General features: G+C 51.2%; 47 protein-coding genes (1 of these 47 running past the window's edge). 25 read left to right on the forward strand and 22 right to left on the reverse strand.

Features of this window, described 5'->3' with window-relative positions:
* The 3 genes from EKM99_RS01525 to EKM99_RS01535 form a co-directional block, all read right to left on the reverse strand.
* On the reverse strand, positions 1–443 hold a 443-nt coding region (locus EKM99_RS01525; RefSeq protein ID WP_191983285.1), incomplete at its 3' end, for a transposase.
* Between the two features lie 420 nt (positions 444–863).
* Positions 864–2,183 (reverse strand): MFS transporter, encoded by a 1,320-nt coding sequence (locus EKM99_RS01530; protein WP_125580236.1) that lies wholly within the window; start codon positions 2,181–2,183, stop codon positions 864–866.
* Positions 2,184–2,249: 66 nt separating this feature from the next.
* Positions 2,250–2,774 carry a DUF1440 domain-containing protein gene (locus EKM99_RS01535; protein ID WP_125580238.1) on the reverse strand — a complete coding sequence of 175 codons (525 nt, stop codon included), beginning with the start codon at positions 2,772–2,774 and terminating at the stop codon, positions 2,250–2,252.
* A 374-nt stretch (positions 2,775–3,148) separates the two neighbouring features.
* Here EKM99_RS01535 and EKM99_RS01540 point away from each other — a divergent pair, with 374 nt between their 5' ends.
* Together EKM99_RS01540 and EKM99_RS01545 are read left to right on the forward strand one after the other, a co-directional pair.
* The gene (locus EKM99_RS01540; RefSeq protein WP_125580240.1) at positions 3,149–3,841 is read left to right on the forward strand and encodes a hypothetical protein; all 693 of its coding nucleotides are present in this window, start codon (positions 3,149–3,151) and stop codon (positions 3,839–3,841) included.
* Between the two features lie 272 nt (positions 3,842–4,113).
* The gene (locus tag EKM99_RS01545; protein WP_125580242.1) at positions 4,114–6,384 is read left to right on the forward strand and encodes an ATP-binding cassette domain-containing protein; all 2,271 of its coding nucleotides are present in this window, start codon (positions 4,114–4,116) and stop codon (positions 6,382–6,384) included.
* A 79-nt stretch (positions 6,385–6,463) separates the two neighbouring features.
* Here the strand turns inward: EKM99_RS01545 and EKM99_RS01550 are convergent, their stop codons facing one another.
* Complete coding sequence (locus EKM99_RS01550; RefSeq protein ID WP_164511477.1) at positions 6,464–7,342, reverse strand: nucleotidyl transferase AbiEii/AbiGii toxin family protein; 879 nt, start codon at positions 7,340–7,342, stop codon at positions 6,464–6,466.
* A gap of 31 nt (positions 7,343–7,373) precedes the next feature.
* Positions 7,374–7,988 (reverse strand): type IV toxin-antitoxin system AbiEi family antitoxin domain-containing protein, encoded by a 615-nt coding sequence (locus EKM99_RS15700; RefSeq protein ID WP_164511478.1) that lies wholly within the window; start codon positions 7,986–7,988, stop codon positions 7,374–7,376.
* A 337-nt stretch (positions 7,989–8,325) separates the two neighbouring features.
* On the opposite strand from EKM99_RS15700, the gene EKM99_RS01555 reads away from it, so the two are divergent.
* The 6 genes from EKM99_RS01555 to EKM99_RS01580 all read left to right on the forward strand — a co-directional run bounded on the left by EKM99_RS01555 (position 8,326) and on the right by EKM99_RS01580 (position 15,100).
* Complete coding sequence (locus EKM99_RS01555; RefSeq protein WP_125580246.1) at positions 8,326–8,718, forward strand: tautomerase family protein; 393 nt, start codon at positions 8,326–8,328, stop codon at positions 8,716–8,718.
* 178 nt (positions 8,719–8,896) lie between these two features.
* Complete coding sequence (locus tag EKM99_RS01560; protein WP_125580248.1) at positions 8,897–10,426, forward strand: hypothetical protein; 1,530 nt, start codon at positions 8,897–8,899, stop codon at positions 10,424–10,426.
* Between the two features lie 640 nt (positions 10,427–11,066).
* Positions 11,067–11,825, forward strand: a complete 759-nt coding sequence (locus tag EKM99_RS01565) for a WxL domain-containing protein (RefSeq protein WP_164511479.1) — start codon at positions 11,067–11,069, stop codon at positions 11,823–11,825.
* Between the two features lie 116 nt (positions 11,826–11,941).
* Positions 11,942–13,006: a DUF916 and DUF3324 domain-containing protein gene (locus EKM99_RS01570; RefSeq protein ID WP_125580252.1), complete on the forward strand. Its 1,065-nt coding sequence runs from the start codon at positions 11,942–11,944 to the stop codon at positions 13,004–13,006.
* 24 nt (positions 13,007–13,030) lie between these two features.
* The gene (locus EKM99_RS01575) at positions 13,031–13,429 is read left to right on the forward strand and encodes an LPXTG cell wall anchor domain-containing protein (RefSeq protein WP_164511480.1); all 399 of its coding nucleotides are present in this window, start codon (positions 13,031–13,033) and stop codon (positions 13,427–13,429) included.
* Positions 13,430–13,435: 6 nt separating this feature from the next.
* Positions 13,436–15,100 carry a hypothetical protein gene (locus EKM99_RS01580; RefSeq protein ID WP_125580256.1) on the forward strand — a complete coding sequence of 555 codons (1,665 nt, stop codon included), beginning with the start codon at positions 13,436–13,438 and terminating at the stop codon, positions 15,098–15,100.
* A gap of 133 nt (positions 15,101–15,233) precedes the next feature.
* On the opposite strand, the gene EKM99_RS01585 is transcribed toward EKM99_RS01580, so the two are convergent.
* On the reverse strand, positions 15,234–15,788 hold the full coding sequence (locus EKM99_RS01585) for a hypothetical protein (protein ID WP_125580258.1): 555 nt from the start codon (positions 15,786–15,788) through the stop codon (positions 15,234–15,236).
* A gap of 97 nt (positions 15,789–15,885) precedes the next feature.
* Here EKM99_RS01585 and EKM99_RS01590 point away from each other — a divergent pair, with 97 nt between their 5' ends.
* Complete coding sequence (locus EKM99_RS01590) at positions 15,886–16,530, forward strand: Crp/Fnr family transcriptional regulator (protein WP_164511481.1); 645 nt, start codon at positions 15,886–15,888, stop codon at positions 16,528–16,530.
* Positions 16,531–16,655: 125 nt separating this feature from the next.
* Here the strand turns inward: EKM99_RS01590 and EKM99_RS01595 are convergent, their stop codons facing one another.
* The 5 genes from EKM99_RS01595 to EKM99_RS01615 all read right to left on the reverse strand — a co-directional run bounded on the left by EKM99_RS01595 (position 16,656) and on the right by EKM99_RS01615 (position 22,584).
* Entirely contained in the window at positions 16,656–17,984 is a 1,329-nt protein-coding gene (locus EKM99_RS01595; RefSeq protein ID WP_125580262.1) for a hypothetical protein, read from the reverse strand.
* Positions 17,985–19,145: 1,161 nt separating this feature from the next.
* Complete coding sequence (locus tag EKM99_RS01600; RefSeq protein WP_125580264.1) at positions 19,146–19,808, reverse strand: ABC transporter permease; 663 nt, start codon at positions 19,806–19,808, stop codon at positions 19,146–19,148.
* A gap of 2 nt (positions 19,809–19,810) precedes the next feature.
* Positions 19,811–20,743 carry an osmoprotectant ABC transporter substrate-binding protein gene (locus EKM99_RS01605; protein WP_125580266.1) on the reverse strand — a complete coding sequence of 311 codons (933 nt, stop codon included), beginning with the start codon at positions 20,741–20,743 and terminating at the stop codon, positions 19,811–19,813.
* Between the two features lie 9 nt (positions 20,744–20,752).
* Entirely contained in the window at positions 20,753–21,379 is a 627-nt protein-coding gene (locus EKM99_RS01610; protein ID WP_125580268.1) for an ABC transporter permease, read from the reverse strand.
* Positions 21,376–22,584 (reverse strand): betaine/proline/choline family ABC transporter ATP-binding protein, encoded by a 1,209-nt coding sequence (locus EKM99_RS01615; RefSeq protein ID WP_125580270.1) that lies wholly within the window; start codon positions 22,582–22,584, stop codon positions 21,376–21,378. Before EKM99_RS01615 ends, EKM99_RS01610 begins: the two co-directional genes overlap by 4 nt.
* 1,130 nt (positions 22,585–23,714) lie before the next feature.
* Here EKM99_RS01615 and EKM99_RS01620 point away from each other — a divergent pair.
* Positions 23,715–24,194 (forward strand): Rossmann-fold NAD(P)-binding domain-containing protein, encoded by a 480-nt coding sequence (locus EKM99_RS01620; protein ID WP_191983286.1) that lies wholly within the window; start codon positions 23,715–23,717, stop codon positions 24,192–24,194.
* Between the two features lie 666 nt (positions 24,195–24,860).
* Here EKM99_RS01620 and EKM99_RS01625 read toward each other — a convergent pair.
* The 7 genes from EKM99_RS01625 to EKM99_RS01655 form a co-directional block, all read right to left on the reverse strand.
* A complete protein-coding gene (locus tag EKM99_RS01625; protein WP_125580273.1) occupies positions 24,861–26,669 on the reverse strand; it encodes a DUF5776 domain-containing protein in 1,809 nt (602 codons plus the stop codon).
* 384 nt (positions 26,670–27,053) lie between these two features.
* The gene (locus EKM99_RS01630) at positions 27,054–28,283 is read right to left on the reverse strand and encodes an MFS transporter (protein ID WP_125580274.1); all 1,230 of its coding nucleotides are present in this window, start codon (positions 28,281–28,283) and stop codon (positions 27,054–27,056) included.
* A 371-nt stretch (positions 28,284–28,654) separates the two neighbouring features.
* Positions 28,655–29,605 carry a Dyp-type peroxidase gene (locus EKM99_RS01635; protein WP_125580276.1) on the reverse strand — a complete coding sequence of 317 codons (951 nt, stop codon included), beginning with the start codon at positions 29,603–29,605 and terminating at the stop codon, positions 28,655–28,657.
* A 156-nt stretch (positions 29,606–29,761) separates the two neighbouring features.
* Positions 29,762–30,928, reverse strand: coding sequence for a MalY/PatB family protein (locus EKM99_RS01640; protein WP_125580278.1), 1,167 nt, complete (start codon positions 30,926–30,928; stop codon positions 29,762–29,764).
* Entirely contained in the window at positions 30,928–31,785 is an 858-nt protein-coding gene (locus EKM99_RS01645; RefSeq protein WP_125580280.1) for a DUF3737 family protein, read from the reverse strand. Before EKM99_RS01645 ends, EKM99_RS01640 begins: the two co-directional genes overlap by 1 nt.
* Positions 31,786–31,901: 116 nt before the next feature.
* Positions 31,902–33,971, reverse strand: a complete 2,070-nt coding sequence (locus tag EKM99_RS01650) for a hypothetical protein (RefSeq protein WP_125580282.1) — start codon at positions 33,969–33,971, stop codon at positions 31,902–31,904.
* On the reverse strand, positions 33,968–35,020 hold the full coding sequence (locus tag EKM99_RS01655) for a glycosyltransferase family 2 protein (protein WP_125580284.1): 1,053 nt from the start codon (positions 35,018–35,020) through the stop codon (positions 33,968–33,970). Before EKM99_RS01655 ends, EKM99_RS01650 begins: the two co-directional genes overlap by 4 nt.
* Positions 35,021–35,228: 208 nt before the next feature.
* Between EKM99_RS01655 and EKM99_RS01660 the strand changes: the two genes are divergently transcribed.
* The gene (locus EKM99_RS01660) at positions 35,229–35,963 is read left to right on the forward strand and encodes an SDR family NAD(P)-dependent oxidoreductase (RefSeq protein ID WP_125580286.1); all 735 of its coding nucleotides are present in this window, start codon (positions 35,229–35,231) and stop codon (positions 35,961–35,963) included.
* Between the two features lie 115 nt (positions 35,964–36,078).
* On the opposite strand, the gene purH is transcribed toward EKM99_RS01660, so the two are convergent.
* Complete coding sequence (gene purH / locus EKM99_RS01665) at positions 36,079–37,608, reverse strand: bifunctional phosphoribosylaminoimidazolecarboxamide formyltransferase/IMP cyclohydrolase (RefSeq protein ID WP_125580288.1); 1,530 nt, start codon at positions 37,606–37,608, stop codon at positions 36,079–36,081.
* 513 nt (positions 37,609–38,121) lie between these two features.
* Here purH and EKM99_RS01670 point away from each other — a divergent pair.
* The 13 genes from EKM99_RS01670 to EKM99_RS16050 all read left to right on the forward strand — a co-directional run bounded on the left by EKM99_RS01670 (position 38,122) and on the right by EKM99_RS16050 (position 54,063).
* The gene (locus EKM99_RS01670; protein WP_125580290.1) at positions 38,122–39,573 is read left to right on the forward strand and encodes a GH25 family lysozyme; all 1,452 of its coding nucleotides are present in this window, start codon (positions 38,122–38,124) and stop codon (positions 39,571–39,573) included.
* A 20-nt stretch (positions 39,574–39,593) separates the two neighbouring features.
* Positions 39,594–40,238 carry a hypothetical protein gene (locus EKM99_RS01675; protein WP_125580292.1) on the forward strand — a complete coding sequence of 215 codons (645 nt, stop codon included), beginning with the start codon at positions 39,594–39,596 and terminating at the stop codon, positions 40,236–40,238.
* Between the two features lie 1,014 nt (positions 40,239–41,252).
* On the forward strand, positions 41,253–42,422 hold the full coding sequence (locus tag EKM99_RS01680; protein WP_125580294.1) for an AI-2E family transporter: 1,170 nt from the start codon (positions 41,253–41,255) through the stop codon (positions 42,420–42,422).
* Positions 42,423–42,603: 181 nt separating this feature from the next.
* Entirely contained in the window at positions 42,604–44,073 is a 1,470-nt protein-coding gene (locus tag EKM99_RS01685; protein ID WP_125580296.1) for an ABC transporter permease, read from the forward strand.
* Between the two features lie 12 nt (positions 44,074–44,085).
* Positions 44,086–44,745 (forward strand): ABC transporter ATP-binding protein, encoded by a 660-nt coding sequence (locus tag EKM99_RS01690; RefSeq protein ID WP_125580298.1) that lies wholly within the window; start codon positions 44,086–44,088, stop codon positions 44,743–44,745.
* A gap of 689 nt (positions 44,746–45,434) precedes the next feature.
* Positions 45,435–46,829, forward strand: coding sequence for an FAD-binding oxidoreductase (locus EKM99_RS01695; RefSeq protein WP_125580300.1), 1,395 nt, complete (start codon positions 45,435–45,437; stop codon positions 46,827–46,829).
* Between the two features lie 379 nt (positions 46,830–47,208).
* A complete protein-coding gene (locus tag EKM99_RS01700; RefSeq protein ID WP_125580302.1) occupies positions 47,209–48,846 on the forward strand; it encodes an alpha-glucosidase in 1,638 nt (545 codons plus the stop codon).
* A 207-nt stretch (positions 48,847–49,053) separates the two neighbouring features.
* On the forward strand, positions 49,054–49,521 hold the full coding sequence (locus tag EKM99_RS01705; RefSeq protein ID WP_225419749.1) for a MarR family winged helix-turn-helix transcriptional regulator: 468 nt from the start codon (positions 49,054–49,056) through the stop codon (positions 49,519–49,521).
* Positions 49,522–49,723: 202 nt separating this feature from the next.
* Positions 49,724–50,641: a magnesium transporter CorA family protein gene (locus EKM99_RS01710; RefSeq protein WP_125580304.1), complete on the forward strand. Its 918-nt coding sequence runs from the start codon at positions 49,724–49,726 to the stop codon at positions 50,639–50,641.
* A 547-nt stretch (positions 50,642–51,188) separates the two neighbouring features.
* Entirely contained in the window at positions 51,189–51,620 is a 432-nt protein-coding gene (locus EKM99_RS01715) for a MarR family winged helix-turn-helix transcriptional regulator (RefSeq protein WP_125580306.1), read from the forward strand.
* Positions 51,621–51,624: 4 nt separating this feature from the next.
* Positions 51,625–53,013, forward strand: a complete 1,389-nt coding sequence (locus EKM99_RS01720; protein ID WP_125580309.1) for a DHA2 family efflux MFS transporter permease subunit — start codon at positions 51,625–51,627, stop codon at positions 53,011–53,013.
* 217 nt (positions 53,014–53,230) lie between these two features.
* Positions 53,231–53,653 (forward strand): hypothetical protein, encoded by a 423-nt coding sequence (locus tag EKM99_RS01725; RefSeq protein ID WP_125580311.1) that lies wholly within the window; start codon positions 53,231–53,233, stop codon positions 53,651–53,653.
* A 287-nt stretch (positions 53,654–53,940) separates the two neighbouring features.
* A complete protein-coding gene (locus tag EKM99_RS16050) occupies positions 53,941–54,063 on the forward strand; it encodes a hypothetical protein (protein ID WP_263853857.1) in 123 nt (40 codons plus the stop codon).
* A gap of 491 nt (positions 54,064–54,554) precedes the next feature.
* Here the strand turns inward: EKM99_RS16050 and EKM99_RS01735 are convergent, their stop codons facing one another.
* From EKM99_RS01735 to EKM99_RS01745, 3 genes are all read right to left on the reverse strand, one after another.
* Positions 54,555–54,803 (reverse strand): hypothetical protein, encoded by a 249-nt coding sequence (locus tag EKM99_RS01735; RefSeq protein WP_125580315.1) that lies wholly within the window; start codon positions 54,801–54,803, stop codon positions 54,555–54,557.
* 92 nt (positions 54,804–54,895) lie between these two features.
* Positions 54,896–56,269 carry a sensor histidine kinase gene (locus tag EKM99_RS01740; protein ID WP_225419750.1) on the reverse strand — a complete coding sequence of 458 codons (1,374 nt, stop codon included), beginning with the start codon at positions 56,267–56,269 and terminating at the stop codon, positions 54,896–54,898.
* On the reverse strand, positions 56,259–56,960 hold the full coding sequence (locus tag EKM99_RS01745; RefSeq protein WP_125580319.1) for a response regulator transcription factor: 702 nt from the start codon (positions 56,958–56,960) through the stop codon (positions 56,259–56,261). The genes EKM99_RS01740 and EKM99_RS01745 overlap by 11 nt, the downstream gene beginning before the upstream one ends.
* 508 nt (positions 56,961–57,468) lie before the next feature.
* Here EKM99_RS01745 and EKM99_RS01750 point away from each other — a divergent pair.
* A protein-coding gene (locus tag EKM99_RS01750; RefSeq protein WP_125580321.1) for a hypothetical protein crosses the window boundary here: on the forward strand, positions 57,469–57,671 show its 5' portion. The gene runs 97 nt beyond the window's last position; the window shows 203 of its 300 coding nt (coding positions 1–203); the start codon lies at positions 57,469–57,471; the stop codon falls past the right edge of the window.

A 57,671-nucleotide genomic window follows, 5' to 3' on the forward strand; every position in this document is an offset into this window, starting at 1 on the left:
TCAACATCAAGAACCATATCAGACTGGTTGCTTTGGGCTATCAACCGCCGATTGAGGGCAAGATTAAGCCTACTGAAACCATCCGTGGCAGTCTGATCCAAGCGATTAATAAAGCGAGAAATAGTTGGCTGAGAAGCCAACTGATCAGTTCCTAAGCATAGTTTCAACGCAGCGTCTTTGGCGAGCGCAGCAATCATCGAATCATTTTGGTAGCCGGCAATTTTTTGAAGTAGGAGTTGCGTTAGCAACTCAGAAAAACCATGTTTAGGTCGGCAACGACTGTCTATTTGGGGTAAAAAGGATTTGATCATTTTATTAAAATCTATTTTTTGAAGAAATTCAGTTGTCAAAAATAGACCGGCGTCATTGGTAAGTTGGGTACCATCATCACAAAAAGAAATTTTTGAATTGAAGTCTAAGCTGTGGTCTAGTATATTAGTCATTAGGAACTCCCCTTTTGGATATTGTTTTGTCTGATAACTTCACAATACCATTGTAGGGTTCTTTTTTTAACCTTTTTTTGGTCACACCCGATGGGTGAGACCAAAAAAGCTAGAAAACCTCAGAGTCCTAAAGGGCTGGTTGAGATTTTCTAGCTTGCGATGAATAATCCAGGTGGAAGGTTATTTACCATGGAATTTTGTACAGGGCGTGAGCGACGGCATAGTTTCGGAGTCAACCGTAGCGTAGCTTAAGGCATGGAAAGAAGATGGCGTCCTCAAAAATCGAGGCGCCATCTTTTTTATTTTACCTCGGTACGGGCGGTTATTAGGTGCTTACAAAAAAATAGCACCGACCAGTCCTTGTGCTGGCACGGTGCTATTTCTTGTATAGATTTTTAACTGTTTTTCGCTGAAAACCAGTCAATCAGCTTTAATCGCCGCCTGCAGCTTCTCCTCGTTGTAGAACCAGAGAACGCCGAACATCACCACGTACAACACCAGCGGAATCCAGGCGTAGTTCAACGTGATCATGTGTTGGGTCGCGGTGTTTTGGGGATGGTTGGCCACGTAGCCTGACAAATGGAAGAGGCCAGCGGTCACCAGGCCGCCGAGTCCGAGCCCCACGTTGACACCGAAGTCATCGGTTGAGGCCAAAATTCCTTCGGCCTGAATGCCCAGCGCCATGCCGTAGCGAATGGTATCCGCAATCATGATGGAGACCAGCCCGATAATCAGACCGTTGCCGATGGCGTTGACAAAAATCCCGGTAAAAATGAGGGCCAGTTGGTTATTGACCACGCCCATTGTCAAGACGACTTGCCCAGCGCCAGCCGCCACGATTCCGCGCGACATGGTCTGCTTCTTGCCCCACACGCGGGCGGCCGGAACGATGAGCATCACGCCAGTCAGGGCGGCAAAGGTAAAACCGTTGGCCAGCGGGACCAGCGCCTCACTGTGTTGAATGTATTTGAAATAGTAAATGGTGGTTTGATTCTTGATGGCCGTCGTTAACCAGTACAACAGAATCACGACGGAGATGATCAGCCACGGCTGGTTTTGCCGCAACATTTTACCGACCTCACCCCAGGATTGGTGGGACTTTTCGGGGCTGGTGAAGCGTTCCCGTACGTGGAAAAAGGTGTTGAGAATTAGCGCCAATGAAATCAGGCCAAATAGCACGATGGTTAACAGAAACCCTTGCCGTTGGTCACCGTGACCGAACAGGGCGACCAGTGGCAGGGTGAAGACGGCCACGATGATCTGGACGGAGCTGCCGCCAAATTGGCGAATCACCCCGAGTAAGGTCAGCTCGGATTCATTTTGCGTCATGGTCGGCAGAATTGAGGTGATGGGCAGGTTGACCGCGGTGTAGAAGAAACCCAGGCCGAGGTAAGTTGCGTAGGCCCAGACGAGCTTGCCGGCACCGCTGAAAGGCGGCGTGACAAATGTCAGGATGGCAAAGATCACGTACGGCAGCGCGTACCAGAGAAAGAACGGTCGGCTCTTGCCCCATTTGGAATGGGTGCGGTCGATCATTAAACCAATGATGAGACTTTCGGCCACGTCGGCCAGGCGGGCAACGATAAACAGAATCGCGGCGGCACTGGCGGAGAGACCGTAAACGTCGGTATAAAAGAACAGCAGGTAGGTGGTCATCATCTGAAAGACCAGATTATCCGCGGCATCGCTAAGGCCGTAGCTGACGCGCTCGGGCCATTTGGTTTGCCAAGGCTTTTCCATGGATTCGCCCCCGTTAAGATTTGTTGGGTAGCAGTGAAACGAAAAAATGACTCCTAAGATGACGCGTTACTTGCGCCGCTTGCTGGCTTGCGTCAAGCGCCGGTAGACCTCTGCGCCGACTAAGTCGTTGGTCACCATCCAGACGATGTGGCCCAGCGCTTCGGAAACGTGTTCTTCTTTGGGCTGGTCTTCCGCGGCGGGCACGGTGCCCATGGCAGGCATGATGCCGAGGTGAAAGGCGACCCAGATGGCGAGGCCGAACCAGGTGCCGGCGTCCTTCTTCACGGCGGGAATTTTTTCACCAATAATTTGATAGAGTACGGCAAACGTGGTTGAGAAGCCAAAGTGAATCACGTAGCTGACCCACGGCAGTTGTTGGCCAGAGTAGGTGTAGGTGGCATGGGTCAGCTTGGCAGGGATGCCGACTTGTTCCAGCAACCGTTGCGGCGGATTGGTCGTGTTCCGTTCGGGCGTCCGCGGCGGCAGGACGTTTTCCCAGCCCAGCTTAACCAAACCGGATACAACACCAGCGGCGCCACCGGCAAGAATGGCAGCGCTTAAATTTAAGGGATGACGCTTAAAGAGTGACATGAAGAGTTCCTCCTTTAGTTGTTTCTATAGCTTAAATTATAGCCTTTTCGTGGGCGTTTGGGGAGGCTTTGATTGGAGGTATTTTGGGGATCGCTGTGTGTCGAGAAAATAAATTAATACCAAAATATTACAGTATTGATTATCGCTATGGAAGTGAGCCCAGCTCCTAATTGATAGTGACCGGGTCTTTTTTATTTTCAAAGACAGATAGTTGTCATAAAGCCCCCAAAAAGCGGATTGTCGGAGTTGACGGCTTAAGGTTCAATCTATATGCTACCAAATAAGCTCAGAAATATAACAGGTCACATAAGAGAGGCGGCAACAGTTCAATGAATTCTATACGAAGAATAGGGCTACTTTTAGGTATTGTAGGTATGGGTGCTGCGTTTGGCTTGGGATTAGGCCAAACGACGGCGAATGCAGCGACAATTACCACGAAGTACACGAAGTTAACCACGAAGAGTTCGAGTCGTAATTTAACGAGTACCGGAAACTACGCGCTATATACGAAACCCGGAACAACTAAGGGTGCTAAGCTGGTCGTGTCCAAGAAATTGATGAAGACGTTTGGCACTTATTCGGCCAGTGATCGGACATACTTCAAGGAAAATCGGAAGAATAGAACGCACAAGGGTTCTGGCTATTACTTTCATGCATATGGTTATGAGGTAACTAGTACAGGCGCCATTTACTACCGAGTCGTTACCATGAATGGTAAGTATCGTGGTTATGTCTACGGTGGAAAAACGCTAAACAAGTACAGTGGTGGTGTTAAACGGGTGGCTACGACTGAGAGTATTAGCATTAGTAGCACAAGTAGCGTTTTAAACACAACGACAAGTTATTATCCGTTCAAAAGCATCTGGACTTATCCCAAGTATTCACAATATGGGGCAAAATTAGTGATCCATGCGTATGACTATCCAACTGATAAGTTGTTGGTTGTCAAAGCGGTTGAGAGAACCCGGGAACACGATAGCTATCTGTATGTTAAGAATCAGTCTCACCCAAAGTTGAGTGGTTGGACGACAATTGTTGGTGGCTCGCCAAATGAAGATTGGGTTTGAGTGGTCATTTAGTTTTGAATTCAAGCTACGCATACTTAAGCGAGGACGATTAAAACATCTACGGAAACTTCGGATGGTTTAGTCGTCTTTTTCTGTCCGCTAGTAGGTATATGTACAGGTGCCGCGCTTGCTATGACTACCTGTTGATTATCGTTCACCAAATTTTTCAGTCCATGTTTCACCTCTCAATCCCCCAGTCCCCACAAAATTTTAGAATATGGTAAGGTGGATAGGTAGTGTTTCAGAACGGCGGAATGAGAGGGGTAGATGGGATGCAACCAACTTTCAAACAAGGCTTCATCGAGATCAAGGATGCGACGCAAAATAACCTGCAGCACGTGAATTTGCGGGTGCCCAAGTACGAAACGACGGTGTTTGTCGGCCTATCGGGGTCCGGCAAGTCATCGCTGGTGTTCGACACGATTGCGGCGGCATCACGGCGGGAATTAAACGAGACGTTCCCCAGCTTCACGCAACAGTATTTGCCAAAATTTGGCCAGCCCCACGTCGGCGATATTGAGCACTTGCCAGTAGCCATCGTGATTGAGCAGCAGCGGTTAGGGAAAAATGCCCGCTCGACCCTGGCAACGTACACCGGCATTTACTCGCTGATGCGGCTGTTATTTTCGCGGATCGGCAAGCCGTTCATCGGCTATTCCGACAGCTTCTCGTTCAACCTGCCACAGGGGATGTGCCCGGCCTGCCAGGGGTTAGGTTACGTGGATGATATTGCTGAGGATAAGCTGATCGACCCGGAAAAGTCGTTGAATCAGGGCGCCATCACGTTTGTCAGCTTCGGGCCGAATACCTGGCGTTGGCGGCGGTACGCCACGAGTGGCTTGTTTGACGATGACAAGCCGATCAAGGATTACACGGCGGCGGAGTACGAGCTGTTGATGCACGCGCCGCAACAGAAGCTTGACCATCCCGGCGAAGGCTTTCCGCGCACGGCGCTGTACGAGGGCGTGGTGCCGCGGATTCGGCGGTCGGTGATTGGCAAAAAAGAAGCGGAACACCACCGCGAGGCCATCTCGGCGATTGTGACCCGCCAGCCGTGTCCCGTCTGTCACGGCACGCGGTTGAAGCCGGCAGTCTTGACCAATCATATCAACGGGGAAAACATTGCTGACGTCACGGCGATGGACCTGCGCCACGTGCTGACCTTTTTACAGGCGATTACCGAGCCGCTGGCCACCGACGTCGTTCGGGAGCTCAGTACCAAGATTCAGTCGTTGGTCGACATTGGCCTGGGCTATTTGACGCTGGACCGGGGAACCAGTTCCTTGTCCGGCGGGGAAGCCCAGCGGATCAAGATTGCCAAATACCTGACTAGCGCGTTGGTCGACATGGTTTACATTTTAGATGAACCCAGCGTGGGCCTGCATCCGCACGACATTCAGTTGGTCAAGCAGGCGTTGACCCGGTTAAAGGATAAGGGCAACACCGTGTTAGTCGTTGAACATAACCCGGCGATGATTGATTTCGCGGATTACGTGGTCGAAATGGGGCCGCTGGCCGGTCAAGGTGGCGGGACGGTAACGTTTACCGGGACCTACCCCGAGTTGTTGGCATCGGACTCGTTGACGGGCAAATGGTTGCGCCAGGCCCATCACTGGGGCGCGGAACGGCAGCCAACCGGGCAATTAGCTTTGCGACACGTCAAGCAGAATAATTTGAAAGACGTGAACGTGGACGTGCCACTGGGCGTGATGACCGTAATCTCCGGCGTCGCTGGCTCGGGGAAGTCTTCACTGGTGACGGCGCTCAAGTCGCAGCTCACCGAGGACTACATTGATTTGGCCCAGGCGCCCGTCGGCATCAACATTCGCTCGACGCCGGCCACCTACCTGGGCATTTTGGATGAGATTCGCAAGCTGTTTAGCGACGCCAATGACCGCGTGGGGACTAGCCTGTTCAGTTACAACGGCAAGGGTGCCTGCCCGCGGTGTAAGGGGAAGGGCGTCACGATTACCAACATGGCGTTCATGGATCCGGTCGTGCAGACGTGTGAGCTCTGTCACGGCAAACGGTACAGCGAGGAAGCCCTGCAGTATAGTTATCAGGGTAAAAATATTGCGGCCGTTCTCCAGCTGTCAGTCAAGGCAGCGGCGGACTTCTTCCGGGACACACCGAAGTTGGCTAGCAAGTTAGCGAACTTGGATCGCGTTGGGCTGGGCTACCTGACGTTGGCGCAACCCCTGACGACCTTGTCCGGTGGCGAGCTCCAGCGGTTGAAATTAGCGGTTGAGCTGGGCAAGCAGGGGACCATCTACCTGTTGGACGAACCCACGGCCGGGCTGCATTTGCAGGACACGGCGCGCCTGTTGAAGCTGTTCAATGAACTGGTGGCGGCCGGTAATTCGTTGATTATCATCGAACACAACTTAGCCGTCATCGGCCAGGCAGATTGGCTAATTGACGTCGGTCCGGATGCCGGTCGGTACGGTGGTCAGATTCAGTACAGCGGTACGCCGCGCGGCTCAATTGCTGTGACGGCCTCGCGGACGGGTGTGGCTTTGAAGGATTGGATTGGGGAAAGATAGAACAGATTAATTGAACAGACAAAATGGGCTTAGGACATTGAAATCCTAGGCCCATTTTTGCTTCAATAATTTTTGTCATTTAATCAGTTAACCACGGATGGTAGGGTGGCAAAGGTGCTTGTTCAGAAAAGCCTGCCAGTTGCAGTAAGCGGATTGCCGCTGAAATGGTTGCATCGAAAGAGACATCTGAGTTCGTTTGTAGAAACTGCTGCTTATCGTGATTCCAGCGCGTTATTAGCTGGGTACTTTGACCTAGGTCTTGAAAAGCAACAATCGGATTTGTTAAGGCAGCTTGTTGCTGATGCTGGTTAAACTGCCCAACAATTGATTGATATAAATCATGATAGTCGAGATGGTTTCCCTCAAATTGACTTAACGCGTAAATGTCATAGTAATCACGAGTACGCGTATTTTGGTCGCCATGTGCTAAACAAGCAGAGATTTTCTCAGCCAGGATTTGTTCAACAGGATAAGCGTAAGCCTGGATAACACTACCATCGATTTCGGAAATGTGCTGAAATCGCTGTACCTCAGGAATGATTAAATCATTGAGCGTTAAGTCGATTTTTAATTTAAAAGTAATTGGTTTGGTGGGACGAGACGGATCAGGGTTGGCCATCTTCAAATTCAGATGCAACTTATAACCTGGATTATAGTGAGTGGATGACTTTAGGTTTTCAACAACTCGTAAATTCTGAAATGAAACATCGTCCGCGAGTGGGATGGCGCTTATGGTTGTCAGAATCTGGGTTAACTCATCTTGGGACGTCACCAGATTGGCCGAGTAATCCAAATCTCGAGTGGAACGTTGACCAATTCCAATGATGGCGCCAATTAAATAGCCACCCTTGAGAATCAGTTCGTTTCTGTAAGGAGAAACTTCAATTCTGGCCAGTAGGCGTTCAGCAGCATAGCGACTCTGTAAATCCTGAATGGCAATGTGTTCAGTCCGTGCCAATGCGTTCAGTCGTCTAATAACGTCTTGGGGTTTAATGGGCGAATACCGCCGTAATTTTCTGTAAGTCTTGTAGTCCTGGAAATTGCGCCAAATAGCCTTGTAGCTTGGTAACGTTGGCGTTTTCACTTTGGAAATAGTTCCGGGTAGCCTCTTGTCGGTCCCAATCACTAATGGCTTTTTTGAAGCGCCAGGCGTCGATGAGCGCACGTTCCGGATTGTAGACCTTGAGCGGAAATTGATCATCATCCTTAAGCACAGTCGTGAGACCAATTTCGTAGAGCTCATTGGAAACAAAGTGAACGTTGACGTTGGGAAGATGGGCTAATTGTCTGACGCGATAGGCTTGGGGAACGGTCACGTCAACAAAGGTTGCTTGACGATCAATCAGGTCCCACCAAGTGAGCGCGGCGACGCCAGAAATGATGGCCTGGGGGTACTGTAAAGCAATGGCCGCGCGTTCATCAAAGAGATAGTGGTCGTTTGCCCAGATAGTGACGCCAGCGCGACCCTTGGCGATGGGGCGAATCTCACCAGCATCGGTGAGCGCGTTCAACCGGTAACTCGTGAGGCCCAGGGCTTTGGCCTGCCTGGTGGTGAAGACGGATTTTAACTGGTAAAGTGTTTTGTCGACTAATTGTGTATTCATTTTTATCACCTGAGACTGTAGTTTTCTTAATTATACAGTCTTAGTTGTAGATCCTCAAAAATTCCCTTCGTAAATTTCTGTCACAGACAGTCTAAGTAGCATACCTGACGCACATAGCGTAATGAACCAAACAAACGTTCTTTTGACGATTTATTTTGTAATAATGGCAAAACTTGATATTTATCAATTCACTAATCCCCCGTCTGCAGTAAACTAAGTTCTGTAATCAGCGAGCCCCACTAACAACACCAACGCACAAGTCACATGCGTTTGTGAATCACGCGCACCGTGCTAGAATTCACGGTGGACTTAACTAGTAGAAAAGGAGATTTAGCTCATGCCATTAATGCGAATCGATATGTTTAGAGGCCGGAGTAAGGCGGAAATCAAAAATATCTTGGACATCTCTTACCAGGTGGCCACGGAGGAACTGCACCTGTTGCCACGCGACCGGTACCAAATTGTTACCCAGCACGATCCTGAAGAAATGATTATTGAAGACGTTGGCCTGGGCTTTGAACGGACGGACAAGTTCCTGATGTTCAGTCTGACCTCCAGTCCCCGCGCCGAGGACGACAAGGAACGCTTCTACGCGCACCTGGTCAAGGCGCTTGAGGCGGGAACCGGCGTGGCGCCGAGTGATGTGATGATCAATATCGTCGGCAACACCAAGGCGGATTGGAGCTTTGGCGCTGGCGAAGCACAGTTTATGAACGGCAAACTGGCTTAGCGCGAGCCATGACGGTTGCCCAAAATTTTAAATGACAAGTTAGCGGGGATGCCACTAGCGCAGTGATTGCGGCGGGGACATCCCTTTTGTGTGGCAAAATATTAAACGTACGTTCCCCAACTCGCCGCAAATATGATACACTAAAAGAACGCGATTTTGAGACGAAAGGACGTTACGCATGGCAACCACGATTTTAACCCCGGCCGAGAACCGGTTCTTACAACTGAGTCAGCGCGCACTGGCCTTACCGGCATTGACCCGGTTGATGCCGCTCCTGCGCGACCATCCGACCATCAAGGATAGCAGTGACTTCCTGCCGCGTTCGGCTAGGGAAGCCTTGTTGGAGCAGCGCGTCGACTGGCTGGTTCAGAGCAGTGAGGCTTGGAAATTGCTGGCGGACTCCCCGTACGTGATCAATCCCAGCAACAATCGCTTGGATTGGCGGCACTGTGCGTTGTGCCACAAGCCGGTGCGCTACGAATATCACGTGGTGTTGCGTAAGGACGGCCATAAGATTGTGGTCGGGTCCGAGTGCGTGAAGAAGTTCATGAGTGACGAAATGCAGTACCTGATGACCATCACCACGGAGGACAACATCCACGCGGTCGCCCAGTACGACGACCTGACCGAACAGTATCCCCAGGTGCCCGAAATTTTGTGGGACCCGACCGCCTTGCCGCATTTACCAGAAAAGCACCAACGGCGGCAACGCTGGGTCCATAACGGGACCAAGAGCACGGTGACCGGTTATCTGAAACGGCCCCAACCGACCCTGCCGAGAACCCAGTTGAACCCGTACCTCACGGAATATGACGTGCTCACGGGGATTAACCGGGAAGCGGCCACAGTCGCCCAGCAGACGGCTGAGAGACGGGCTGAGCGGGAACGACGGCTGGCGGAGGAAGAAGCTCAGGCGGCCTGGCAACACGCCCAACACCAGGAAAGTACGGCGGTCAATCAGTTACGCGCGTCGGCACCGTATCAAACGTACCTGCAGCGTGTGGCCAATATCATCACGCAACATTTGCCATTGACGGATTTCAAGACCGTATTGGCGAAACTCGAGATGCCGGTGAGCCTACAAAAGTTGGTCAACTCGTATCAACTAGGCGTGATGGCGACGGAGTTTGGCCGAACGGGCCAAATTCAAGCGGCCAGGCTGCAGATTGTACCGCGCTACCTGGTGGCGGACTTAAATCGGGCCAGCCAGCAACGCGCCAAACAGCGTCAACGGGACTGGTACGACGACCTGTTCAACGCGGCGGTTGGGTTTGACCTGACGCCAGAGAAACGCCAAATAAGGCTGAAACAGTTGCAACAAGCCTGGGAGGGCCAACAGGTGCCAACTAGTATCTATGCTGACTGCGCCACGTTGCGGGACCGGCTAACGGCGGGCGAGTCGCTACCAGCCAACTGGCCAGCGCCGTTGCGCCAGGCATTTACGAAGCGGTTAACGGACCAACCAGCAGACCAGTGGGTGCCAGCAAAGAAGAATCACGTGACCACCAGCCAGTTGCGACGATTGGTGCAGGACAACCCAGACTTCACGACGATGAAGCACCACTATCAGCGGCTGTACGCCTTGCCAGCAGCGGAAGAAGCGATGACGTTGTCGGCGTTGGAACAGGTGGCGTTGCAACGAGCGGATGCGCGGGAAAAACGAATGGACCAGACGCAAGCGTTAATTCGAGAACTATTAGATAAGTAAGAAGCCGGGCCCGACATAAATTGTCGTGGCGCTGGCTTCTTTGTTTTGGGGTCGAATGATGGTCAATCGTTCCACCTCGGGTGAAGGTGCTGGAACAACGACGATCAAGTAGATATTGGTACAGAAGAATGGGGAGCAAGCTGCTAGAAAGTTGAAGCAATTTTGACAAACCACGTCGATTTATCCAATCTTTCGCTACTATAGAGTAACGAAAAAATCACTTTGAAAAAGTACGTAATCCCTTACAGCCATAGATGATTGAGGGCGTGTTGCAAGCCGACAAACGTTATCCAAATTCGTATAGATGGCTAGTTTATATGAACGATAAACAGCTACAATAGTCAGCCAACCGCTAGCTATAAACGCCGGAACGCCGGCAGATATGGCTTCTCGACAGACGATTAAATTTATTTTAAATATATGCCAGAAAATTGTTTACAACCCAACCATTTGGCCTTGTAATGGGCTTGTTACATAGTTAGTGAAGCGTAACATCCTTTTAGGGGGAGTTGCTATTCCACAACTGATCTTAATGATTGAGGTGCTCATCTTTATACCAAAATCATGACGATCCTTAGAGATGTTGTCTGTCACAGTGTTTTGGGAATCTAAAGAGATAAATCAAAGGGGTGCTTTATTTATGAAAAAGACATTAAGTACAATCGTATTAGCAAGTGCATTATTACTCGGGACTGTTGCACCAATTGCAGCACATGCAGACGGTCTTTCAGGTTCAACTAATGGTTCCGTAACATTTACTAAACCAGCAGATCAAACGACACCAGTTGATCCTAATAATCCTGACACACCGTCAGTGACGCCAGGCGATAATGGTGGGACTACACCAAGCGGTCCTTTAACTTTCTTGTACGTTACTAAGACACTTGATTTCGGGACGCACGAAACTTCAACCACCGGGGCACAGACTTTCACGGCGGGCACTAATGCAGCTACAGATAGTAAACCCGGTAGTATCAGTACGACGACATTTTCAGGCACGACCGCTAATCCTAACTTCGTTACTGAAGTTTCAGATACCCGTGCAAGTAACGCTGGGTGGGAAGTCGATATGAGTGCAACTAACTTTACAGATGGCACTCATAACTTAACCGGTGCTTCATTGAACTTTAATACTGATCAAAATGCAACAGTCAAAAATTCTGCAACTACGGATACTACAGGTATTTCACAACCAAAAGCTAGTGCTAAGTTAGGTACAACTACTGCAGTTCCAGTTTACACTGCGGCTAAGGGTAGTGGTGCTGGGACGACTTCATTCCAGGTAGATCCTAACAACATTTCACTAAGCGCCATTCCTGCAAACGTTACAGTTACTGGAGATTCAACGACTTACAGTGGAACTTTGAACTGGACATTAGCTGCGCTTCCTGAATCATAATTTTTATTACGAGGAAAGGTGTCCATTGGTTAACGAATGAGCACCTTTTTTCATTACATAAAGTGGTACTATTAACCTGTAGTACGACAAAATGATGGGTAGGCAGAGGTGTGACGATGCAAGTTTTAAAGAAAATTCAATTGGGGTTATTGTTGTTATTCGGCGTTTTTATTGGTGGATTAGGATTAGAAAGTGCATACGCGGCTAGTACTGAAAATAATATTGGGTACAACGTGTCCGCAGAACTTCCTAAAAATCAAATCAATAAGCAAAACTCGTTTTTCGATTTGAAAATGAAGTCAGGGCAAACCGAAACGTTAAAGGTTCGTGTGAACAATATCTCTAATCAAGATATCACGATTAAAACTGCAATTCACACGGCTTGGACGAATTCAGTCGGGCATATTGACTACATTAATCCAACCAAATCGTTTGATCCTTCATTACGTTACAAGATGAGTGATATTAGTCGAATACAAGGTAAGAAAACGTTGACGATTCCGGCTGGTAAATCCAGAGTGGTTTCGGCTGTTGTGAAAGTTCCTAAGAGTTCCTTTAATGGCGTTATCCTTGGGGGCTGGTACTTTAAAAAGGTAGATAACAAAGTCACCGGTAACGTTAAGGGAGCAACCAATATTCGTAGTGAATATTCGTACGTGATTGGGATGAAGTATACTTTGGGGAAAGTGCCAGTTGCAGCCATGAGTTTAGGCAGAGTTGCTGCAGGGTTAAGTAACGGGCACCAAGCGGTTTTTGCCAACTTGAGGAACACTTCAGCGGTTATTATTCCAAACCTGAAGATGGATACGACAATCACTAATCGGGACAATAATCAGACGGTTAAGCATCTTAAGCAGAGTAATGTTCAGACGGCACCAAACTCTGTTTATAAGTACCCAATGTTATTTGAAAACACTACGTTAAAGGCTGGAAATTATCATTTGCATATGGTGGTCAAAAATACTGATCGGACATGGGTGTTCGATAGAAACTTCACGATTACCAAGGCACAGGCTAACAAGTACAATCATGAATCAGTTGATAACCAGGGAATGAACATTTGGTTATTGATTGCTTTAGGTGCGTTGGCAATGCTGATACTGATTTTATTAATTCTCTTGATCATTTACTTGATTCGGAGACGTCGACGTAATGACGAAGACGAGGATGAAACAAAGTAATATAGGGAAAGGAGGGCGTTGGTTGTGAAAAAAATACTCTTGAGAGTAGTTTTGGTGCTTACATTAGTACTAGGATTTAGTGCGAGCACACCAGCGCTTGCCAAACATGTTTTTAGCACTGGGACGACAGAAGCGGGGATCACATTTACTGCGAATCCTAATGCCGAGACTGGTAGAGCTGCGGCCATCGTTGATAGGCAGATTCCTTCTGCGAAAAAAGCCACAGTCACCAAAAAAACGGTTAAGCCGAGTCCGGGTGTGTTAGTCAAGACGGCTGCAGCAGACGTTATTGCAGGTCGCTTGCCACAGACGAATGAAACGCAAGCTTTGTTGGTAACAATGTTAGGATTACTCTTGCTAATTGTGATGCTCTTGTTAGCGTTGATTTATCGGCAAGCACGCCTACTTAGGGAGAGGGAGTGAGTCAAGATGAAGTTGAAGAAAATTTTACTGCAGCTTGGCTTGTTGCTGGCTTTTGTGGGCGTGGGGCAATTCGTTAATTTGACTAATGCTACGGCAGCCAGTTTGCCATCCGGCAGCACGGCTGTGAGTCTGACAGATGGTCAGGTTTACCAGACTAAGTCTCCTGGGACGACTGTTGACGGAGGTAGCAATTATTATTACACCACAAAGACGTATCCAACAATAATTGGTGTAGCGGCAAACGGAGTTGATGCAACTACGCATCGGTTAACTACTGACACTACAAAAATTTATATACTGTTTTCCGATCAGATTATTTCAAATGGTACCAGTTATGATGCTGTATATCCGGCCGTTATGACATATGGTGGGAATTCAGTTGCAACGAGTATGCCAAAGAGTTTGGGTAGTGGAAAAACCGTGAATATGCCAAATAGCTATCAAGAGGTTGATGTGAATCTCAGTAATTTGGCAAGTATTTTTTCTTCAGGTGGTTATCCTAAACTATATGTCGGTTTACAGTATAAAGCTGGGCAAATGACTTCTGATCAAATTGCCAGTTATTATTTTGGTACATTTACTCGGGATGCAACCTTTAAGTTTTCAACTCCTGTGACAATCAATAGTACTGCTGGGAGCGGTTCTGTCAACTCAAGCGATACAGTTGTAAGTGGACAAGCAACTCCAAACGGAACAGTCACGCTTACAGGTCTGACGGATTCAGTTACTACCACCGCTGATTCAAATGGTGACTATTCATTTGACTTAGCTGGTAAAAGTCTGAAGCAGCTTGGAAGTTCTTCAACAATTACAGTGACACAGAGTAATAAGTTAGGTGATTCAGATAGTGTTACTGCCAAAGTGATGGATACCGTTCCGTTAACAATTACGCCCGCAACGTCAAGTCTGACTGTATCACCCGATGATTGGGATACCTATATTGCAGGCAAGTCATCATCCGATATTGCGAATTGGTTAGCCAGTCAAGCAGGATTATCAGTGACAAAGCAAGACAGCACAACGCCGTTAACGACAGGTACTGATGGTGATGGCCTAGCTTTTGACACTACTGACGATACTAGCTTAACCGGTACGATAGCTGGGGGAACCCAGGATGTGGCGATCAATGCCAGTGATACCGCTGGGGATAAGTCAACCACACCCGCTACGATTTCTGTGACGCGGGGTGCTGGCCTTCTCCAATTTACTACGGCAGACATGGGTACAATGGTCTTCGGTAATAAAGATGGCATAGCTGTTCCTAGTCAAGAGACCTTAATTGCACCCGGAAGCTATCAGGTTGGGATTTCTGATACGCGTGCGGCTGAATCAACATGGTCCGTGACGGCTTCAGCGACGGATATGGTAGCTAGTGACGGCAGTGGTCGGACGTTAAGTGGGCACATTGTTTATGAGAATGGTAGTGGTACGAAAAGTCCACTTGATGGCGATAAACCTGTGCAGGTGGCTTCTGGCACCCGTGCGAGTGGTACTACCACTACAGATATTGCCAAGAATTGGACACAGAATAGTAACTCATACACTGGAAGCACCAGCGTACCTGCCGGTGTTTACCTGGATGCAAATCCAGATATCTACGCTGTCGGCGGTGCCTATGGCTATCACGGTACCATTACCTGGGCGTTGTCCGATGCACCAGGTAATCCGTAATATCGATTCCTTGAACGATTAATTCTCAAATCTAAAACGAGTCGCATCTTCCCAATTGGGGAAATGCAACTCGTTTTTTATTAGCGTGAAATTCTGACAAATTGATGATTAACCATCATCCGTCCCCGCCATATCACAGCGTCACAATCTTCCCCACCGCAATCGGCAAGGTCACGTGGGCGTCGTAGTGGCCGACCGCACCGGCGACCGTGGCTGGCAAGGCGACATCGTCCGTGACGCCGTGGATGTAGATGACCCGTTTGTCGAGGGCCAATTCGCTGTCGTTGAAGGTGGCTTTGAATTTTTCATCCAGCGCCGCCAGTGGCACGACCTTGGTGTAGGCGAAGTAGCCGTGATCATCCGCTACCGGGTACGCGTCGTTGGGGATGTCCATCTCGTGGGGCGCGTCGTTGAACGGCACCATGGTCGTGCCGGACACCGCGCCCGTTTCGGGGAGGTCGACAAAGCCGTCGTGGTTCACGTCCTGCGCGCTGGTCGCAATCGCCGCGTCCTTGCCGTCGGGGAAGCCGTGAAAATGCTCCCAGTGCTGCAGGTTGTCCGGGGTGTCAAACATTTCAATGTTAATGGTCAGCGTGTCGCCGTTGATGGTGAACAGCGCCGTCCCGTGAGCCGCCGTGCCAATCACCTGTTCGTTGAGTGGCACGATGTTTGCTTGATAAATTTTCATGTGAAATGACCTCCTCGAATTGATGGTTTTAGTATATACTGAGGTCGAGAATTAAAAATTGATAATTATCAAGAAAATGTCAAAAAGGAGAAAAAAGATGAGCCATTCGCCGATTAAATGTGTTCAGGGAGCGCCAATTTTCAAAGGGCTGGACGATGCCGCCATTGCAGAGTTGGCTAAGATTTCCGTTCACCAGCAGTTGTTCAATAAGGGCAGCGTGCTGTACGATCCGACCAGCCAGTTGGACCGGATGATGATTGTGGATTCCGGGCGGGTCAAGGTGTATCAGCTCAACGAGAACGGCAAGGAAAAGGTGCTGTACATGCTGCGGGGTGGGGCCATCGACAGTGAGGCCGCGCTGTTCGCCAACCGGAAGCATTTCAACTACGCTGAGGCCGTGGAAGATACCCGGATCTGCTCGATTGGCAGGGACGATTTCCAGGCGCTGTTGCGGCGAGAACCTGACGTGGCATTTAACCTGCTCAACATTTTGGGCGATCGGCTGACGGAGCTGGAGTCGGTGAGCGCGCTCACGGGGAATTTGACAGCCAAGAACCGTGTGCTGGCCTACCTCCAACAGATTGGCCAGGAGAAACAGGCCGCCGAGTTCGACTTACCCGTGAGGAAAAAGGAGCTCGCCAGTTTCCTGGGCATCACGCCAGAAACGCTGAGCCGCCAGTTACACCAGTTGGTGGCGGACGGACTGCTGGCGATTGCGGGGAAACGGGTGACGTTGTTGTGAGCGGGTTTTTAGGGAGTAAGAATCAGCGTAGCATCAGAATGAGGTGGGTTCTCCAACCAGGAGAGCCTCCCTTTTTGCTTCCCCGTCATACAATCTGCCAAGTAAAAAAGGCCCGCCAAGCACGGCTAGCCCTTAGGTTCATGCAAAATATTTCCCAGCGAAATCCCCAACGACGCCAGTGTCAACGGCCAGCTCATCGTTAAGGTGTACAGCCAGAAGTCACTGGCATCACTCGGTTTGAAGAAGGCCAGCACGGACTGGCCGGCGCCCGCACTGACGGCCACCAGCAGGCCAAACATCACCAGCTGGCACAACAGGCCGCCATACGTGGAGAACCGGTATTTGTGAACGATGGCCATATCGTGGTCAATATCCGGTGACCCGTACAACGTCGCGTTAATCGTGGGATTGTCGTAGCCCACGTAGAGCGTAATCAGCAGGATGCCCAGCACGTAGGTGTATTTCCACGGAATCAACAGGAACAGGTGCCCCGCCAGCAGACTCACCTGGCTAAGCCGTAGCGCCCGTTTAGTCGACCCCTTACCCAGTTTACCAAAGATGACATAACCGCCCTCAAAGCCAATCAGATACAGCGCAAAGACCACGTACATCCCCACACTCCCAAAATAGAAGTAGGCGAAGAACCCGTTAAATAGCAGCACCAGACTGACCAGGAATCCCCGGTTGAGTAGGCGTACCTTGTAATTGGGCAGGACGTGGCGGTCGCCGTACAGCTCGATGGCCAGCACAATCAGCGCCACCCCAACGATCGTCAGCAGGAGCCAGCTCGGCAGGTTGACCGTCGCCTTGCGCAGTGTGGTCAACACGGCAATCGCCGCAAAGCCAATCAGCGACAGAACCCACCGCCAGCCTTGATGGAGACCGTGGGGATGCGTCGTGCGGTTCTGGTAGAAGTCGTTGGTGAAGTTGTCCAGCAGAATCCCGCCAGGCAGGGCCACCAGATAAAGCAGGCCCAGCACGGTAAACGTCAGCGTGTAACTCCAGCCGGCAGCCAGGTCCACGCCCAGCATGAGACCAAGTCCCAGGAAAATCACCCAGTACAGCCGTTTCATTTTAAAATCAGTCGACTGACTCAGGTGCAGCTTCACCGTTAAAAAGTAGGGCCAGATGGTGGCCGCGCTGTAGCCCCACAGGAGCCCACCAATAATCAGCCAGCCCACCGCCTCCGTCATGGCAAACGTCAGACTGCCCACGGCGCCCAGCACCAGGCTGACAATCAGGTAGGTCGTCGACCGCAGATTCAGTCGTTTGGTGTAGAAAATGCTGGCCGCTCGCGACATGTAGAAGGCCACCAGGGCAATTAGGTACGTTGCACTCTGGGTTTGTTGGTACTTCAGTAGCATCAAAATGTAGGGGAGCATGATGCCGATATTTGCTAGAAAGTTCAGGGTGCCGACGGAAAAGTCGACCCCCGCTTGCCGTAACCGCTCCACGCAATCATCTCCTTGGTTTTCTTTGTTGGTTCTAACTTTGCCGCCTGCGGCAGCTAGGTGCTCCGCCCCGTGAGGCACGCCCGAAGCCAAAGGGCGGTCTTCGCGCTTGTGGTCAAGCCTTGCCCAACCCGCAAGTCTTGACCGCAGCCTGTTGCTGTAAGGCCGGAAAACCACCGACCAACAGCACCGACACGGGAGCTCCGCACCTAGCTGCCTCCGGCTGAATGTTGTGCAGCAACTGAAAATACTGCGGGCTGGTTGCTCGTTTGGCCGGGGTGTTTTGGTGTTATTGTCAGGAATCGGGTTGGCGCTACAAGTCTTGACTGCACCATGGCGCTGTGAGGCCGGCAGCCCACCGACCAACAGCCACGACACGGGAGCTCCGCACCTAGCTGCCTCCGGCTGAATGTTGTGCATCAACTGAAAATGCTGCGGGCTGGTTGTTCGTTTGGCCGGCGTGTTCAGATTTGTTCAGCTTGGTACGAAGTCTTGGCCACGTTCTGTTGTTGTGGTTTTAGCAACATCTCGTTTGGTTTTTGATATTATTTTATCTGGAAATCGCGTGCTGAGGTTTTCAGCTTCTTTACATAGATAACTTCAAATAGTATAGCATTGATTGCGTAGCGACGGGCTAACCGGGGCTTATTTTTAAAGCCATGTTCACCCAGTTAAGTTACCCCGAATTTCAACTGAAGAAAGGACTATCACTGACTGCAATAGTCCTAGATACGTGCCGTTAGTCTTCCGAAACTAAAAAGCGCCACCCACCGAATCGACTAAGTAGCCGGTAAGGCGGGTGACACCAATTTATTTCGTTATGGTATACAGCGAATAACGTTTCAGTTCCAACGCCAGCTAGCCGCAAGCCAACACTGACCCGCAACCACCCAGGCTAACCACCACCGCTGCCCAAGACGTTCCGAACACCAAAGTGGTATCTGAACGCCTATCGGAGCCAGCTGTGTCGATGGTGTTAGACCGAGCGAATTTTCTCGGCCTTACAGCATGGGACAATCTTTGAGACGCGAACTTCGGCTCAAAGTTGAGGTGCAAGCCCGTCCCACAGGCTGGAACCGGCCCCACAGCAGGCGCAGTCCTGGAAGCCGCAGGCGGCCAGCATTAATGCTCTTGACCTAAATCCCTAACACAATCCAAAACAATCTAAGGTTCAGAAGAAGTCCTAGGCGTCAGGCGCTTTTCGATGAAGGAGAGGACCAAGTCGGTGATGATCGCCATCAGCGCGGTCGGCAAAGCCCCCGCTAAAATGATGGCCCCACCGTCCGTGGCGTTGGTCCCACGCACGATGATGTCGCCGAGACCGCCGGAGCCGATGAACGACCCGATTACGGTGATCCCAATCCCGATGACCAGGGCGTTTCGAATCCCAGCGATAATGACCGACAGCGAGAGCGGAATCCGGATGGTCATCATGACTTGAAAGCGTGTCATGCCCATCCCTTTGCCCGCGTCCAGCACGTCGCCGTCAACGCTCAGCATGCCGGTATACGTATTTTTGATAATCGGCAGGAGCGAGTAGAGGAAGACGGTCACGATGACCGTGGTTTGGCCGAGACCCAGTCCCAGCATCAGAATCGACAACATCGCCAGCGACGGAATCGTCTGAATGACGTTGGCAATCCCAATGATGACGGGCGACAAGCGCCGGTACTGGGAAATCCAAATGCCCAGCGGAATCCCGACGATGGCCCCCAGCAACACCCCGTAGATGGAGACGAGGAACGTTTGGTTAAATTGACTCAGGACGTACATCCCGTTGTGGCTAAAATAGTAAACCAGCTGACTGAATAGACCCATGTCTTTCATAACTAGTTGTTCCCCCCTTCAAAGTAGTGGTGCGCCTTCAAGTAATCGTTGGCAACCGTCTGGGGTTCTTCCAGTTGGTCGTCGACTTTGTAATTCAACTGTTGCATGGTCTTCAAGGAAATCTTGCCGGCCATGCGGTTCAAGACGGTTCTGAGTTCCGGATGCTTTTTTAAAATGGCGTCGGTGGCGACCGGACTGGCATCGTACGGCGGGAAGAAGTTCTTGTCATCCTTTAACAGTTTTAAATGGTAGCTGGCGACCCGGCCGTCGGTGGAGTAGCCCAGAATGGCGTCCATTTTATTAGCCGACAGCGCGTCGTAGAGCAGGCCCGTTTGCATCGGTAAGACCGTGCCGAAACTGTAGCCGTACATCTTCTGGAAGGCCGGATAGCCGTCGCCTTGCCGGTTTTGCCAAATTTGGTCAATCCCGACTTTCATGGTTGGCGCGAGCTTTTTCAAGTCGCTCACCGTTTTCAGGTGGTGCTGCTTGGCGTAGGCCGGCTTGACCATCCAGGCGTAAGTGTCGGCGAATCCGTACGTTTTGAAATAAGTCATGTGGTAGCGGCTCTGAAATTCCCGGGTGACGATCGATGTGACCTTGGCGGGATCCCGCTCAAATTTTTCATTTAAAATGGTGGTCAGGTCGGTCCCGTTGAAACGGATGGATGAAATGTCCGCCTGATTGTTTTTCAGGGCGTTAAAGCTGACGTTGCCGGAGCCCAGATTGTTGATGATGGTGGTCTTCAGGTTGGTGTCGTGTTCAATCATCCCGGCAATCATGTAAGCCATGATCTGTTGTTCCGTCGTGTTCTGTGACGCGATGCGGACGGTGTTGTTGCCCGAGCCAGCCAGTCCCGGCAGTGCGCACCCACCCAAAGGCAGGAGGACGACCGCGACCAGAAAAGCTGCGAGCCATTGACGTAAATGTTTTCGCATAGTGGCCTCCTAGCGTAATTGGCGCGGCGTGACGGCCGTTTCCAATTTACCCAATAAGTAGTCGACGATGAGCGCCAACAGGATAACTGGAATCGACCCGCCGAGAATCAAGTCAGAGCGGTACAGGTTCAGCCCGTTGAAAATGAAATCGCCCAGGCCGCCGGCACCGATGTAAGACGCCAGGGTGGCCCACGCAATCACGTAGGTCGCGGACAGCCGGATACCTGCCATGATGACCGGTGCGGCCAGCGGAATCTCGGCCTGAATCATCATTTGCCACCAGGTCATGCCCATCCCTTTGGCCGCGTCGCGCACGGTCGGGGACACGCCCTGCATGCCGAGGTACGTGTTTCGCAGAATTGGCAGGAGGGAGTAGATGAACAGGGCGACAATCGCTGGTGTGGAGCCAATCCCGAAGATGGGAATCATCATGGCTAACAGCGCCATGGCGGGGATGGTCTGCAACACGCCGGCGAGGGTAATCACAAAGTTGGCGCCGTGTTTCATCCGCGTCAACAGGATGCCCAGCGGAACGGCCACAATCACGCCGAGCGCGAGGGCCACCGCCGAGATGTACAGGTGTTGGCCAGTCTTAGCAATCAGCTGCGTCCCGTAAGTTGCTAGAAAATGCATCATTGTGGGGTGGCGCCCCCTTCATCGTGCGTGGCAGCGGCATGAATGTCCGCGTTGATTGGCGAAGCGGGTTCCTCGTTGGCTTCCGGTGCGCCCCGCAAGGCATCATAAACGATGTCGACTAAGGCCGTCCGGGTAACGATGCCGACCAGGTGCTTGTCCTGGTCAACCACAGGAACGTTTTTAACCCCCTGTTTCAAAATCCGGTCGACGGTATCGCCAATCAGCGAATCGGCCTTCACGAAGAAGACTTTGCGGTTGGTGAAGTCGCCAATCGCGGTGTGGGGGTCGGTGATCCGGTTGATGTCTTCCAGGTCAACGTAGCCTTCGAGCACGCCCTGGTCACCGGTGACCAGCAGGGTATCAACCCGCCGTTCGTGCATCAGGTCGATAGCGTCGTCGACGGTCTTGTCGGGCGTGATGGAGACGGGGTTCTTGAGCATGATCTGACTGACGGACAGGATGTTGGGTTGTGCCCGGATCAAGCGTTCCTCACCGATTAAATTGGTGACGAAGTCGTTGGCCGGGTGCCGCAAAATGTTTTCGGGCGTGTCGACTTGCACCTGCTTGCCTTGGCTCATGATGACGACCTTGGTGGCCAGGTGGAGCGCCTCGTCCATGTCGTGGGTCACGAAGATAAAGGTCTTGCCCAGGTCTTCTTGTAAATGCTTGACCAGGTCCTGCAGGGATTCACGGGTGATGGGGTCCAGCGCGCCGAAGGGTTCGTCCATTAAAATGATTTCCTGATCGGCTGCGAGGGCCCGGACGACACCGATCCGTTGTTGTTGACCACCGGAAAGCTCACCGGGGTAGCGTTTCAGCATGTCGTCGGGGAGTTGCGCCAGCTCAATCATTTTGTGGGCTTGTTCGGCTCGTTTTTCTTTGGACCAGCCTAGGAGCTTGGGAACCATTTCGATGTTTTCCTGAATGGTCATGTGGGGCATCAGGCCAATGTTTTGGATGACATAGCCGATTGAGCGCCGCAACTTGACCGGGTCCATTTTAGAAATATCTTTATCATTAATTTTGATGGTACCGGACGTTTGTTTCAGCATGCGGTTAATCATCCGCATGGTCGTGGTCTTCCCCGAACCGGACGTCCCGATGAACGCAATAAATTCACCGCGGTCGACTTCGAGGTTGAAGTCGTCGACGGCAATCTTGCCATTCGGATATTCCTTACGTAGATGTTCCATTGAAAGTAGCATAGATTAACCTCCTGTATAGTGATGTTGCAAATTGCATTTGTTTTTGTGGTGTCCTTTGTCAGCGCCTCCGGGAGGATGAAAATAGGACCCGAGGTGACCGCCGTTCCCGGCGGCGGATTCAAGCTGCCCTGCTGTGGGGACCGGCTCCAGCCTGAGGGGCGGTCTTCCGCCTCGCCTTGAAGCCGCGCTGAAAGGCGCGAGGCTCCAAGGTCGTCCCAGAGTCTAAGCTGAGAAAATCACTCAGCTAAGTCTCTCGACACAGCTGGGTAGCTTGATCCGCCTCTGGTCACTCACACGGGTGTCGGCATTTTCAGTGGCCTAGGCGTCAAACGGCATGGATAACGAAAATTTTTCCAGTGACAGGAAAGTGATGGCCGAACAGCTGATTTTGGCGGCGGGTTAAATCCATGTTGGCCGCAGGGAGGGTGAAAATAGGCCAAGCCGTGGGAACTCCCTTAGCGGCGGGCTTGGCCACTTAGGGGGTTGATACCTTTGAGACGCGACTCTTGCGGCTCAAAGTAAGCACGGAGACCGCCCTTTGGCTCCGTGCGATCGCCCACAGCAATCCAGTCCTATTTTCACCCTCCCGGAGGCCCGGCATTTAACCAGCAACCAAAAATAACGATCGGAGTGCCGGGAGCACACGTTAGACGGGAGCAGCCTGGAGACCGGTCGTATATGATTTTACAGTTGCAGTTGCCCCCATTGTACACGAAAGCCGAGGGTTCACCAAAGGATAACAATTCTCTCTGTTGATAATCAGTTAGTGTAAATGAGTTCTGGGGGCAACTGCGCGACCAAGATGGCCGCTGCCAAGGGTATTTCGTAACGGTAACATATTAATATGAGTTTTCAATAAGTAATTGCTTATTAATTTTCTTAGAACTTTTTTTAAATTAGGGGTTGCCTTCGACCTAGTGTAACCCTTTATAATCATTTACATTGGGTGAGGGGATTGTGAAAGCGATTTTCCTCGGCGGGTGACCAAGATAGGCTGGAACAGTGGAACAGCCTTAGTCAAAAGTCCCGTTCCAATCGCAGTTAGACATATTCGGTGAACACATGATTTAAGAGTGAAGGTGTTCACCGCCTCAAACGATACATGAACGACATGAAAGGAAGTTACGACTTTGAAACGAATCCTACTTGCTGGGGCCATCGATGCCGCCAGCCAAAACTTTGTCCGCCAACTCAGCCAGAATAGTCAGCTCGACCTGACCGTCTACACCTCCAGTGCGGTGCGTTTGCCAGAATCCGTGACGGCGCTGACCGAAGAAGTGTTGGACGAAGGTGGCCTGAGTGCCGCAATGTTGGACCAAGACCTGGTCGTGGCTTTGGTCCCAACGATTCGCTTGGCCCGGACGGCGACCATCTTGGCCACGGCCGTCCAAGCGGCGGGCAGTCCGCAACTGATCATCAGTCGGACCGACGACATTGAAGAATTACCATTGGAAGAACGCCAAGCACGGCAAACGTTGCTGGCAGCCGGCGTGGCCTTTGACCTGGTAGACGGTTTCGGTAGCATCAGCAGTATGCTCGGCGTGGCAGTCACACCGGCAGCGTCTTTTGGGCTGGGTGAAGAGAGCCCGCTTGAACGCTTCGCTGGCTAGATTGCTGGCGGTTAGCAGCACTGATTTGGTTTTCTATAAGTGTCTATCGCGAAATTACGGTGGATGTGACGAAAGTTTTCGTGGCTTAAGACTTTCTTAATACTTTGGCTAAGCTTTTTTGAAATTTAAACTTCACAGAATTCAACAAAACTCCACGATTAGTGATCACAACTAGTCGTGGAGTTTTTGCTCGTTCTAAATTTTGGGACACTGATTTGGTTTTCTATAAGTGTCTATCGCAAAATTGCGGGTGATGTGACAAAGCTTTCGGCAGCTTAAGACTTTCTTAATAACTTGTCCAAGCTTTTTGAAAGCAGGTCGTCACAAGATGGTCAGTAACTATTTGCGGAAACTTAATCGGGCTCAGCGAGGCCCTGTGATGGGTCCAACTAGTCGTGAGATCCTTTGACTAGAGGCTATAGCCTTGAATTGGCTCGAATGGAGAGCGCTTCTTTCGTGGTTAAAGGTTCGGGAGTCGCTCGTGAATGCTAGTACACCGTTCCCAAAACTTTCCATGACTAGTGTGATGAGTTCAGCCACTGGCCAGTATGAATGGAGGGGAGCAACTCAAGGCATATGATGAAATCCTTTTGGATAATTTAAGCTAAACGAAGAGACGGTCAAAACCAATTTGGTTTTGACCGTCTCTTTTTTGAATCCTAGTTTTTAGTTCAAGACACGGACAAAGGACGCGTTTGCAGTGATGTAGCCACCAGCGACTTTGTATCGTAACGTATCGCTCTTACGGAAATTGTTGGCATTAGAGTAGGCGTAACCGGTAACTTTGAGCGTGATAGCTTTGGCAATGTGTCGATTCTTCTGGGTTAAGTTGGCGTTGCCATATCGGTTGATGGCTGTCTTGGTCAGGACCTTGTTTGGCGTCGTATATTTTCCGGCGATAACTAGTTTTTTATTCGCAGAAATATAGCTGCCATTGCTGAGTAAGAAACGGTTGGTCAGATTATGGCCAACGATGGTCTTCACCTTGAGAACTTGGCCTTGCTTATAGTGGATCTTTTTACCCGTCAACGAGACCTTGGCGTAGGCATTCAGACCGCTGGGATTGATGACGGTCACTTGGTTCTGCTTTGTGGCGTAATAGAGTGGTGCCGTGTAGTTAGCATTCGCAGTGATGTAGCCAGTCTTTTTTGAGCCATTCAGGTCAATCACTTTGTAGCGCTTGACACCACTCTTGGAAGTCGTCATCCCAATCACCTTGAACATTGGGCGATTCATCCGGGCCTTCTTGGCATAGGTAGCGATTTTTGCAGACTTACTGAAGGTCGGGGAAGAATAGAGGTTAAGCTTCTTAATGCCATAGATAGCGGAATTCTTAACGACATTGTCAGTTGTCACTTTACTATAAGTGTAGGTCACAGATTGGTCGGAACTGCTGAAAACCCCTGATTCTTTGCCGGTAGTCTTAGTCAGCTTATAACCGGTGATCGTCAGTGGGTCGGTCTTATAGGAATCGCCCAAGGTACCCGTTAGTATCTTATCCGGCTTGAGAGTCTGCCCCTGATCATCGACATAGTGGACGGTGACAGCGTGACTAGTAGCCGTTGGTACCGTTGGGGTCGTTGGATCTTTAAAGACGAAGAATCCAGGATAACCATTTGTAGCAGATAGTAGGCCATCCGCCTGATAAGTGGTCGCGTTGGCTGGCTTGGTTATTAGGTCAGTCATGGGGGTATTCAGGACTGAAAGGGCTAACTTACCAGAGGCATCTGGATCCAATGTGGCTAATTGGGCATCGGTGTAATCAGTCAGGTTATAAATCGCTTTATATTGATCAAAGGTCTCCCCACTAACAAGGCTGTCAAATGCTTGTTCATTCGCGAAAGACGAATCAAACGCGCTTACACTATCGCCACCAAATAAAGCGTCTATTGCTGTAAGTTGATTTCTCATAGAGTCATTATATTCAGTCTGAATGGTGCTGAATTTTACGATACCTAATTTTTTCTCACTCATGACTTTAAGAAGCCAAGCCATGAAGGTCGTTGAACTTTGAAACCCGTCAATTAATGTCTGCTCTGTTGGTACACCTGATAAAGACCAATTGTCAACAAAATATTGTGAAAGATGTTCACCGCTTGCAACAGTTAACGGTTCTGCTGTGAGTTTATGCAGCTGATCTGAAACGTTACTGGCTTGTGCGGCTTGCAAGGATTCTGGATCACCTGCTGAATAGCGTTTCGTAAAATCGGTCGAAAAACTTGGATCCTGGATGGTCTCTGCTGAAAGAGTCTGGGATTCCTGCGGATACCAAGAATCATGGTGCGTGTTGCCTTGACTGTCCACGATGACATTATAAGGTAGTTCCGCCGTACCAATCGTGTAAGTGGTATTGGCTGTATCGGTTGGCGTCGTGGTTGTTGACGTATCTGCCTGACCAATAACCGGTGCAGCAACACCGGTGAATAGCGTTAATGACAGGCCACTAATGAGAATTTTATGTAATAATCGGGTCATAGGATATTCCTCCCAAAATAGTGATGGTGGTGAAATATACGTGCTTAGTTTAACATATATGGCGGACAGATTCCTTAGCTAATTGATAGCGCTTTCATATTTATTAAGGCTCAGAATATGAGGAAAGGTCGTGGATTGACGCACTGTGTGTCCTAAATTTATGGATCGCTGATTTTGTTTTCTAAAAGTGTCTATCGTGAAATGACAGGTGATGTGACGAAAGCTTTGTCGTCTTAAGATTTTCTTAATATCTGGACTAAGATTTTTTTAAATCTAGTCGTCACAGAATACCTCTCTACGATTATTCGCAATTTAACAGAATGCAAAATGCCCCATGATTAGTCGACGCACAACTAACCATGAGGCATTTATCTGTACTTAATGTTAAGCAGTTTTTACATGAGCTTTACGAATCTCTGGGACTAGCCACCAGATGAGACCCAGGTTAACCAGCATCAACAGCGCGGTCGAGAAGAAGACGGCATTGTAGTTGAAGACTCCGGCTAGCCAGCCGCCGAGCAGTGAGCCCATCATGTTGCCGATGGCTTGGAAGGATTGGTTCCAACTGAAGACGGTGGAGGTCAACTCAACCGGCGAATTTTTCGTCAGTAGCGTTTGAATTTCTGGGAACAGGGCCCCGTCAGAAATCCCGACCATGAACCGCAGAATCCCGAGCATCCAGACGCTGGTCACGAACCCTTGCGGCAGGTACATCAGAAAGGCAAACACGTAACCGAAGATCAAGACCTTACCAGAGCCGTGCTGATCCCCGTAACGGCCGAGCCGCGGGGAAGCAAAGATATTTGAAATCCCTGGTAAAGCCGCGATGACGCCGGCGACCACCGTGATGGGGCCGACGTTGTGCATCAGTTCCTTGACGTACAGACTGATGATTGGCGAAATGGAAATGTTCCCGAATTGAACAATCATGGTGGAAGACAACAGCACCAGAATTAATTTGGGATTCGGGAAGGCGGCCAGCGGGTTGTGACTCTTTGGCGCATCCGGCTGCTTGGTGACCGGCTTGAATTTTTCTTCGACCATCACCCAGCTCATTAGGAACGTAATAAATAATAGGGCGGCCGTGATGAAAAAGGTCAGGCGAATCGAGAAGACTTGCGCCAGCACCCCACCGATGACGGGTCCCAGCAACATGCCACTGGTCACCCCGGTCATCAACGTACTGAGTGACACGCCACTGTGTTTCCGCGGTGTTTGTGAAGCGACCAACGCCTGTGCATTTGAAATGAATCCAGCGAAGACCCCCTGCAGTGCCCGCAACGCCACTAACTGCCAAACGCTGGTGGCAAAGCCCATCAACGCCATGGCAGCGGCGGTCCCGAGTGATGACCGTAACAGCATCAGTTTACGACCCTTACGATCGGCGACCATCCCCCAGAGTGGCGAGGCAATCGCGCTGACAAAGAAATCGGCGGCGTAGACCAGCCCACTGTACATGGTGACCTGCGACTTGGTGTAGTCGCCTAAACTACTAATATACAACGATAGAAATGGCATGATCTCGCTAAACGCCATGCCGGCAACGAACGTACAAAACCAGAGAACCCGCAAATTTCGGCGCCATGGGCCGGACTCTCTTTCAGCTTCGTCCAAAATGGTTCAACTCCTTGTAAAGTGAATTGACCGGTGAGATTACCCAAAGTAATGCAAACCAATCGTGAATTATCCGTAATGGTAACTCTACTAAGATACGCCCATAGTCCCGGAACGTCAACGTTAGTGACTTGATTGTATGCGCTCGCAAGTGTTTAAGATAGCGGCTCAGGAAAAATTGAAAAGTTTCGGTAATGATGAGAATCCCCAGCTGGTCTAGGTGGAAACGAAAACCAGCCACACGCCCGCCGAGAATTTGCGGGGTGTGGCTGGTTGGGGAGTTAAGTGTTAGAACGGCCGTGACTATCCGCTTGAGAAGGGTGGGTGGCCACGGTCGCGTTTAAAACAAGGCCATCGGCTAGCGTCAGTGACTAGTCGATTCCGTAGTCGCCGTCCGCAATGGTTTCCAGCAAGCGCCGCGAAGGAATAAAGAAGGCGGCGCCGGTGATTGGCGTGCTAAAGTCCAGCAAGCGGTCGCTCTGCGTGAACATGTTGTTCAACATGCGCTGGGTCACGGTGAAATGGCGGGCGTAGCCAATGAAGTAGGTGCCGACAATGCCTTGACCTGGCTTCGCAAAGGGCACATTCATCCGCACAATCTTGTGTTCGATGCCGTCCGCATTATCTTGCGAGGCAATGTTGTGGGCGTTCGGTAGTTTTTCGGTGTCGTCCAGTTCGCGGTCACTGAATTTGTGACGACCGATGGATTTTTCCTGGCCCTCGGTCTTGAGCGCGTTCCAGGCGTCCATATTGTGCAAGTACTTTTGCGCGAAGGCGTAGGAACCGTTGATGAATTCTGGGTCTTCCTCACCAATCAGGGCGTACTGCGTGGCGTCGGGACCGGCCGGATTTTCCGTGCCGTCAATGAAGCCGATGATGGCACGGCCTTCAAAGTAGCGGAAGCCAGGCGTTTCGTCCACCACGGTCGTCCAGTCACGTAAGAATTCACGCGCTTGATCCATGACTTCGTAGACCACGGCCGTGTCTTTGGCCCGAACGTGGAGGAACAGGTCACCGGGTGTGGCCGGCGCCGTGTACTTGGGGCCCTTAATTTCCTGAAAATCGACCAGTTCCTTGGGCACGTTGGCGTTAGGGAAAAGTAATTTCCACGCGGTCGCCCCAAAACCAAAGGCAACGCGAAGATTGGCATCTTGTGCGCGAATGGCCATACTCCGTTCGATGGCGGCGAGACGATCGGCAAATTCGGCAATGGCCGCGCGATCCTTAGCGAGGTCGTTACGGTCCATAACGTAGGTGGTAAACATGATATTGTCGCCGGCATCCCGGTAAACATCCTGGGCATCTGCTGGATTGATTGGCATGATAAAACTCCTCCTTGTAAATTCGAGTGAAATCGCTATCAAATTCAGTATATCACGGGCGACTAGCGGATTGACAGGCAAGTGTTATCGCCTGATAAAATTTGCTCAAAAAAAAGCGCCCGGACGTTAGGCGAGCTAACATTCAGGCGCGGCAATTTATCGTTGTTCAAACGTGTGAATCCCTTGGGCCAAGCGGTCGAGGCCGTCTTGCAGGCGTTCGGCTGGGCAGGCAACGTTGATCCGGACAAAGTCGTGACCATCGCCGCCATAAACGGCGCCAGCGGTGATAAACAGGCCAGTCGTTTGGCGAATCACATCACACAATGCCTGGGTGTCATGCGTGACATCGCGACAGTCGATCCAGACCAGGTAAGTGGCGTGGCCCTGAATGACGTGGAGGTCGGGCAGGTTCTGTTCGATGAAGGTCGTCAACGTTTGCTTGTTGGCCGTAATCGTTTCGTTGAGTTCATGGACCCAGTCCGCCCCCTGCGTGTAGGCCGCAATCGTTGCCGGAATGGCAAAGGCGTTGGGCTCGGCCAATTCTTCACTGTTAATGCCGCGGTCGACACTGTTCCGCAAATTTTCGTTGGGGATGATCAGGGTTGCCGCGTGCAACGCTGCGACGTTAAAGGTCTTGCTGGGAGACACGGCGGTGATGCTGTTGTTAGCAGCGGCGTCACTGACGGAGGCAAACGGGAAGTAGCCGTGGCCCGCATCCGTGATATCGCCGTGAATTTCGTCAGAGAAGACCGTGACGTGGTTCGCTAAGGCGAGGTCAGCCAAGCGTCGTAATTCGGCCGGTTGCCAGACTTTACCCACTGGATTGTGGGGATTACAAAGAATCATCAGCGTCGTCAGTGGGTCAGCGAGCTTTTGTTCCAGGTCGTTCCAGTCCACGTCGTAGGTACCGTCGTGGAATTGGAGGTCGTTGGCCAACACGTGCCGCCCGTTATTGACGATGGAGTTGTAGAAGATATTGTAGACGGGGGCTTGGACCAACACATTGTCGCCCACGTGACTCACCCGCCGCACGGCAGAGGAGATGGCGGGCACGACACCAGTCACAAAGCGCATCCAGTCGGGATTGGGATCCCAATTGTGTTCCGTGGCGTACCAGTGTTCCACGGCCTCAAAGTAGGCAGTCGGTACTTCTTCATAGCCGAAGATCCCGGCGTCGGCCTTGTGCTTGATGGCGTCGACAATCGCTGGGGCTGTGCGGAAGTCCATGTCCGCCACCCACATGGGCAGTTCATTATCTTTCACGTCCCACTTGACGGAATCGGTGTGACGCCGGTCAATCATTTCAGAAAAGTCATAGCGCATTATTGCAAAGCCTCCTTGGTCGTGGTAATGGTGGTACGTTGCGGGTCGATGGCGGGATCGTCGAAAATCACTTGGCCGATGGCGGGTGCGGTAATCTTACCGTTGACGGGGTTCTTAACACTATCAATTGCCGTGTTGATGGTCGCGTCGATGTCCGTACAGTATTCAAAGGACAGGTCGGTGTTGATCAACGAACAATTCTTCAAGGTTAAATGGTCCACGTAACACAGCCCTTGATCACTTTCCAGCCAACAGTTAACGAAGGTGATGTTCTTCGTGTTCCAGGCCAGGTATTCGCCAATGATGGTGGAATCGTAGACGGTCACGTTATCACAGTTCCAAAAGGCATCGTGCGTGATGAACGTTGAGTTGTGTACCTCGACGTTCTTACTGCCATCGAAGGCGTAGTTACCCGTAATCTTAAGGTTGTGGGCCACGACGTTGTCACTGTTCATCCCAAAGTAGTCCCCGGTAGCCGTGACGTTATCGAGTTGAACGTCTTGGCACCACCAGAGAGTTTCTCCGGCGTTGGCAAAGGTCACATCGTCTAGCTTGAGATGCGACGCGTGCCGGAAGGTCTTGGTGGCTCGCACGAGGCTGTGGCGCATGGTCAGGTCATCACTGTACCAAATGCCAGCGTGGGCGTCCGGTTGCCAGGTGGTGTGATCCAGGGTCGCGTGGTGCGTGTACCACAGCGGATATTTCCACTTAAAAATGGTGTGGTCAATGGCCACGTTTTGGCTGTGCTTCAACGGGGATTCCCCGTCAACAAAGGTACTATTCGTAATATGGAGGTCATGTCCTTGGAACAGGGCACGTTCCCCGGTTAAGGTTTGTTGGTTAATTTCTTTAGTCACTAGTAGATTCGACTCCTTTTTTTCCGATGAAGGGACTAGAATTCAGGGCCTGTGACCCTATGGTGATTATTCTAGTACCTTCGAGTGGCCCTAAGGCAAGTTATTTCAGAAAAAAGTTAAATTCGTCGGCGATACCAATAGAAACGGTCGATGACCAGGAGCCCGCTTAGCCACATAGCACCGAAGAGTAGCCAGAATTTGCCGTTTGATAATACCGGCGCCACGCTAGTTTGTTGAACGTTGAAACGCAAGTACTGGTTCGGGTGATGCTGGATGGCTTTAGGTAATAACGGGTAGGTAGCTGGGGCCGTTAAGACCCTGATTGGTCGGCGACCTTGATTGGTAATGGTCAGCGTATAGGCGCCTGCGGACTGAAGCGGAACGGTTTGGTTCATGTGAATCTGTTGGCCCCGGGAGCGCCAGACGATTTTGCCCTGACTATTTTTCAGCGTTAAATGCCCAGTTAGCTTTTGCCCATTGCTGACGCGAATAACGTTAAAGGGCAACGGCGCCGAGAAGGGTTGCGTTAAGGATTTCTTCGTGGCGATGCTCAAGCGGTGGCCCTGGAAATAACGGCCCTCATTTTGACTGACAACACTGACGGGCTCACTGTTGGAATGCACCATCAGATTGCTGTTCTGCCAGGCTGCACCAGCTAGGAGAACTGTAAAGGCTGCGGCCATTCCCAGCGGTAACCAGCTTGAACGTTGGGAATAGCGGAGAATATTTAACGGTTGTCGGTAGCCCGCCGCGGTTCCCATGATTAAGAGAAACAGCAAGGGCAGGGCGTAACGTTCCTCGGATTCCCAGAAGATGACGTGAAAACAAGTGAGACCGATAAAGAACAAGCCACCCAGCAAGTAAGCCGAAGTCAGGTGGTGACGGCGGATCTGTTGAATGCCCCAACCAAGGTTGACCAGAATCAAGGCTAGGTAGCTCACTTGGCACCAATTGGCCAGGAACCAATCGGTCGTTGCCCGGTGTTGTCGGTACCAGTTGGGAGCACGATCAAAGGCAGAATTGACCTGAAAGGCATCAAAGGTTCCACTGGCTAAGAAGAGCCGGGCTTTGCGGTACAGATGGGTCAGAATGCCTACGGGCCCCATCGACTGAAGCCGTTGCGTGAGCGTTTGCTTGGCCACAGCCTGTTTGGCCGCCTTGGTTGGTTGCAGGCGGATATTGGCAACGTCGGTTGGATTGTATTGGCCATAGGTCGCCGGATTCCAACTCATGGAGATCCAGCTGGTTGCCGGCAGTGAGTCATTTTGATTAATGGTATAGCCGTTGGCCTGTTGTGTTTTGCGGGAAAGCCCGCCACCAACTACCAGCGTGGCCAGTAAGACCAGCGTGAAGAGACAACGGGTGAAACTTTGGTGTGGCGCGTGATTGGGTCGAATCCAAATGGTCAGTACGGCCGCAATCAAGAGGACAATGAAGTTGGCCTTAAGCAGGTAAGCCGCAACCAACAACAGACTGAGTAAAAGACTGCGCCACGTGATTTGTTGCCAGCTGGTTGCCCGCTGTAGGTAGCGAAAGGCCGCAATGGCTAGTAGGGCTAATGGTAGGACGTAGGTATCACTGTAGGTGTTCAAGGCGTAGGTGTAGAGGGGAATCGTGGTCATGATAATCACCATGAAGAGATTTGCCCGGGCCGGGTTCTTGTGGTGAAGCTGTTGCCAAATGGCGACTAAACCTAGGTCCAGCCAGGCAAATTGCACCAGGTTCAACCAGACACCACTGTTGTAGGAGCCTGTAAACAGGTGACCCACCCGCATGACAGCACTGAGCAAGAGCGTAAAACTCACGTTGTTGGGGTAGGTATAGAAGTAGGCGTTCCAGTGCTGACTGCCGTGAATCAGGTCTAAGGCCTGTTGATGCACAAAGTACAGGTCAGCCCGTGGTGCCGCTACCCAAGCAGTTGCGACCCACAACTGAATGAGGAGAAAGAGCCCCCAAAGGCTCCAACTGACCCAGCGACTAGTCTGGGGTTTGATACGGTGGAAGTACCGGAAGAGCAGGCCGACCCCGCCGAGATAGAGGGCACTGGCCATGAGTAAAGCTAGGGGCTTTAACCAATCGTGATCGACACGGATCGTCACCGGACGCAAGGCGAGTAAAAAGGTGAAGAAAAGCACCAAGCTAATAAGGCCACCTAACGTGACGGTGATAACGTGTCGAAGTTTCATGAGCGGCCTCCTGAGTGGACGGATTGATGGTTGAGATGCAGGGTAACGGATACCGGCTGGCGGTTAACGGTCTTGCCAATCGCAAAGCTAGGTGAGTAGGTATCCGTTTGAATAATGAAGCGTGGGCGGTGCTTAACCTCGGTGAAGGTCCGACCTACGTATTCCCCAATGATACTGATAGCAACCAGTTGGAAGCCACCTAAGAACCAGAGGGAAGCCATGATAGAACTCCAGCCGGTCACGACGGTGCCACGTAGATGCTGCACGAGAATCCAGAGCAACATGGCAAACGCGCCGGTGCAGATGACGAGTCCGGCGTACAGCACGGCCCGGATGGGTGCCACTGAAAATGACAGCACGCCATTGAGGGCAAAGCGCAACATTTTCCGTAAAGGATATTTAGAGACGCCGGCCTGTCGTGGCTGACGCTTGTAGTAGAGTTTCGTTGAAGGAAAGCCCAATTGGGGGATGATACCCCGAATAAATGGGTTGCTTTCCTTGCAGGTCATGAGGGCATCAACGACGGGCTTCGTGAGCAATCGGAAGTCGGAATGGTTTGGCACCAAGTCGACGCCGAGTTTTCCCATGAACCAGTAGAAGCCCTCTGCGGTCGTCCGCTTGAACCAGGAATCGGTTGAACGGTCGTTCCGTACGCCGTAAACGACGTCGTAACCAGCATTGGCTTGTTCGACCATGCCAGGAATCAGTGTCGGGTCGTCTTGTAAGTCAGCGTCAATCGTAATGACGAAGTCTGAGTGAGCGCCAGCCGTCTGCATGCCCCCCATTAAGGCGGCTTCTTGGCCATAGTTCCGACTGAATTTCAGACCGGTGAATAGCGGATTCTGTTGTGTCAGTTGATCAATTATCAGCCAGGTCCGGTCCTTACTCCCGTCGTCAACGAATAAAATTTTACTGTCAGCGGCAACGGCCTTTTTCTGAATGAGATCGGTTAAAATGTTTTCCAGAATCGGTGCACTAGTTGGTAATACAGGTTCTTCGTTGTTGCACGGGACCACAATGGTCAACCGTGGTAAGTGTGTCAGCTTCATATAAATCGTCTCCCCAAAGATATAAAAGCGTAATCCCCTACGCTTCTTCATCATAAAACATCCTGGCGTTTTAGATAACCAGAGCGCTCATATTTTAGTAATTTTTAAGGGAGATTAACTTTTCTTGACGCATTTAGTTAGCGCGCGATAATTAAAATCGCTATAATTGGTCTTGTACATAAAATAACAAAACGGAGGTTTACCGATTATGGGAAAATTGGATGGAAAAGTTGCAATCATTACCGGTGCTGCACAAGGAATGGGGGCTGCTCACGCGAAACTGTTTGTTAGCGAAGGGGCACAAGTCGTCATCACCGACATCAAGGTTGATGAGGGTGAAGCGCTCGCCAAGTCTCTGGGCGATCACGCTCTGTTCATCAAGCATAACGTGGCCAGCTCTGCTGACTGGGCTCAGGTGGTTCAGACGACCAAAGAGAAATTCGGCCACATTGATATTTTGGTGAACAACGCTGGGATTTCGTATGCCAAGCGGTTACAAGAGATCACTGAAGACGACTACCTGAAGATTTTCCAGATTAATCAACTGGGAACCTTCCTAGGCTTGCAGGCGGTCGCCAAGGAAATGGTCGCACAACATTCTGGCTCCATCGTGAACATTTCGTCTCTGAATGGCCTGGTTGGTGGTGCCGTAGGGTATACCGATACGAAGTTTGCCGTCCGGGGGATGACCAAGGCCGCTGCCGTAGAATTGGCGCCATCTGGCGTCCGGGTTAATTCGGTCCACCCTGGTGTGATTGAAACACCGATGATTTCGCAAGCGGGATCGGCAGAAATCGTTAAGCAGTTTGCTAAGGCGATTCCACTACGGCGGATTGCGAAGCCAGAAGAAGTGGCTAAGCTGGTTCTCTTTGTTGCCTCAGACGACGCCAGTTATTCGACTGGCTCCGAATTTGTCGTTGACGGTGGGATGTCTGCACAATAATCTTTGGCCTGTCGAGCATGACTTGAAGATTCAATAGAATGGCTATTTTTGGCCATAAAAAGACCGCTGCATAACCTTTACTGGTTCTGCGACGGCCTTTTCTTGTGGCGTCAATTTAGTGGCGGAAGTGACGGTTACCGGTAAATACCAAAGCAATCCCGAACTTGTTCGCCATGTCGATGGATTCTTGATCACGAATACTGCCACCTGGTTCGGCAATGACGGTGATGCCGTGCTGGGCGGCGTATTCGACACAGTCGGCCATGGGGAAGAAGGCATCGGAGACTAAGACGGCTTGGTCATAGTTAGGCTTGACCTCTGCCTTGCCCACGGCAATTTTAACTGCGTCGATACGGTTCATTTGGCCGGGGCCAACCCCCAGTGTTTGGTCGGACGTATTGATGAGAATCGCGTTACTCTTGACGAATTTGATGGCCTTTAACCCGAAGATAATGCCTGCCAGTTGATCGGCATTGGGTTGGGCGTGGCTGACTACTTGAAAATTAGCGGGGTCATCAAAGACGTTGTCACGTTCCTGACGGAGAAGACCGCCGCGAACACTGACCAGTTCATCAGCTTCGGGCGCCTTGGCCGTGCTGAAATCAACCGTCAAAAGGCGCAGGTTCTTTTTCTTAGCCAGCACGTCGTAAGCATCGTCTTCAAAAGCGGGGGCGATGATGATTTCCAAGAAGAGCTTGTGCATCTTGGTTGCCGTTGCCAGATCAACGGGGCGGTTGAGGACGATGATGCCACCAAAGATCGACATCGAATCGGCTTCGTAGCACTTATCCCAAGCTGTCGAGAGGTCAATGGCGGAGCCAATGCCACAGGGATTCATGTGCTTGAGGGCCACGACGGTAGGGTCATCGAACTCGCGAATGAGGCCCAATGCCGCGTCGGCATCCTTGATGTTGTTGAAGGACAAGGGCTTACCGTGGAGTTGATTGGCGGCCGCAATTGAGTACGGCGTCGGTTCGCAGTCTTCGTAAAAGGTGGCGGTTTGTTGCGGATTTTCCCCGTAACGCAACGCCTGTTTACGTTGGTAGGTCAACGTTAACGTCTCAGGCTTCGCTTCATCAGTTAAGTAGTTGGCAATCAGGGCATCGTAGTGGGCGGTGTGGTGGAAAACCTTTGCCGCCAGGTGCTTACGGAGTCGTAAGTCGTCAGTCTTTTCGGCGAGCGCGTGCCCGACCTGATCATAATCGGCGGGATCACAGACGACCAGAACGTCCGCGTAGTTCTTGGCAGCGGCCCGAATTAAAGAAGGCCCACCGATATCGATCTGTTCGACGGCAGCGGCTAGCGTGACGTCTGGTTGGGCAATGGTTGCCGCAAATGGGTAGAGGTTGACACAAACCAAGTCAATTGGCTTAATGTCGTGTTCCACCAACGTTTGTTGATGTTCAGGATTGTCGCGTTTAGCCAAGATTCCCCCGAAAACTAAGGGATTCAGTGTCTTGACCCGGCCGTCTAACATTTCTGGAAAATGGGTTACTGCTTCAATCGGGGTGACCGGCAAGCCAGCTTGAGCCAACACAGCCTGGGTCCCACCAGTCGAAACGATTTCAAAGTCTTGAGCAAGCAACATTTTGGCGAATTCAACTAAACCAGTCTTATCAGAAACACTTAACAATGCACGGCGCATACGGGAGCCTCCTAGTTGTATTTTTGCGTACCCCCATCATACGTGAATTTCTCTGAACAATCAACGGGAACAAAATATAAATATTCGTATATCGAATTACTTTCACGTTGATAAGGTCAATTAATAAATATAATTGTAATTAAACGTGAACAATCCGTTAATGGTGACCAGGCCATAGCTGAATCCCGCGTTCTTCGTGTCTGGTGGCAAGCAACTTAGTCCTTTTCCAGGGCAAATCGTCTATTTGGTTGTTTCGCCAGCCTAACCGTTCTGCTGGCGGATGGTCACGACTATCGTTGATTTAACGGCGTTCCTGTAATAAATATAATTGTAAAACGTGGTAACTGAACTGCAATCACCCTGTTACGGAATGCACATTTTAAAAGCCTATGGTTAAGCAAGATTGCGAAACGAGGTGGTGCCACAATTACGGAGGAGTCAACGTCCCGGGGAGATTTGCGGGACGACCAGAGAGTCGGGGAGACCAAATTTAGATAGGGAAGTGCCAAAAATATGTCGAGTAAACAGTCATGGACGAAGCGGTTGGCGCGAACAATCGTTGCGGCGAGCGCACTCGCCTGTATCGCGGTTGCTGGCAGTCAAACCGTTGCCCACGCCAGTACCTTAGCGATTCCAGATATTTCTGAGTGGCAAGGGAAGTTAACCGCCAGTCAGGTCGCTAATTTAAAGAGTCAGGTGTCCTTTGTGATCAACCGGCGGCAGTACGGGTCGTCGTATACCGATCTTTATGCCACCAACAACACGGCGTTGTACGTGAAATACGGGATTCCGTTTGGTGAGTACGATTACGCCCGGTTTACCAGTGCCGCCAGCGCCAAGACTGAGGCCAAGGATTTCTACGACCGGTCGAACAAGAGCGCTAAATTTTACGTCTTAGATTTTGAAGAAAACGATGTCACTTCAGGGACCACCAACGCGGCCGTCAAGGCGTGGTACGACGAAATGAGTGCGTTGACCAACAAGAAGTTAGTCTTCTACTCTTACCAATCGTTTGCGACGAGCTATGCCAATACGGCCCGCCAGAGCTTCGATGCCCAGTGGATCGCTAACTATTCATCGACGCCGACGATTTCATACGCACTCTGGCAGTACACGGATAACAATTACCTGTCCGCGCTGGGCGAATACACGGACAACAGTAAGGCCGTAACGACCGTTCACCCCATTACCTGGTGGACGGATGGCGTGACCACGGCGTTGGCTGACACGTCGACGAGCACCAGTGCCACGAGTTCTAGTTCCACGAGTTCCACTGACACCACGAGTTCGACGACTGCATCGACGTCAACCAGCACGGCAGCGACCAGCTATGCCTACAGCGGGTACAAGGCTGGCCAACACATCTACCTACATAAGGGGGCAACCACCTATACCGATGGGTCGGCAATTGCCGCTGCGGACCGGCAGAAGTTTTACAGCATTTCTAAGGTGAAGAGCGTGACGAGTGACAAGTCGAAACAGGCGCTCTACATCAGTTCGTTGGGCAAATGGGTGCTGTCACAGGATGCGACGGGGTATTGGGTCGGTCAACATGGGTCCTTTAACTTGAAACACAAATTGTATATTTATTCGGATGTGAACTTAAAGACTAAAAAGGGCAGTTACTACGTTGCTGGCGATACCGTTGCCGGTAAAGTGGTCAAGGCATCCAGTGGCCAATCGTACCGGATTAAAACGAAACTGGGTTACATTTCCGGGAACACCCAGTATTCAGACCATGCCTACTACGAATCATTGGGATCGAGCACCAGCGTCAAGACGACCAAGAAGTTGTATGAATATTCGAAATCCTCGTTTGCCAAGTCTAGTCGGTCAACGGCCGTTAGCAAGGGTACCACGCTGAAGGTCACTGGGATTAAGAAACGGTCGTCTGGTTCCCGTTACTTCGTGTTGAGCAATGGTAAATACGTGACGGCACTGGCTAGCTACGTTACGGAAAAATAACCGAAAGAAGTTGAATAGATATGCAACGTAAAACGAAAATCATTACGACCGTCACCACAGCCTTGGCCTTACTTGCTTTGGGCTCTGGCACGGCGTTAGAAATTCACGCGGCCAATGACGTCAGCTCCGTCAGTCAGACGACCGCGCCAACCACGGCGACCGCGGATGGGACCAAGCTCACCGCCGACAGTGCCAGTGGGACCAAGAGTAATTACAAGGTGAAATACAAGGCCAGTGGCGACCAGTCAGCAACCTACCAGAAGACCACGTACGGCAGTACCAATACGGCGGCCAGCCAGGTCGATTACGTGGGCAGCAACACCCAAGGGACCACGGTTAACTTAAACAACGGGACGACCGCCGTGATTCAAGGCACCATGGGGCACACTTACGTCCACTGGAACAAGGGTGATTGGTCCGTCACCGCCGTTACCAGTAACGCCGACGCGAGTGGGACCCCGACCCAATTTGCCAAGCAGGTCAACAGTCAAATTACCAAATCTGGTCTGCCAAGTAGCGCGGATACTGGCGCGATTACTGTTTACAGTCAGGCGGATAGTGACGAGACGAACTCGGTGACTTGGCAGGAGGGGAAGCAGGTGTACCAAGTCAGCGGCACCACCGCCGACGCCACAGTCAAGGTCGCCCAAAACGCTGATAACTAGTGCTTGGTTGGTCCTTTGCAGCGCCTTAGCACGTGTTAAAAATAGGCCGGAACGCTATGGGCGGACGGTCAGAGCCGAAGAGCGGTCTCTAACCTCGCTTTGAGCCGAAAATCACGTCTCAAAGACGCCATTTTCTGAGGAGAACACTCAGAAAATCCCATGGCTGAGCCTATTTTTAACACGCACACGGCTGACACGGTCCGAACCAATCACGTTGTCGCTGGCATTGGCCGACAGAACTGTGGCTATGTATTTAACAGAGTGTGGGATGGCCATGTGGTTGTAATGATATGTGAGCTGGCGCCTTGCCGGGCGGAGAAAATAGGCCGGAACGCTGTGGGCGGACGGTCAGAGCCGAAGGGCGGTCTCTAACCTCGCTTTGAGCCGAAAGGCGCGTCTCAAAGACGCTATTTTCTGAGGAAAGCACTCAGAAAATCCCACGGCTGAGCCTATTTTCTCCGCCCTATCGGCTGACATGGTTGTGACCAGCGACAGGGTGGTTGCGTTTTGAGCGACTGAACTGTGGCTGTGTTCTGAACGGGTAGGTCTCTCAGCGCATTGTCGTCCAAAAAAATATAGACTATCAAATGGTGATTCACCAGCTCAAAACTGGTGAGTCACCATTTTCGTCTCACAAAATCACAAAACCCTACGAAGAATGCCGGCTGACTAGCTTTTCCGGGAAGGCCACCGTAAATAATTTAACTATGGTGAGCGATAGCCGGAGCTGGGCAGATTCACCGTCCTGTGTCGGTGGTGTTAGACCGGGTGGGCTGTTCCCGGCCTTACAGCACGGGACGTGCTTGGAAACTCGCGTACCGTAGCGAGGTTTCAAGCCGAGCTGGAGGACCGTTTCTCAGGCCGGAAGCGGTCCCCATAGGCGGTGTGTCTGCCCAGCGGAGGCGGCAAGCGCAAACATAACACAAATTATTTTGGCTTTCCGCGAAAAATAGCTAGTCACCGGCGTTCGTGAGCCTTAAACTAGAGCTATGCCTATTAACGGGAGGGGTCGCATTGAAGAACTTGCGTCAGCCTGAATCAGGAATCTCCTGGTTCTACCAACGATTTTTAAATAATCATATTACGATTTTGCTCTTAAATATTTTTCTCTTACTGCTGGTCTTGAACGAACTCATGCAAAATGCCTGGATCCTCACACCAGTTTGGAAATTCATCGGGATTACCATGCCAGCCATCGTGGTGGCGGGGATTCTGTTTTACGTCCTGGATCCGTTCGTCCATTTCATGGAACGGCGGTTTCACTTACAATCGGTGCTGGCGATTGCGGTGGCGATTCTCCTGACGGTCGGCATCATTGTGATCATTTTTCTCAATTTAATTCCATTTCTCACCAAGCAAACGTCCGGCATCATTGGCGCCTTGCCGCAGTTTGCCAATGACATGCTGCACAACATCAATCACCTGAACCAGGAGCACCACTGGCTGTCCAACAGCAACCTGGCGGACATCAACGACCGCGTGTCGACCTACTTTTCCAAACGGGGGCTGAACCTGCTGACCGGTACGTTGAGTTCGCTAGGGAACGTGGTGACCACGGTCAGTGACTGGATCATTACGATTATCACGGCGCCGCTGGTTCTGTTCTTCATGTTGAAGGATGGCTCGCGCTTTCCCCATTACATTAGTCAAGTGGTACCAACAGCGTACCGAGCCCGGTTTATCACGATGCTCGATCAGATGAACGTCAAGGTCAGTTCCTATGTTCGGGGGCAGCTGACCGTTGCCTTGTGTGTGTTGATTATTTTCACGACTGGGTATTCGATCATCGGGCTGCGTTACGCGCTTTTGATTGGGTTGTTAGCCGGGCCACTGAATTTGATTCCGTATTTCGGGTCGGCCATCGCGCTGATTCCGGCGCTGATCATCGGGGTGGTGACGAGCCCCTCCATGTTGATTGGGGTCGTCATCGTCTACCTGATTGAGTGGGTGTTGGAAACGCAGGTCCTGTCGCCACTCATCATGGGGAACAGCCTGGCGATGCACCCAATTACCATTGTGTTTGTCCTGCTAGCTGGAGGAAAAATGTTCGGCCTGATCGGCGTGATCTTTGGTGTTCCAGGGTTTGCCGTCCTCAAAGTGTTAGCAACGACGGTGTTCCAATGGTATCAAGAGTATTCCGCGCTGTATCCGGACGTTTTACCACCGGACGAGCTCGAGCCTTAACGTTTTATTAACCTGGCTATTTCCAGCGAAATAGGTGCTAAACGGCGTGACCATTACGGTTAACGCCGTTTTTATTTTGCCGGTGTTTCACAGTTAGTTTGGGGAACCGCCCAACTTTAAGCTTCCGCAAAGCCCCCTTTGCCATACTCGTTAGCATGATATGAAATGGAGGCGACCCTGAATGAATTTTTTCAAACGGGCCTGGTTAAACGTGTGGGCGAAGAAGGGCCGGTCAGTTTTACTGATCCTGGTTTCGTCCGCCATCTTAATGTTCGTGTTAGCAGGTTTACTGATTCGCAGTGCGGCGGTTAAGGCGACCGACCAAGCGAAGGCGGACGTTGGCGCGACCGTCACCTTGTCGGCGAACCGGCAAGCGGCGTTTAAGAAGATGCAGAGCAGCAGTAGTAGTTCCACGAGTAAATCAAGTCGACCGAAAATGACGTTGACGCCGGTGAAACTGAGCGATGCCACTAAGATTTCTAAGTTAAGCAACGTCAAGAGTACCAACGTCACCAGTAGCACCACCGTGAATGCCAAATCCTACGATGTGGTTTCGACCAGCACGGGGATGGGTAGCAGTAATGGCGGCGGTCCCGGTGGCATGAAGTCGTCGACGAGTTCGGGCGATACCCAAATTGATGGGGTGACCGCCACCAGTTTAGCGACTGACTTTAGCAGTAACCAAAGTAAGATTACCAAGGGCCGCGGGATTACCACGGCTGACAAAAACACCAATCACGTGGTCATCGAAAAGGACCTGGCGAGCCAAAACAATCTGACCGTCGGCGATACGATTACCGTGAAGGAGACCGCTGGTGATAAGGCCAAGGTCAAAATGAAGATTGTTGGGATTTACAAGGCTAGTTCCACCAGTTCCAGTAGCACGAGTCCCATGAGTACGGATCCGTCGAACACGATGTACACCTCGTACACCCTGGCCAACACCTTTAAGGGCAGCACGTATGCTGGAACAGCAGACTCCGTGACGTTTAACATCAGCAATCCTGCCAAGGTCAGCAGCGTCAAGACGGCCGGTAAGAAGCTGATCAATTCTAGCAAATATTCCCTGAGCACCGATGACTCCAGCTACCAGACGGTTAAGGCATCCATGGACAACGTGGAGGGCTTTGCCAACAAGATTGTTTGGCTGGTTGCGATTGCCGGCACGATTATCCTCGCCCTGATCGTCATCTTAATGATTCGGGAACGCCGCTTTGAAATTGGCGTGCTCCTGTCCCTAGGTGAGGCGCGCTGGAAGATTGTGGCCCAATTCTTTACTGAAATGTTGATGGTGATCGTGATTGCCGTGGCGATTGCGGGTGCCGGTGGTAAATTTGTCGGCGACCAACTGGGTTCTCAGCTGGTTTCTCAAAGTACGACGACCACGCAGACCACGTCAACCAGCTCCGGTCAACCCGGTGGTGGTAGTGGCGGCGGTCAACCTGGTGGTAACGGTGGCGGTGCGGGTGGCCCAGGGTCAACGAGCACCACGACTAGCGCCAAGGCGGCCGATACCGACCTGGACATTAGCGTCAGTGCCGTTGATTTGGCCGAGCTGGGTGGCTTTGGCTTAGCCATCACGTTCCTGTCCATCATGATTGCTTCCGGTGGGATTTTACGACTGGAGCCGAAGAAAGTCTTAATTTCCTAAGGAGGAACGCGCATGTTAAAAACGGAAGGCTTGGGTTACTGGTACCAGGATAAAAGTGAACCGCTGTTCCAAGACATTAATCTCGAGTTCGACGTGGGGCAGTCCTACGCAATTCTGGGTCACTCTGGAACGGGAAAAACCACGTTTCTGTCGCTGATTGCCGGACTGGATAAGCCCAAGGAGGGCGACATTCTGTTGGGTGACCGGTCGCTGAAAAAGATTGGGCTGACCAACTACCGCCGACGCGATGTTTCAATCGTGTTCCAGGCGTACAACCTGTTTACCTACATGTCACCGTTGAACAATTTGCTCACGGCGATGGCAATTACCGGTGCGGAACATGCCGGCGACAAGCATTTTGCCCTACGCACGTTAAATGATCTGGGCATCAACGAGGACCTCGCCACCCGGAACGTCCAACAGTTATCCGGTGGGCAGCAACAACGGGTCGCGATTGCTCGGACGATGGCCTGTGACGCCCAGTTAGTGGTGGCCGATGAACCGACCGGGAACCTCGATGAGGATAATACCAAGGAGGTCATCGATCAGTTCCAAAAGATTGCTCATGACCGGCAGAAATGCGTGATTATCGTGACCCATGAACCCGACGTGGCCGCCCGGTGTGACCACCAATATCGGTTGGAGAACAAGCAGTTTACCAAGCTGGCTTAAAGTCTCAAAGAAGCTAAAACGGACCAGCTAACAGACAAGGTTAGTTGGAAATTGCCACCTGCGGCTGCCAGAGATTCCGGCTGCTGTGGGGACCGCCTGCGGCCTGTGGGGCGGTCCTCCGGCTCGGTTTGAAGCCTGTCCAAGACCGACAGTCTCCAAACGCGTCCCACGACGTAACCTGAGAAAATCGCTCAGCTAACGTCGTCGACACAGCTGCCTCCATCTCTGTCCTCCTCCGGTTATGATTGTTTCTTCAATATGACATTGCCGTGACTATCGCTGGACTGGCGACGTTTGTCTACCGTAATTGGGCATGGACCAAATTTGGCGAATGGTAAGCCGACGGGGTTCGATAGTGTGGCCAATATTCAGCGTTATATAGCGGTTTATGCCCGACTTTAGTTAGGTGCTAATTGAATGGCAAAAGGCTCTGTTCCAGCACGTTCCAGTGAGAACTGTGTTGGTATAGAGTGGAACAGGCACCCGCAATGACCGAGCTGGTCGTTGGTGGGTGCCTGTTTTTATGTTGCAGACAGCTGGAATTGCTGTCAGGGCTGGCTGAGTAATTAAACCTGTACTTTTAAGAATTACGTGTTAGAATGATCACTGAAAACGACATTGAACGGAAAAGTATCAGGCATGGAACCGGTTCCGTTCAGAATTAAAATAAAACGAAGAAGGCCTTCAGCATGACAGTTTTTAGTGCGTACTCTGATGAGGAAATGGCAACCTATCTCCAGGAACAAGTTAAGGACGGAACGGTTTACACGGATGAAAAGACGTTGAAGAAACAGTCCTTCAATCCCAATGCAACCGGTGGTGAAACAGGCTTAGCCCGGGCGTTTGTCGAGGTTGGTAGTGTTGATGATATTCAAGGTGTCTTGCGGACAGCGCGGAAATTTCACATTGCCGTGATTCCCCAAACCACCTTTAGCAGCACGGTGATCGGGTCCGATGGGATTGCTGGGGCAATTATCCTGTCAACGCGGCGGATGAATCAGATTTTGGAAATCAGCAAGGAAGACTCCGTGGCGGTTGTCCAGCCCGGCGTCGTCAATGGCGATTTGGACCAGGAAGCCCGCAAACAGGGCCTGTTCTATGCGCCAGATCCCGGTTCCAAGCCATTTTCATCCATCGGTGGGAACGTTTCAACCAACGCCGGTGGTATGAGTACCGTGCGTTTTGGCGCAACCAAAGACAATGTGCTGGGCTTGAAGGCCGTACTGGCGGATGGTCGGGTCGTCAAGCTGGGTGGCCGGACGCTGAAACAGGCCTTCAGTTACGATCTAACGCAACTCTTCGTGGGCTCTGAAGGCACGCTGGGCATCATCTACGAAGTGACTGTGAAATTAATGCCGATTCCGTTGGGCAAGTCCGTCATGGGCGTGGCCTTCTTCAAGGATATGGGTGCGCTGGCCGCCGGTGTGACCGCGGTTCGTATGTCTGGTGTCTACCCGACGATGCTGGAGGCCTTGGACGGCAACACCGTAGTGGCTCTGGACCGGTACGAAGGCACGCACTATGCCGATAACAGCGGCTCCATGCTGATCTTTCGGCTAGATGGCAGTAGCGACGAGAGCGTGGGCGTGCTGAATGATTTGCTTGCCCAGCACGACGCTCAAAACGTAAAAGTCACCACGGATCCAGCGGAACAAAAGGCTTTAGAGAAGTTACGGCAAGACATGTTACCCGCCGTTTTCTCTGGCAACAATCACCTGATGGAAGACATGGCGATGCCACTTTCCAAATTAGCACCGATGATGGACTTCCTGCAGGACCTCGGCAAGGAATTGGGCATTAAGATTTACACGGCCGGACATGCCGGTGACGGTAACGTCCACCCAACCTTCACGTGGTCCGAAGATGAAGACGAAGTGCCCGCTGTGATTATTGAAGCGCTGCGCAAGACCTTCTGGAAGACGCTGGAACTCGGCGGCACCATTTCAGGCGAACACGCCGTGGGAATGCTGAAAAATCAGTGGAACAATCCCGAACTGGGTGAAACAGTGGACCTGTTGCAACACCAAATCAAGACGCTGTTTGATCCCATGAATTTATTGAATCCTAAGCGGAAAATTGACTAGGGCTGGTCGCTTCTGGGGAAGTACTTTCCCAGGCTGACCGAAATGAATGATACGTAGCAGTCGCGCTCAAGTGATGAGTGGGGCTGTTTTTTTCGCCTAATCAGCATGGAACAAGGCGGAACTCTAGGCCGTTCCGGGTGTCGTGTTCCAGCAAAAAGCGGTGAGCAATAAACTGGTAGTTATCTGCTATGTCGATTATTATTAACGATAATATCTATGGCCAACAATAGTTCAGTTTGGACGAAAGATAACCACTAAGCATAAAGTTTGCTAAATTGGCCGACAAATTAGATAATTATTGGTACAATTGGAGGCGAATACAATCCCCGGAATATAACAATACAACCGGTTGCAAGCTTGCAACGAAAGGAAGACAGCAATGGCTGACGCACAGTGGTGGCAACACGCGGTCGGGTACGAAATTTACCCCAAGAGCTTTTTAGATAGTAACCATGACGGTGTGGGCGATTTGCCCGGCATCCAAACGAAAATTTCCTACTTACAATCCCTCGGCATCGACTTTGTTTGGCTGTCGGCTTTTTACCCCTCCAGTCAGGTCGATAGTGGCTATGACGTCACGGACTACCGGAACGTGGATCCCAAATACGGGACGCTAGCGGACTTTGACCAATTGATCACGGCGTTTCACGCGGCTAATATCAAAGTGGTCATTGATCTGGCCCTCAATCACACGTCCGTCCAGCATCCGTGGTTTCAGGCTGCCATGGCGGACGTGACGAATCCCTATCACGACTATTATATTTGGCGGGCAACGACTCCCGGGCAGACGCCCAACAACTGGGAATCGATCTTTGGTGGCTCCGCTTGGACCTATGTACCAACCGTACAAGCCGCATACTTACACACTTTCGCAGAAGCCCAACCAGATTTAAATTGGGAAAATCCCGCCGTTCGCCAGGAAATGGCGGCCACCATGCAGTGGTGGGCTGACCGCGGCGTGGATGGCTTCCGCCTCGATGGCGTCACTCACTTGAAGAAGCGGCAGGACTTTGCCAACGTAGCCCATCCGCGGACTGATTACTATCAGGACGTGCGGGGCACGGATGCCTTTTTAGCTGACCTGCAACCCGTTATCAAACGTAATAAGCTACTGGTCGTTGGCGAGGCGGGCGGCATCGACCGGGAAACAGCACAACGCTGGTTGGACCCGGAACAGGGATACTTTAACCTCCTCTTGGAATTCGATCACGTTCATTTCTGGGAACGCGCCGAGCCCAAGCTACCTGTCGCAGCATTACGGGCGACGCTTTCCCACTGGCAATTTGGACTGGCAAAGGTCGGTTGGAACGCGCTGTTCATTGAAAATCATGATTTACCCCGTGCCGTTTCCTATTACGGCAACGCTCAAGATTATCGACGGCGTTCCGCGAAGGCGCTGGGGCTGTGGTACCTCCTAATGAAGGGCACCCCGTTCATTTATCAAGGGCAAGAACTGGGGTTACCCAACGCTGATTTCACGGAGATTGGCGATTACCGGGACTTAGACAGTCGGCTTTATCACCAACAGCAGCGGGCTGCCGGGGTACCTGAGACGCAGATTTTGCGCCAACTGGCGATGAAGAGTCGGGACAATGCGCGAACACCCATGCCGTGGACCCATCAGCAGTACGGTGGTTTTTCTGACCAGCAACCGTGGATTAACATGACGCCGGGTACGGAACAGATCAACGTGGAACGGGAAAGTCATGACCCACATTCAGTTTTAACGTTTTACCAGCAGCTCATTCGCTTGAAAAAATCCGTGCCAGCCCTGGAACAAGGGCGATATGAGCTAATAGATACGCGTGATGATCAGCTGTTTGTCTACCGGCGGACCCTGAACGGGGACAACTGGCTGGTCGTCGTGAACATGAGCAATCAGGTCGCCACCACGCAAGAGTTTGATTTAACCACAAGTGAATTAATTTTTACCAACACCGAAGTTGACGCCGATTCGGATGAAAAACAGATTGCGCCGTGGGAAGCTCGTCTGTACCATTTACGGAAATTCGAATAAAATCGGACAAATTATCAACTGAATCTTCGGCTCCCTTTTTATACCGTAAACTTTTTTATAAATTGCGGTGTAATACTTGCAATTCGGTAAATTGTTCTTTATTATTAAATATATAGATATTTCTATGGGGTCAACCATTTTTCGTATTGCTAGTCGTGTTAACTATCTTACCGGTTAGCAAAGTGAAGATAAGGATATGATAATACTATGAAGAGTAAGGTCGTTCATGCGGAGAGTTTCTTTGAATCTTTCATGGAGTTGAAGCGAGAATTAGAAAAGGCAGCAACCCGATTCCAACGAACCATGGGGATTTCAGTGGATCAATATGCGATTTTACACCACATCTTGGAGAATCCAGGAAAATTGACGTCAGCCACCGTGGCCGACAGTCGCGGCATTTCCCGGGCAGAAGTTTCTCGTGGGATTTCCCAATTGATTCGGCGGGGCTATGTCGTTCAAAGCTATCAAAGTTCTGACCGGCGAGTACGGCCACTTTCATTGACAGCGAGCGGTGAGCAATTGGAAATTACTTGTCACGAAGCGTTGAAGGATGCGGCAAGTACCATGAGTAAAGTCGACTTGGATGACAGTGGCAGTCAATTTACGGTGGGGCAACTCACCAAGATGTTGAGTGTCCTGACCACTAAGGATGACCCAGAGGAATCAGAAAAGTAACCTAAACAGACCCTTTAAACAAGAGGATTAGTCGAACACGACTAATCCTCTTTCTTTAACCATAAGTTAAAACATGTGTAACTTGTGAAATTCCGAAAATTTGTTCACAATATTAGGACTTTTCGGGTACTGGGATTTCTGTCATTTTTTTCTGGCGGACGTGGTACACTTAACGTATTGACGGAAGAGAAGAGGAAATTCCATGATTGTCGAGAGAAAGATTGGCACCGGCGAACAGAATCTCGTCTGGGTAATGGCGATGATTGAAGACGATGCTGACAAGGAGTCCCTGCAGGTAACGTACGGTCTAACGGATGAAATTTTAACCTACGTAACCGACGTGAATGAACGGTCCCATTATGACCGCGATGAGTATTTGAATACTCAATTGTTTGTCCTGCATGTGCCGGTGGTGGTCGATCAAATTTCCCAACGGTACATCACCCGGCCAGTCACGTTTCTGCTAAAGGGCAATCAAGTCTTTTCCATCACAACGCAACGCACACAGTGGGTGAACCAAACCCTGAGTGAGCGAATGAAGCTGCAACAGATTTCGGATACCAATGAGTTCATGTTGATTGGGCTGTTCATTTTATTTGACCAATTCATTCCACCCATTCGGAAAATCAATGCGGAACAAAACCGACTGGACAAGCAGTTGAATCAGGCGCCCGACAACAAGGATTTGATTGCGCTGTCTAACCTGCAACAGAGTCTGGCTTATTTCGTGAGCGCTACCCGCAACAACGCCATGATGGTGGTCAACCTGAACAGCACACCGTTTGGCAAACAGTTGTCCGACAAGAACAATGAGCACTTGGCGGACGCCGTCATTGAAGCCCGCCAAACATCTGAAATGACGGCGATTGAGGCGGACGTGGTCGATCGGATTTCGAATACGTTTAACAACGTGTTGAACAATAACCTGAACGACACGATGAAATTTTTGACTATCTGGTCGTTGGTTTTGACGATTCCAACAATCATTACGGGGTTCTATGGCATGAACGTCAAATTGCCGTTTGCCAATGATACCATTTCTTGGATTTTCACGGTGGTGATGATGCTGGGCATCATGGGCGTCGTGGCCCTGCTGTTGCGGCATCGGCATTTCTGGTAAATCACCTGCAAAAGGACTAAATGAGTTGGAAATTGCCACCTGCGGCTGCCAGAGATTCCGGCTGCTGTGGGGACCGCCTGCGGCCTGTGGGGCGGTCCTCCGGCTCGGTTTGAAGTCTGTCCAAAACCGACAGTCTTCAAACGCGTCCCACGCTGTAAGCTGAGAAATCTCAGCTAACACCGTCGACACAGCTGCCTCCATCTCTGGCCTCCTCCGGTTAGGCTTGTCTTTTTGCCGTGACGTTGCTGTGGTTATCGCTGGGCTGGCAATGTTTGTCCAGAATAATTGGCTATTGTCTATGAGACCTACCAGCCTAAATTTGACGGCAGGCATAGATGATGTTGCCGCTAATTTCAGTACACGATGTCTGTTATGTTGTGGGCTTTATCTACTTTGCGGATTGCTTTAGAAATGACTAACTAAAATAGTTTTCGTGAGCCTGGGCGGTTGTTCCAGGCTTTTTACGTCGACCGGTTTAAGAAACACTTGCACTTTAGCCAAAACTAGCTTAAAATTGTTAGCTGACTAACAAAAGGAGCGAATAGCCATGACCACACGACGGTTAGGCGCTTGGTTGCGGGACGCCGAGCACCAGATGAACATTGAGATGAACGACTTTGCCCGGCCGTACGGGTTAACTGGCATGCAATTGTCAGTGATTGACTTCTTGAGTCGACAGTCGGAACGGGTCGTGTTCCAGGTGGACTTGGAACGAGAATTTCACGTGCAACGTTCCACGGCATCCTTGCTGGTGAAACGGATGGTGGAACGGGACCTGGTCACCCGCGTAGTCGCGTCAAGTGATAGCCGTAAACGTCAGCTACAGTTGACCACGAAAGGCCAGTCGCTTGTGCCGATTGTTCAGACACACCTGGAACAGCAAGATGCCAAGATGGTGACTGACTTGACCGACCAAGAGGCAGCGGCGTTCCAGCGCGCACTGCGGAACGTCAGCCGTTGGCAAACAACAAAGGAGTAATTTTATGACAACTGAAAAAATTGATCCACGGGTCGTTGGCGCTGTGCTGGCCACGGGCCTGATGTCGCTGAGTGGCGTCATCGTTGAAACCGCAATGAACATTACATTTCCCACGCTGATGAAACAGTTCAACGTGACGACTGGAACGGTTCAGTGGATGACCACGTTGTACCTGCTGATTGTGGCGTGCATCGTGCCAATCTCCTCGTATTTGAAACGCCGCTTCAAACTGAAACAACTCTTCGTGGTGGCAAACCTATTATTTATCACGGGACTGTTGATTGACGCCTGCGCGGATAGTTTCGTCTGGTTACTGATTGGTCGGGCTATTCAAGGATTCGGCACCGGGATTGCGTTGCCGCTGATGTTTAACATTATCCTGGAACAAGTGCCCCTCAGCCGAATTGGCATGATGACGGGGGTCGGCACCCTGGTAACTGCTATTGGACCGGCGATTGGGCCGACGTATGGTGGCATTTTGGTGACGAACCTGAATTGGCGCTACATTTTCTGGATTCTACTGCCGTTCCTAATTGTGTCATTCTTTGTCGGCATCAAGACGATTAAGCAGGTCTCTGAAACGCGCCCGGAACGCTTCGATTTTTTGAGTATGCTGGGTGTGGTGGTGACCTTTAGTGGCTTAATCTTTGGCTTCAGTTCACTGAGTGATCAACCGTTTCTCAGCTGGTCAGTCGGTGGGTCACTGTTGTTGGGACTCCTCGGTCTGGTCTACTTTATCCGTCGGACGCGCCGCAGTGCTCATCCCTTGATTCAACTAGAGGCCGTGGCAAATACCGCTTTCGCCTGGCATTTACTGGCGTTTTTCCTGCTCCAAATCACCGCGTTAGGATTGTCGTTCGTCTTGCCAAATTATCTCCAGTTGGTCGACCAGCAATCCGCCTTCGTCGCGGGGCTGGTGGTCCTTCCGGGGGCGGTGATTGGTGCCGCGTTCTCCCCAATTGGCGGAAACATTCTCGACCGGTTTGGGGCCAAGCGGCCAATTCTCCTTGGTTTAGGTTTGGTAGTCCTGATGTTAGTTGCCATGACGGGCTTTGCGCGTGGTATGTCTGCCTGGGCCATTCTGGGCCTCTACGTGGGCTATATGGTCGGCATCGGGTCATCATTTGGGAATATCATGACGGATGGCTTAAAACAGCTCCCAAACGCTTTGAGAGCGGATGGAAATGCCCTGATGAACGCCATGCAACAATTTGCGGGCGCCATGGGAACCGCCATTGTGTCAGCCATCATTGCGGCCAGTCAGGCTGGGAGCGTCGGGAGCACCATGCTTAAAACGGCGACGGGTTCTCAGTGGGCCCTATTATTCCTGGTTGTTGCCGGAACATGCGCGTTTCTCAGCATGATCGTGGCGTTTCGGAAAAATCAAATTTAACGAATTACTGGTAAAAATGAAACGTGGTCAGCGACAATCTTATTTGAAAAAAGCCTGACCAAAGCGGCTTTAGCAAAAATTAACGGTCGCGAGGGTATCACGTTGGTAGCGCTACTTTCCTAACTATGGGAGGTGGCGTTATTTTTATTTAAGCTGGTGCGTGCTAGAATTCGTGTCCAACAAAGCCAAATGTGGCTGAAAAAAGTGAGGCGACTTCATGAAATTTGATTGGCGTTATGCGTTTCATTCATTCTGGTTTTTAATGGCCCTGATGGTGCTCTTAAGCTTAACGACCGCCGTTGATAATGTTCACGGCGTTCGGATTGCGCTTGGTGTGATTTTAGGATTCTTACTGGTAGATGGACTCTGGACGTGGCAGTACCCTTACTTTAATCGGCTGGGGCGGCAAGGACACACGGCGATGATTAATTTATTTTTGTTCGCAATTATCGCCGCGTTTACCTTAGCATTCAAGCAGGATTGGTCGGCGAGTGTCTGGGGGTTCATGAGCTTCTGGCTCGCTAGCATTGGTGGTACGATTGACGGCTACTTAGCGCAACCGACCCGCATCCTGGTAGGACAGACCCGCGGTGACCTGCGTAAGAAAGCAGAAATCCTGCAAAATTCTTCTCGACTCTAGGCAACATTGGTTAAAAGAAAGTGTCGATTGAAATTGCCACCTGCGGCTGCCAGAGATTCCGGCTGCTGTGGGGATCGCCTGCGGCCTGAGAAACGGTCCTCCGGCTCGGTTTGAAGCCTGACAAAATGCGTCAGGCTCCAAACACGTCCCACGGTGTAAGCTGAGAATTTCGCTCAGCAAACACCGTCGACACAGCTGCCTGCATCTCTGGCCTCCTCCGGTTACGATTGGTTTTAACTATTACGGTGAGCCGATTGGGCTGGAATGTCGTTGTTGTCAGTATTTTAATGGCTAATCGTTATTGCAATAAGGATTACGCGATTCAGTCTTCAGATTATGGGCAACAACCACCTGAAACGGCTTTATTCCAGGCGATTGCGCCTGCATCATACTTGAAACAGTCTTCATAGATTGAAAGTTTTGAGCCTATTTGGACTGATTGCTTTAAATATAAATGAAATGGCGGCGACCATGCCGCTATTTTTTTGCCGAAATTGTTAGCCTAGGCGTTGCGGGCCGAACCAGTGTCAGCCGCAGGGCTGGTGAAAATGCGCCAACGACAAGTCCCACCAGTTAAACTGAGATCAGCCGTATGAGTGACCAGAGGCGAGTCAAGGTGCCCAGCTGTGTCGATGGCATTAGCTGAGTGATTTGCTCAGGTTAGGCCATGGGACGATCTTGGAGACTCACGGCTCTCAGTGAGGCTTCAAGTCGAGGCAGAAGACCGCCCCTCAGGCTGGAGCCGGGCCCCACAGCAGGGCACCTTGAACTCGCCGCCGGGAACGGAATCCACGACCGTCTAAGTTTCGCCCGGTAAGGTGGACTGTCGTCGGGGAACGAAAAAGCCGGACCGTCAATCAAGACAACTCGGCTTTGAATTTAGCGTATTTAGTTTTAAGGGTTACTCAGCCGCATAGGTCCAGTCATACGAGAGCAGCTGGTGAAACCGTTCGCCAATCGGGACCCAAAGTTTTGCTTTGGCGATGTTGGCAATGGATTCCCAGAACAGCGGATCTTTCCGCTCCTTGTCGCTCAGGTTAATGTTGACATAACTCCCGGCTTCCGTTTTTGCAATCACGTAAGGATAGAACACCTTGGTAATTTGGGCGGGAGTAATGGTTTTAATTTGCGGGTTGTCATCAATCAGCATAGTAGAACGCTTCCTTTCACTTGATGAATTCAGTATACCAAGCAAAGGTAACGATAACCACCAAGTTTGATTAAGGATTTCCTGAGAAATTCTTAGTTTTGTTTAGCGGCTGGTGCGACGGGGAAAGATACCGTGAATTTCGCGCCGTGCGGGTCATTGTCCGTGATGGCAATCGTGCCTTGGTTCAGCTGAACCAGGCGGGAAACGATAGACAGACCCAGGCCACTACCCTCAATTTTCGTGGAACGCGACGCATCGACCCGGTAGAAGCGTTCAAAAATGTGTTCGCGGTCGGCCGCCGGAATTCCTTGCCCGTGGTCGGCGACGCTCAACTTAATTTCACCGTCCTCCTGGGTCACAACGACGTGAATTTGCTGGTCAGAAGGTGAATATTTATGCGCGTTGTCCAGCAGGGCAATTAAGATTTGGTGGAGCATGTCGGTGTCGGCGCAGGCCATGGCGGGCTGGTCGGTTCCGGCAAACGTCACCCGTTGACTGACCAGTGGCTGGTAGTGTTCAACGACCGCCGCTGCCAGTTGATTGAGGTCAATCGGCGTCAGTTCAACGTCGGCCCGATCCGCGCGGGATAGGTGGAGCAAGTTTTCAATCAAATGTTGCATCCGCAGGGATTCCTGGTCGATGAAGCCCAGGGATTCGGGGATGATTTCGGGATGCTGTTCCCCGCGACGTTCGATTAATTTTAAATTTCCGCGAATCGTGGCAATCGGCGTGCGCAACTCGTGGGAGGCGTCAGAAATGAATTGGCGCTCGCGTTCCAGTCGGCCGTTCTGCGCGGCGAGGAGTTGGTTAAAGTCGCGCGCCAGTTGGGCGACTTCGACCGGTTCCGTTGGTTGCGGCAGGCCGTTTTGGCTAATTTCCGGGTTGGCCGCGGCTTGTTGGGCGGCGGTCGCCAGGGCAATCGTCGGCGCACTCAGACTCTTGGCCAGCCGGCGAACGTACAGCAGGCCAATCAAGAGGCTCAGGCCAATGGCGATGATCAGCACGGAAATCAACACGTGGAGGTTGCCGACCAGCACGTGCATCCCAATGTAGAGGTAGTAGGTGCGGGTCCCCGTTTTCAGCGTTTCCGAGAAGTACAGGCCCCAGCCTTTGATGTAGACCAAATGGGTGAACGGCACCGACGTGGTATTCGCCTTGGCCAGTTGCGTGGCGTGGGGCAACAGCGAGGTGGTCGAGCCGTTGGTATTTTTAATCAGGACAAACGTGTTGTGCGAGTTCAAGCCACTACTGCGATTGACCGCGAGCCAGTCTTTGAAATTGCTGACCTGTGTTGTTTGCAGGCTGGCGCTTAATTTTTCCGCCTGATCCTGCGCGCGTAACAGCTGGTCGACGGTTAAGGTGACGCTGACGGTGACCACGATGATGATGCCAATCGTGATCAGCAGGCTGGTGACGGAGTGGCGAATGATGTCCGCGTAAGTCCGCGGGGAACGGTTAGTGCTCATCGGGATCATCTTCCTTTAGACTGTAGCCGACGCCCCGAATGGTGTGGAACAAGTGGGGAGCGTCCGCCGCGTCGATTTTATTGCGGAGGTAACCAATGTAGACGTCGACCACGTTCTGTTGGCCAAGGAAATCCACGCCCCAAACGTTGTCGAGCAATTCATCACGGGTGAAGACTTGGCCAGGGTGTTGCATTAAAAATAGCAGCAAATCGTACTCCCGCTGGGTCAGCTGGATGGTCTCCCCCGCGCGGTCGACCTGGCGCGTCTTGGTGACCAGGGTCAGGTCGGCCAGCGTGTAAGTCTGGTCCAGGCCGCTTTGATGGGCCGTGCGGCGTTGAATCACCCGGATGCGGGCGAGGAGTTCTTCAATTTCAAATGGTTTGGTAATGTAGTCGTCGGCGCCGTTGTCCAGGCCGGTCACCTTGTCGCCGAGGTAATCCCTGGCGGTCATCATGATTACGGGCAACTTGTCGTGTTTGCGAATCCGGCGCAGGACTTCCATGCCATCCATTTTCGGGAGCATCCAGTCCAGCAGCACCAACAAGAGGTTGTCCTTTTCGCGCTGGTAAGTTTCCCAAGCAGCTTCACCGTCGGCCGCGGTCAGGACGTCAAAATCTTCAAAAGTGAGTTCCTTCGCAACGTAGCTGGCGAGGCCCTCTTCGTCTTCAACGAGTAAAATTGTATTCTTCATTAGGTAGACTCCTTAAATAGCAATGGGTTACAGACAGTGTATCACGTTTAACGTGGATTCATACAGCGCCTTACCGGGCGGCAAAAATAAATTGGAACGCTGGGGGCAGGACGCCCGAAGCCAAAGGGCGGTCTTCGCGCTCGCTTTGAGCCACTAAGACCGTGTCTCAAAGACGCCAATTTTCTAACCGGTAAGCCCACCGATTAGAAAATTCCCCCGGCTGAATTTATTTTTGCCGCCCTCACGGCTGGGACGGTAGTGAATCCAGTGGTCCGCTGAATGGTTAAAATTTGGTCGTGTAATCGTGATGAATGGGGTTGGCCGTTTTAGCATAAGTGGTTCTAAATCATTGGTCTCAAAGGGATGGGATGGGTTCGGTCTTCTCAGATAAGTGAAATATAAGAAATTCAAAGATTAACCTTAGCCGTGCTTAAAGATTGCGGCCGCGCCGGCGTGGTATAACTAAGACATCGAAAGCGCAGGACAAAAAATTCAAGGAGTGGTTAAGATGACAAAAGCAAAATCAATGATGACGAAAGTAATGTTGGGTGCCATGACGGTAACAACTTTGATGGCAACGTCTGCCGGTGCTTCCGCCGCAACCACGGCGACCGCTACGGCAACCGCTCCGCGAATTGAGCGGACGACGATTCAATTTAGCGCCCAACCTAATACCGAAGTGCAAGTGATCAAGATCAAGTTGCACAAGCC

It is taken from the genome of Levilactobacillus cerevisiae (assembly GCF_003946245.1).
GTDB classification, from domain to species: Bacteria; Bacillota; Bacilli; order Lactobacillales; family Lactobacillaceae; genus Levilactobacillus; species Levilactobacillus cerevisiae.

What these genes read in the sequence shown, in the direction of transcription:
- EKM99_RS01530 (WP_125580236.1), bottom strand. Translation starts at nt 2,183, where the DNA reads ATGGAAAAGCCTTGGCAAACCAAATGGCCCGAGCGCGTCAGCTACGGC.
- EKM99_RS01535 (WP_125580238.1), bottom strand. Translation starts at nt 2,774, where the DNA reads ATGTCACTCTTTAAGCGTCATCCCTTAAATTTAAGCGCTGCCATTCTT.
- EKM99_RS01540 (WP_125580240.1), top strand. Translation starts at nt 3,149, where the DNA reads ATGGGTGCTGCGTTTGGCTTGGGATTAGGCCAAACGACGGCGAATGCA.
- EKM99_RS01545 (WP_125580242.1), top strand. Translation starts at nt 4,114, where the DNA reads ATGCAACCAACTTTCAAACAAGGCTTCATCGAGATCAAGGATGCGACG.
- EKM99_RS15700 (WP_164511478.1), bottom strand. Translation starts at nt 7,988, where the DNA reads ATGAATACACAATTAGTCGACAAAACACTTTACCAGTTAAAATCCGTC.
- EKM99_RS01555 (WP_125580246.1), top strand. Translation starts at nt 8,326, where the DNA reads ATGCCATTAATGCGAATCGATATGTTTAGAGGCCGGAGTAAGGCGGAA.
- EKM99_RS01560 (WP_125580248.1), top strand. Translation starts at nt 8,897, where the DNA reads ATGGCAACCACGATTTTAACCCCGGCCGAGAACCGGTTCTTACAACTG.
- EKM99_RS01565 (WP_164511479.1), top strand. Translation starts at nt 11,067, where the DNA reads ATGAAAAAGACATTAAGTACAATCGTATTAGCAAGTGCATTATTACTC.
- EKM99_RS01570 (WP_125580252.1), top strand. Translation starts at nt 11,942, where the DNA reads ATGCAAGTTTTAAAGAAAATTCAATTGGGGTTATTGTTGTTATTCGGC.
- EKM99_RS01580 (WP_125580256.1), top strand. Translation starts at nt 13,436, where the DNA reads ATGAAGTTGAAGAAAATTTTACTGCAGCTTGGCTTGTTGCTGGCTTTT.
- EKM99_RS01585 (WP_125580258.1), bottom strand. Translation starts at nt 15,788, where the DNA reads ATGAAAATTTATCAAGCAAACATCGTGCCACTCAACGAACAGGTGATT.
- EKM99_RS01590 (WP_164511481.1), top strand. Translation starts at nt 15,886, where the DNA reads ATGAGCCATTCGCCGATTAAATGTGTTCAGGGAGCGCCAATTTTCAAA.
- EKM99_RS01600 (WP_125580264.1), bottom strand. Translation starts at nt 19,808, where the DNA reads ATGAAAGACATGGGTCTATTCAGTCAGCTGGTTTACTATTTTAGCCAC.
- EKM99_RS01605 (WP_125580266.1), bottom strand. Translation starts at nt 20,743, where the DNA reads ATGCGAAAACATTTACGTCAATGGCTCGCAGCTTTTCTGGTCGCGGTC.
- EKM99_RS01610 (WP_125580268.1), bottom strand. Translation starts at nt 21,379, where the DNA reads ATGATGCATTTTCTAGCAACTTACGGGACGCAGCTGATTGCTAAGACT.
- EKM99_RS01615 (WP_125580270.1), bottom strand. Translation starts at nt 22,584, where the DNA reads ATGCTACTTTCAATGGAACATCTACGTAAGGAATATCCGAATGGCAAG.
- EKM99_RS01625 (WP_125580273.1), bottom strand. Translation starts at nt 26,669, where the DNA reads ATGACCCGATTATTACATAAAATTCTCATTAGTGGCCTGTCATTAACG.
- EKM99_RS01635 (WP_125580276.1), bottom strand. Translation starts at nt 29,605, where the DNA reads ATGCCAATCAATCCAGCAGATGCCCAGGATGTTTACCGGGATGCCGGC.
- EKM99_RS01640 (WP_125580278.1), bottom strand. Translation starts at nt 30,928, where the DNA reads ATGCGCTATGACTTTTCTGAAATGATTGACCGGCGTCACACCGATTCC.
- EKM99_RS01650 (WP_125580282.1), bottom strand. Translation starts at nt 33,971, where the DNA reads ATGAAACTTCGACACGTTATCACCGTCACGTTAGGTGGCCTTATTAGC.
- EKM99_RS01655 (WP_125580284.1), bottom strand. Translation starts at nt 35,020, where the DNA reads ATGAAGCTGACACACTTACCACGGTTGACCATTGTGGTCCCGTGCAAC.
- EKM99_RS01660 (WP_125580286.1), top strand. Translation starts at nt 35,229, where the DNA reads ATGGGAAAATTGGATGGAAAAGTTGCAATCATTACCGGTGCTGCACAA.
- purH (WP_125580288.1), bottom strand. Translation starts at nt 37,608, where the DNA reads ATGCGCCGTGCATTGTTAAGTGTTTCTGATAAGACTGGTTTAGTTGAA.
- EKM99_RS01670 (WP_125580290.1), top strand. Translation starts at nt 38,122, where the DNA reads ATGTCGAGTAAACAGTCATGGACGAAGCGGTTGGCGCGAACAATCGTT.
- EKM99_RS01675 (WP_125580292.1), top strand. Translation starts at nt 39,594, where the DNA reads ATGCAACGTAAAACGAAAATCATTACGACCGTCACCACAGCCTTGGCC.
- EKM99_RS01685 (WP_125580296.1), top strand. Translation starts at nt 42,604, where the DNA reads ATGAATTTTTTCAAACGGGCCTGGTTAAACGTGTGGGCGAAGAAGGGC.
- EKM99_RS01690 (WP_125580298.1), top strand. Translation starts at nt 44,086, where the DNA reads ATGTTAAAAACGGAAGGCTTGGGTTACTGGTACCAGGATAAAAGTGAA.
- EKM99_RS01695 (WP_125580300.1), top strand. Translation starts at nt 45,435, where the DNA reads ATGACAGTTTTTAGTGCGTACTCTGATGAGGAAATGGCAACCTATCTC.
- EKM99_RS01700 (WP_125580302.1), top strand. Translation starts at nt 47,209, where the DNA reads ATGGCTGACGCACAGTGGTGGCAACACGCGGTCGGGTACGAAATTTAC.
- EKM99_RS01705 (WP_225419749.1), top strand. Translation starts at nt 49,054, where the DNA reads ATGAAGAGTAAGGTCGTTCATGCGGAGAGTTTCTTTGAATCTTTCATG.
- EKM99_RS01710 (WP_125580304.1), top strand. Translation starts at nt 49,724, where the DNA reads ATGATTGTCGAGAGAAAGATTGGCACCGGCGAACAGAATCTCGTCTGG.
- EKM99_RS01715 (WP_125580306.1), top strand. Translation starts at nt 51,189, where the DNA reads ATGACCACACGACGGTTAGGCGCTTGGTTGCGGGACGCCGAGCACCAG.
- EKM99_RS01720 (WP_125580309.1), top strand. Translation starts at nt 51,625, where the DNA reads ATGACAACTGAAAAAATTGATCCACGGGTCGTTGGCGCTGTGCTGGCC.
- EKM99_RS01725 (WP_125580311.1), top strand. Translation starts at nt 53,231, where the DNA reads ATGAAATTTGATTGGCGTTATGCGTTTCATTCATTCTGGTTTTTAATG.
- EKM99_RS16050 (WP_263853857.1), top strand. Translation starts at nt 53,941, where the DNA reads ATGGCTAATCGTTATTGCAATAAGGATTACGCGATTCAGTCTTCAGAT.
- EKM99_RS01735 (WP_125580315.1), bottom strand. Translation starts at nt 54,803, where the DNA reads ATGCTGATTGATGACAACCCGCAAATTAAAACCATTACTCCCGCCCAA.
- EKM99_RS01740 (WP_225419750.1), bottom strand. Translation starts at nt 56,269, where the DNA reads ATGAGCACTAACCGTTCCCCGCGGACTTACGCGGACATCATTCGCCAC.
- EKM99_RS01745 (WP_125580319.1), bottom strand. Translation starts at nt 56,960, where the DNA reads ATGAAGAATACAATTTTACTCGTTGAAGACGAAGAGGGCCTCGCCAGC.